47 protein-coding genes, 1 tRNA gene and 1 riboswitch (1 of these 49 running past the window's edge) are annotated in these 57,671 nt (G+C 52.8%); of the genes, 28 read left to right on the top strand and 20 right to left on the bottom strand.

Features of this window, described 5'->3' with window-relative positions; all coding sequences use genetic code 11:
• The first annotated feature begins 349 nt into the window (after nucleotides 1–349).
• The 6 genes from AC812_RS14565 to AC812_RS14590 all read left to right on the top strand — a co-directional run bounded on the left by AC812_RS14565 (nucleotide 350) and on the right by AC812_RS14590 (nucleotide 7,574).
• On the top strand, nucleotides 350–1,435 hold the full coding sequence (locus AC812_RS14565; RefSeq protein WP_061914973.1) for an inositol-3-phosphate synthase: 1,086 nt from the start codon (nucleotides 350–352) through the stop codon (nucleotides 1,433–1,435).
• 58 nt (nucleotides 1,436–1,493) lie between these two features.
• Nucleotides 1,494–2,597: a polysaccharide deacetylase family protein gene (locus AC812_RS14570; protein ID WP_145962532.1), complete on the top strand. Its 1,104-nt coding sequence runs from the start codon at nucleotides 1,494–1,496 to the stop codon at nucleotides 2,595–2,597.
• The gene (locus AC812_RS14575) at nucleotides 2,594–2,938 is read left to right on the top strand and encodes a histidine triad nucleotide-binding protein (RefSeq protein ID WP_061914979.1); all 345 of its coding nucleotides are present in this window, start codon (nucleotides 2,594–2,596) and stop codon (nucleotides 2,936–2,938) included. The genes AC812_RS14570 and AC812_RS14575 overlap by 4 nt, the downstream gene beginning before the upstream one ends.
• 260 nt (nucleotides 2,939–3,198) lie before the next feature.
• Nucleotides 3,199–4,506 (top strand): LysM peptidoglycan-binding domain-containing M23 family metallopeptidase, encoded by a 1,308-nt coding sequence (locus AC812_RS14580; protein WP_169787320.1) that lies wholly within the window; start codon nucleotides 3,199–3,201, stop codon nucleotides 4,504–4,506.
• Nucleotides 4,430–6,094 (top strand): M23 family metallopeptidase, encoded by a 1,665-nt coding sequence (locus AC812_RS14585; protein WP_082149004.1) that lies wholly within the window; start codon nucleotides 4,430–4,432, stop codon nucleotides 6,092–6,094. Before AC812_RS14580 ends, AC812_RS14585 begins: the two co-directional genes overlap by 77 nt.
• 88 nt (nucleotides 6,095–6,182) lie before the next feature.
• Entirely contained in the window at nucleotides 6,183–7,574 is a 1,392-nt protein-coding gene (locus AC812_RS14590) for a LysM peptidoglycan-binding domain-containing M23 family metallopeptidase (protein ID WP_169787321.1), read from the top strand.
• Between the two features lie 59 nt (nucleotides 7,575–7,633).
• Here AC812_RS14590 and AC812_RS14595 read toward each other — a convergent pair whose 3' ends face one another.
• From AC812_RS14595 to AC812_RS14635, 9 genes are read right to left on the bottom strand one after another with little or no spacing between them, the layout of a single operon-like run.
• Nucleotides 7,634–8,050, bottom strand: a complete 417-nt coding sequence (locus tag AC812_RS14595; protein WP_061914990.1) for an OsmC family protein — start codon at nucleotides 8,048–8,050, stop codon at nucleotides 7,634–7,636.
• Between the two features lie 19 nt (nucleotides 8,051–8,069).
• Nucleotides 8,070–8,735, bottom strand: coding sequence for a protein disulfide oxidoreductase (pdo, locus tag AC812_RS14600; RefSeq protein WP_061914993.1), 666 nt, complete (start codon nucleotides 8,733–8,735; stop codon nucleotides 8,070–8,072).
• A 50-nt stretch (nucleotides 8,736–8,785) separates the two neighbouring features.
• Nucleotides 8,786–9,010: a hypothetical protein gene (locus AC812_RS14605; RefSeq protein ID WP_062158956.1), complete on the bottom strand. Its 225-nt coding sequence runs from the start codon at nucleotides 9,008–9,010 to the stop codon at nucleotides 8,786–8,788.
• Nucleotides 9,011–9,068: 58 nt separating this feature from the next.
• On the bottom strand, nucleotides 9,069–9,329 hold the full coding sequence (locus tag AC812_RS14610) for an anti-sigma factor family protein (protein WP_061914999.1): 261 nt from the start codon (nucleotides 9,327–9,329) through the stop codon (nucleotides 9,069–9,071).
• Nucleotides 9,326–9,946, bottom strand: coding sequence for an RNA polymerase sigma factor (locus tag AC812_RS14615; protein WP_061915003.1), 621 nt, complete (start codon nucleotides 9,944–9,946; stop codon nucleotides 9,326–9,328). Before AC812_RS14615 ends, AC812_RS14610 begins: the two co-directional genes overlap by 4 nt.
• A gap of 39 nt (nucleotides 9,947–9,985) precedes the next feature.
• On the bottom strand, nucleotides 9,986–11,029 hold the full coding sequence (tsaD, locus tag AC812_RS14620; protein ID WP_061915236.1) for a tRNA (adenosine(37)-N6)-threonylcarbamoyltransferase complex transferase subunit TsaD: 1,044 nt from the start codon (nucleotides 11,027–11,029) through the stop codon (nucleotides 9,986–9,988).
• Between the two features lie 23 nt (nucleotides 11,030–11,052).
• Entirely contained in the window at nucleotides 11,053–12,288 is a 1,236-nt protein-coding gene (locus tag AC812_RS14625) for a M24 family metallopeptidase (RefSeq protein ID WP_061915005.1), read from the bottom strand.
• A gap of 32 nt (nucleotides 12,289–12,320) precedes the next feature.
• Entirely contained in the window at nucleotides 12,321–13,682 is a 1,362-nt protein-coding gene (selA, locus tag AC812_RS14630; protein ID WP_061915008.1) for an L-seryl-tRNA(Sec) selenium transferase, read from the bottom strand.
• Complete coding sequence (locus tag AC812_RS14635) at nucleotides 13,675–14,079, bottom strand: hypothetical protein (RefSeq protein ID WP_061915009.1); 405 nt, start codon at nucleotides 14,077–14,079, stop codon at nucleotides 13,675–13,677. Before AC812_RS14635 ends, selA begins: the two co-directional genes overlap by 8 nt.
• Nucleotides 14,080–14,245: 166 nt before the next feature.
• A riboswitch (SAM riboswitch) is annotated at nucleotides 14,246–14,362 on the top strand.
• 64 nt (nucleotides 14,363–14,426) lie between these two features.
• Here AC812_RS14635 and metH point away from each other — a divergent pair.
• The 4 genes from metH (at nucleotide 14,427) to AC812_RS14655 (ending at nucleotide 21,693) form a co-directional block, all read left to right on the top strand.
• Nucleotides 14,427–17,945 (top strand): methionine synthase, encoded by a 3,519-nt coding sequence (metH, locus tag AC812_RS14640; protein ID WP_061915013.1) that lies wholly within the window; start codon nucleotides 14,427–14,429, stop codon nucleotides 17,943–17,945.
• A gap of 9 nt (nucleotides 17,946–17,954) precedes the next feature.
• Nucleotides 17,955–19,859, top strand: a complete 1,905-nt coding sequence (locus tag AC812_RS14645; RefSeq protein WP_061915016.1) for a bifunctional homocysteine S-methyltransferase/methylenetetrahydrofolate reductase — start codon at nucleotides 17,955–17,957, stop codon at nucleotides 19,857–19,859.
• Nucleotides 19,860–19,923: 64 nt separating this feature from the next.
• Entirely contained in the window at nucleotides 19,924–20,673 is a 750-nt protein-coding gene (locus tag AC812_RS14650) for a metallophosphoesterase family protein (RefSeq protein WP_061915021.1), read from the top strand.
• Nucleotides 20,674–20,742: 69 nt separating this feature from the next.
• Entirely contained in the window at nucleotides 20,743–21,693 is a 951-nt protein-coding gene (locus AC812_RS14655; protein ID WP_061915024.1) for a DUF4349 domain-containing protein, read from the top strand.
• Here the strand turns inward: AC812_RS14655 and AC812_RS14660 are convergent, their stop codons facing one another.
• Genes AC812_RS14660 through ftcD form a run of 3 tightly spaced genes read right to left on the bottom strand, consistent with a single transcriptional unit; the run spans nucleotide 21,694 to nucleotide 26,216 of the window.
• Nucleotides 21,694–24,045, bottom strand: a complete 2,352-nt coding sequence (locus tag AC812_RS14660) for a glycoside hydrolase family 36 protein (RefSeq protein WP_061915027.1) — start codon at nucleotides 24,043–24,045, stop codon at nucleotides 21,694–21,696.
• Between the two features lie 47 nt (nucleotides 24,046–24,092).
• Entirely contained in the window at nucleotides 24,093–24,647 is a 555-nt protein-coding gene (dcd, locus tag AC812_RS14665; RefSeq protein ID WP_061915030.1) for a dCTP deaminase, read from the bottom strand.
• 27 nt (nucleotides 24,648–24,674) lie between these two features.
• A complete protein-coding gene (gene ftcD / locus AC812_RS17300; protein ID WP_082149006.1) occupies nucleotides 24,675–26,216 on the bottom strand; it encodes a glutamate formimidoyltransferase in 1,542 nt (513 codons plus the stop codon).
• A gap of 72 nt (nucleotides 26,217–26,288) precedes the next feature.
• Between ftcD and AC812_RS14675 the strand changes: the two genes are divergently transcribed.
• From AC812_RS14675 to AC812_RS14705, 7 genes are all read left to right on the top strand, one after another.
• Nucleotides 26,289–26,960 carry an SOS response-associated peptidase gene (locus AC812_RS14675; RefSeq protein ID WP_061915239.1) on the top strand — a complete coding sequence of 224 codons (672 nt, stop codon included), beginning with the start codon at nucleotides 26,289–26,291 and terminating at the stop codon, nucleotides 26,958–26,960.
• Nucleotides 26,961–27,041: 81 nt separating this feature from the next.
• Nucleotides 27,042–27,114, top strand: a tRNA-Glu gene (locus tag AC812_RS14680).
• A 635-nt stretch (nucleotides 27,115–27,749) separates the two neighbouring features.
• The gene (locus tag AC812_RS14685; RefSeq protein WP_145962534.1) at nucleotides 27,750–28,382 is read left to right on the top strand and encodes a hypothetical protein; all 633 of its coding nucleotides are present in this window, start codon (nucleotides 27,750–27,752) and stop codon (nucleotides 28,380–28,382) included.
• 21 nt (nucleotides 28,383–28,403) lie between these two features.
• A complete protein-coding gene (gene pth, locus AC812_RS14690) occupies nucleotides 28,404–29,054 on the top strand; it encodes an aminoacyl-tRNA hydrolase (protein WP_236839241.1) in 651 nt (216 codons plus the stop codon).
• The gene (mfd, locus tag AC812_RS14695; RefSeq protein ID WP_061915037.1) at nucleotides 29,051–32,476 is read left to right on the top strand and encodes a transcription-repair coupling factor; all 3,426 of its coding nucleotides are present in this window, start codon (nucleotides 29,051–29,053) and stop codon (nucleotides 32,474–32,476) included. The genes pth and mfd overlap by 4 nt, the downstream gene beginning before the upstream one ends.
• Nucleotides 32,477–32,551: 75 nt before the next feature.
• Nucleotides 32,552–34,600: an excinuclease ABC subunit UvrB gene (gene uvrB, locus AC812_RS14700; protein WP_061915039.1), complete on the top strand. Its 2,049-nt coding sequence runs from the start codon at nucleotides 32,552–32,554 to the stop codon at nucleotides 34,598–34,600.
• 107 nt (nucleotides 34,601–34,707) lie between these two features.
• The gene (locus AC812_RS14705; RefSeq protein ID WP_061915042.1) at nucleotides 34,708–35,568 is read left to right on the top strand and encodes a YwiC-like family protein; all 861 of its coding nucleotides are present in this window, start codon (nucleotides 34,708–34,710) and stop codon (nucleotides 35,566–35,568) included.
• A 4-nt stretch (nucleotides 35,569–35,572) separates the two neighbouring features.
• On the opposite strand, the gene AC812_RS14710 is transcribed toward AC812_RS14705, so the two are convergent.
• A complete protein-coding gene (locus AC812_RS14710) occupies nucleotides 35,573–37,735 on the bottom strand; it encodes a diguanylate cyclase (protein ID WP_061915044.1) in 2,163 nt (720 codons plus the stop codon).
• Between the two features lie 119 nt (nucleotides 37,736–37,854).
• Between AC812_RS14710 and AC812_RS14715 the strand changes: the two genes are divergently transcribed.
• Nucleotides 37,855–39,102: a CAP domain-containing protein gene (locus AC812_RS14715; RefSeq protein WP_061915047.1), complete on the top strand. Its 1,248-nt coding sequence runs from the start codon at nucleotides 37,855–37,857 to the stop codon at nucleotides 39,100–39,102.
• A gap of 15 nt (nucleotides 39,103–39,117) precedes the next feature.
• Here the strand turns inward: AC812_RS14715 and eda are convergent, their stop codons facing one another.
• Genes eda through AC812_RS14750 form a run of 7 tightly spaced genes read right to left on the bottom strand, consistent with a single transcriptional unit; the run spans nucleotide 39,118 to nucleotide 45,527 of the window.
• Nucleotides 39,118–39,771 (bottom strand): bifunctional 4-hydroxy-2-oxoglutarate aldolase/2-dehydro-3-deoxy-phosphogluconate aldolase, encoded by a 654-nt coding sequence (gene eda / locus AC812_RS14720; protein WP_061915050.1) that lies wholly within the window; start codon nucleotides 39,769–39,771, stop codon nucleotides 39,118–39,120.
• A gap of 2 nt (nucleotides 39,772–39,773) precedes the next feature.
• Nucleotides 39,774–40,691: a phosphotriesterase family protein gene (locus AC812_RS14725; RefSeq protein WP_061915053.1), complete on the bottom strand. Its 918-nt coding sequence runs from the start codon at nucleotides 40,689–40,691 to the stop codon at nucleotides 39,774–39,776.
• Nucleotides 40,692–40,701: 10 nt separating this feature from the next.
• On the bottom strand, nucleotides 40,702–41,994 hold the full coding sequence (locus tag AC812_RS14730) for an FAD-dependent oxidoreductase (RefSeq protein ID WP_061915056.1): 1,293 nt from the start codon (nucleotides 41,992–41,994) through the stop codon (nucleotides 40,702–40,704).
• A 20-nt stretch (nucleotides 41,995–42,014) separates the two neighbouring features.
• Nucleotides 42,015–42,785: an SDR family NAD(P)-dependent oxidoreductase gene (locus AC812_RS14735; RefSeq protein WP_061915059.1), complete on the bottom strand. Its 771-nt coding sequence runs from the start codon at nucleotides 42,783–42,785 to the stop codon at nucleotides 42,015–42,017.
• Between the two features lie 2 nt (nucleotides 42,786–42,787).
• Nucleotides 42,788–43,567, bottom strand: coding sequence for a sugar isomerase domain-containing protein (locus AC812_RS14740; protein WP_061915062.1), 780 nt, complete (start codon nucleotides 43,565–43,567; stop codon nucleotides 42,788–42,790).
• A 19-nt stretch (nucleotides 43,568–43,586) separates the two neighbouring features.
• Nucleotides 43,587–44,327 carry a GntR family transcriptional regulator gene (locus tag AC812_RS14745; protein ID WP_061915066.1) on the bottom strand — a complete coding sequence of 247 codons (741 nt, stop codon included), beginning with the start codon at nucleotides 44,325–44,327 and terminating at the stop codon, nucleotides 43,587–43,589.
• A 33-nt stretch (nucleotides 44,328–44,360) separates the two neighbouring features.
• Nucleotides 44,361–45,527: a uroporphyrinogen decarboxylase family protein gene (locus AC812_RS14750; protein WP_061915069.1), complete on the bottom strand. Its 1,167-nt coding sequence runs from the start codon at nucleotides 45,525–45,527 to the stop codon at nucleotides 44,361–44,363.
• Nucleotides 45,528–45,681: 154 nt separating this feature from the next.
• Here AC812_RS14750 and AC812_RS14755 point away from each other — a divergent pair, with 154 nt between their 5' ends.
• The 10 genes from AC812_RS14755 to AC812_RS14800 all read left to right on the top strand — a co-directional run.
• Nucleotides 45,682–46,878 (top strand): Gfo/Idh/MocA family protein, encoded by a 1,197-nt coding sequence (locus AC812_RS14755; RefSeq protein WP_061915072.1) that lies wholly within the window; start codon nucleotides 45,682–45,684, stop codon nucleotides 46,876–46,878.
• 171 nt (nucleotides 46,879–47,049) lie between these two features.
• Complete coding sequence (locus tag AC812_RS14760; RefSeq protein ID WP_061915075.1) at nucleotides 47,050–48,294, top strand: ROK family transcriptional regulator; 1,245 nt, start codon at nucleotides 47,050–47,052, stop codon at nucleotides 48,292–48,294.
• A 109-nt stretch (nucleotides 48,295–48,403) separates the two neighbouring features.
• Complete coding sequence (locus AC812_RS18045; RefSeq protein WP_211261492.1) at nucleotides 48,404–50,533, top strand: substrate-binding domain-containing protein; 2,130 nt, start codon at nucleotides 48,404–48,406, stop codon at nucleotides 50,531–50,533.
• A gap of 4 nt (nucleotides 50,534–50,537) precedes the next feature.
• A complete protein-coding gene (locus AC812_RS14770) occupies nucleotides 50,538–52,058 on the top strand; it encodes a sugar ABC transporter ATP-binding protein (protein WP_061915077.1) in 1,521 nt (506 codons plus the stop codon).
• Nucleotides 52,055–53,023 (top strand): ABC transporter permease, encoded by a 969-nt coding sequence (locus AC812_RS14775; protein ID WP_061915080.1) that lies wholly within the window; start codon nucleotides 52,055–52,057, stop codon nucleotides 53,021–53,023. Before AC812_RS14770 ends, AC812_RS14775 begins: the two co-directional genes overlap by 4 nt.
• Entirely contained in the window at nucleotides 53,020–53,988 is a 969-nt protein-coding gene (locus tag AC812_RS14780) for an ABC transporter permease (RefSeq protein ID WP_061915083.1), read from the top strand. The genes AC812_RS14775 and AC812_RS14780 overlap by 4 nt, the downstream gene beginning before the upstream one ends.
• A gap of 25 nt (nucleotides 53,989–54,013) precedes the next feature.
• Complete coding sequence (locus AC812_RS14785; RefSeq protein WP_061915086.1) at nucleotides 54,014–55,096, top strand: Gfo/Idh/MocA family protein; 1,083 nt, start codon at nucleotides 54,014–54,016, stop codon at nucleotides 55,094–55,096.
• 18 nt (nucleotides 55,097–55,114) lie between these two features.
• Nucleotides 55,115–55,858 carry a deoxyribose-phosphate aldolase gene (gene deoC / locus AC812_RS14790; RefSeq protein ID WP_061915088.1) on the top strand — a complete coding sequence of 248 codons (744 nt, stop codon included), beginning with the start codon at nucleotides 55,115–55,117 and terminating at the stop codon, nucleotides 55,856–55,858.
• Between the two features lie 17 nt (nucleotides 55,859–55,875).
• A complete protein-coding gene (locus AC812_RS14795) occupies nucleotides 55,876–57,036 on the top strand; it encodes a Gfo/Idh/MocA family protein (RefSeq protein ID WP_061915091.1) in 1,161 nt (386 codons plus the stop codon).
• Between the two features lie 18 nt (nucleotides 57,037–57,054).
• On the top strand, nucleotides 57,055–57,671 hold the 5' portion of the coding sequence (locus AC812_RS14800; RefSeq protein WP_061915094.1) for a sugar phosphate isomerase/epimerase family protein. It continues 298 nt past the right edge of the window; the window shows 617 of its 915 coding nt (coding positions 1–617); its start codon is at nucleotides 57,055–57,057; the stop codon falls past the right edge of the window.

The following is a 57,671-nucleotide window of genomic DNA, read 5'->3' on the forward strand; positions in this document are numbered from 1 at the left end:
TGGAGGTGAAGAGGTCAAATCAAGATACACAGCCCCTTTGTTTTAGGGTGGATACCCCATCGAGTGCGGCTTTTCCACCCCTCAAACAGTCTGCTCGGCGTATTACGCTTGATTTTTCAACTCTCTCTTTATCAGCAATGGTAACATTAGGCAAGTTCAGAGAGGATTGAAATTTGTGCAGTCGGCTCAACGGATGCTCAATAAAACTAAAATAAAAGTATAATAGGTGGAAACTTGCTTGCGGGATGGTCAGGCAAACGGATGAATTCAGAAATTGCCGCCTTGAAACTTGAACCAGACAAAATAAACCCATACAAATCATTCTCCAAAGGAGTTCACAACAAGAAATATGGCAAAGGATAAAAAAGTTCGCGTAGCAATTGTCGGGGTAGGAAATTGTGCTTCTTCGCTTGTGCAGGGAGTGCATTATTATCGAAATGCTTCCGAAGCAGACCGGATTCCGGGATTGATGCATGTCAACCTTGGCGGATACCATATTCGGGATATCGAGTTCACGGCGGCTTTTGATGTGGTGGATACCAAGGTTGGAAAAGATCTTTCCGAGGCGATATTTGCCTATCCCAACAACACATATAAATTCACCGAGGTGCCCCACCTCAATGTACCGGTTTACCGCGGAATGACCCACGACGGATTGGGAAAATACCTTAGCCAGATTGTCAAAAAAGCTCCGGGGCCAACGGCGGATATTGTGGGCATTTTGCGCGAAACCCAAACCGATGTGGTGGTAAGCTACCTGCCGGTTGGTTCTGAAATGGCTACCAAATGGTATGTGGAACAGGTGCTGGAAGCCGGCTGTGGTTTTGTCAATGCTATTCCGGTGTTCATCGCCAGTTCAGAATATTGGGCAGAGCGCTTCCGCCAGAAGAAACTGCCCATCATTGGGGATGACATCAAGAGTCAGGTTGGTGCGACCATTTTACATCGGGTGCTCACCAGTTTGTTCGTAGATCGGGGCGTAAGGCTCGACCGCACCTATCAGTTGAACTTTGGCGGCAATACTGATTTTCTCAACATGCTGGAACGGGAGCGTTTAGAGTCCAAAAAGATTTCGAAGACCGGAGCGGTGACCTCAATGCTGCCCTACACCTTGCCGGAGGATAATATTCACGTTGGACCTAGCGATTATGTACCCTGGCTGACCGACCGCAAGTGGTGTTACATCCGCATGGAAGGCACCACATTTGGTGAGGTGCCTTTGAATCTGGAAGCGAAATTGGAGGTTTGGGACTCTCCCAACTCGGCGGGTGTGGTGATTGACGCCATCCGTTGTGTCAAACTGGCACTTGACCGCGGTATTGGCGGACCGTTGTACGCGCCGTCCTCTTATTTCATGAAGACACCGCCCAAGCAGTTCCGCGATTCCGTGGCGCTGGAGATGACCGAAGCATTTATTCGTGGTGAGGCTGAGTAAAAACCGGTTTGTTCTTTTGGGTATCAGCTGGGTGATTGTGATTCATCTGGCGGCGTGCATGAGCGTTGCCGAGCTGCCGCCAGATGTTCGATTAACTCCCTCCAATGCTCAAAAAACGGAATGGATACCCACACCAACACCGTTTGTTCCATTACCCTCACCGACGGCGCTGGCCCAAACCGACACACCTGCGCTAACCCCTGTATCTACTGAGACCCCCATACCGCTTGGAATATTTTCACCGCGTCTGAATAAGGGGATTATTCCCGTACCTTATTTGCAGGATACCTGCCGCTATCTTGCCGACCGTTGGAATCCGCAGAATGCGAAGCCGGGGACGATTGTGGTACCGATCATGTATCATGGCATCCGAAAAGAGGGCGGATCAATCAATGATAACATCACCGTCTCGGAAAAGTACTTCAAAGAAACGATGCAGCATGCGGTTGATTTGGGCTTCCAAACCATCACCATGGAGCAGTTGGCCGCGTTCTTGCAACATAATGCTTATATCCCGCCCCGCTCATTGCTGTTGATCATAGACGACCGCCGGTTGGGGACCGTTCGCAATCATTTTTTGCCGGTTTTACAGCAAAATAACTGGACAATGGTGATGGCATATATTACAGGTGTCGCCGATCAAAGAGAATGGCGTGAAATTAAATCCGTGCTGGAAACCGGCAGGGTGGAGATTCAAGCGCATGGTTTCCTGCATAACGGTTCAACCTATTTTACTGAAAACACTCCGGCTGAGATTATCCACAATGAAATTTACGCACCGATTACAACGTTCGAAGAGAACTTGGGTTATCGTCCGATTGCGTTTATCTGGCCGGGCGGGAATTTTACCCCTCAAACGGTCGTTGAAGTACGCAAAGCCGGTTATCAACTGGGGTTTACCGCATACGCGCGGGGGCCAATCCTGTTCAACTGGATTCCACAGGGAGAACCGGAGCGCTCAGCAGGTGATCCACTGCTGCTTTTACCCCGTTACTGGAGTACGGCGGCTTATATGAATTTGGATCAGGCAGTTGAATTGGGTCAACAGGCAGCCGATTATGCACGTCAAAATCAACAAACCGAAATGGAGTGGTACAACCGTTACTGCGGGGCAAATTATCCTCCCCTGTCTTCTTTAGCCATACCAGCAGAACAGCCATGAATGATTGTATCTTTTGTCGAATTATAGCCGGTGAAGCGCCTGCCACAATTCTGTATGCCGATGAACAGGTTACGGCATTTTATGACATTCATCCGATCACGCCGGTGCATATTCTGGTGGTGCCGAACCGACATATTGAATCGGTGAATGAAGTTGAAGAAGAAGATGCAAAATTGCTGGGGCACCTTGTCGTAGTTGCAAGACATCTGGCCATTGCCAACGGGTTGGAGCGGCGTGGTTACCGGCTGGTAATCAACACCGGACCCGATGCCGGACAATCGGTTTTCCACCTTCATCTCCATCTGATTGGGGGACGAAGTATGCCGTTTCGATTTCAATGAGGGGGTAAAGGGACATGTTTCACATCAAGCAGCGGAGAAAATGGCAGATGCTGGTGGGGTTTATGGCAATTTTGTTGCTGAGATGTGTACAACCAGCACCCCAATCGGATTTTTGGAGGCCGGTTGATGGCGGGAATGGGCTGCCTTCATCAAATATTCCACCGAGGGGTTCACCAACACCCTCTTTCGGATTTACGCTGCCACCAACCCGGGTTCCCGGCTCTCCCATTTTTACCCCAACCCCGGATCCGCCCAGGCTCTTGCCTACGCTGCGCTCCGAGCAGGAGGAATATGTGCTTCAACCGGGCGATACTCTTGGAAAAGTAGCGCAGATGTTTAATGTGGATATCCAGACTCTGGTTGAGGCCAATCAAATTGCCAATCCTAATCTGGTACCGGCCGGTTTGAAAGTGATCATTCCTGCACCCTCTCCACAACCTCCCGGCCCCTCTTTTAAGGTGATTCCCGACTCGGAACTGGTGTTCGGCCCGGCAGCCATTCCATTCGATGTGTTTGCTTTTGTACGCCAACAGGGAGGTTACCTTTTCTCCTACCGGGAAACCCTGGATGACCAGCCTTTTACGGGTGCGGAGGTGGTGATTCGTGTGGCGCGGGAATACTCCGTCAACCCGCGTTTGCTGCTGGCTGTTTTAGAGTACCAGTCCGGGTGGGTAACCCAGGCGCAGCCACCAGCGAATACACTGGATTTTCCTCTGCGGTTTTACGATCCAAACCGGCGCGGGCTTTACCGTCAACTTTCGTGGGCTGCCAATCAGCTTAACCGCGGTTACTACCTCTGGAAAGTCAACGCAATCTCTCACTGGCAGCTGGCCGATGGCGGGGTTGTACCTGCTGACCCCACCATCAACGCTGCTACCGCGGGGGTTCAAAATCTGATGGGTTTGTTGTATGCTCGCAGCGAATGGGACCTGGCGGTTGGTCAGGATGGCGTATTTGCCGTTTATAACCGCTTTTTCGGCTATCCGTTTGACTTTGCCATTGAGCCTCTCCTACCCCCGGATTTACAACAGCCGCTCATGCAATTACCTTTTGAGGAAGGGGTGGTCTGGTCGTTTACCGGCGGGCCGCATGGCGGCTGGGGGGATGGTTCTGCGTGGGCTGCGCTGGATTTTGCTCCGCCGGACAGCGGGTGGGGATGCGGGATCAGCAATCAGTGGGTGACAGCCGTGGCCGATGGGCTGGTGGTGCGCTCGGAAATCGGCGTAGTGGTTTTGGACCTGGATGGGGATGGTTTTGAGCAGACCGGCTGGACAGTTTTGTACCTTCACCTTGCCACGGCTGACCGGGCAAGTGTTGGAATGCGCCTGAAGGCGGGCGATCGGGTTGGACATCCCTCCTGTGATGGGGGAGTTTCCAACGGTACCCATGTTCACATCGCGCGAAAATTCAACGGTGAATGGATTCCGGCAGATGGTGCCATTCCGTTCGTGCTGGATGGCTGGGTTTCGGTGGGTGATGGTGTAGAATATAATGGAATGCTGGTTCGAAATGGAGCCGTTGTTGAAGCGTGGGATCGCTTACTTCCAGAAAATCAAATTTCCCGCTAGGCGATTTCAAATTTGCCTGGTACTCGGAGTTTGGCTGCTATCAATCCTTGCCTGTTCGCAAGGCTATGTTTCGGATTATGATTTGACTGCAACGGCTTTGTTCCCGGCTGGTGGAGCGGGAGGCGGCTCCGGCGAACTGGAAACGACGGCTTTGCCAACTTCAGCTCCCATCGGAGATAAAGGCCATGATCCGGTAGCGGTCAGCACACCAAACGAAATCCGGTTCACTCCATCCCAGCCCATTTTCACCCCGCTACCAACCCGCAGCACACCCCTACCCCCGATTTTGTACTACACACAGGCAGGGGATACTTTGCCGGCGGTCGCGGTTCGATTTGGGGTATTGCCGGAAGAAATTACTTATCCTGAACCCGTTCCGCAAACCGGCCTGATTAACGCCGGTAAACTGCTCATCATCCCCAATCGCCTCGAGCAAACCGGCCCAGGCGAATTGCTGCTGCCCGATAGCGAAATCGTTTTTTCACCATCCGCGCTGGATTTTGACCTGAATGCGACCATCCGTCAAGCAGGAGGTTACCTCAGTACCTATCGGGAGTACCTGGCGGATGGATGGAAGAGCGGGGGCGAGGTCATTTATAAAGTGGCAATAGAAAACTCAATCAATCCACGTTTGCTTTTGGCATTGGTGGAATATCAGGCGCATTGGGTTTACGGGCAGCCGACCAATCTGGCTGAAGTGGATTATCCGCTGGGTGTGATCAACTCTGAAAAGAAAGGCCTATACAAACAACTCAGTTGGGCGGTTCAGCAGCTTTCGATCGGATATTACGGGTGGCGCAACGGGATATTAACCGAAGTGCAATTTTCCGATGGCAGCCGGGTGCGTCTGGCGCCGGGTTTGAATGCCGGGTCGGTGGCCTTGCAGTATCTCTTCTCGCGGTTGTATCCCCAAATTCTCTGGAATGGGGTGTTGGGGGGCGAAGAAAGCTTTGTAAAACTCTATGAGGAGATGTATGGCAACCCGTGGATGCGGGCGCAGTCGGTTGAACCTTTGCTGCCAGTCAATCTCACTCAACCGGAATTGATACTCCCATTTCTGCCTGGACGGGTGTGGAGCTTTACCGGTGGCCCGCATTCGGCATGGGGGCCGGACGGCGCCCGAGCCGCTCTGGATTTTGCTCCTGCCAGTGTAGAGACCGGTTGTAATATTTCTGATGATTGGGCAACGGCGGTTGCCAGTGGTTTGGTGGTACGTACAGATACAGGCGTTGTCGTTTTGGATTTGGATGGGGATGGATACGAACAAACCGGTTGGGCGATTTTATATTTGCATGTTGCCAGTAAAAACCGGGTTAGGGTGGGAACATGGGTGCAGCAGGGAGACCTCATTGGACACCCCTCTTGTGAAGGCGGTACTTCGACCGGTACCCATGTTCACATTGCCCGCAAGTATAATGGGGAATGGGTTTTGGCGGATGGCCCGTTGCCTTTTGTTTTAGATGGCTGGCGTGCGGTGGCCGGTAAAAACCCTTATGAGGGCAGTCTGGTAAAAGATGGTCGAGTGATCAATGCCTGCACCTGCGGATCGTTCGAAACGCGTATCAGTCGCCTGAACAGTGGAAATTGAGTCTTTGTTGAAACGCAAGAGTTTATTTTTACTGGTAATAATGTTGATCATTTCAGCCTGTTTGCCGCAGGTGGAGGTCCATGATTCTATGGAAGATTTCTCTTCCAACCCGCTTCCGGCTACCCCCGGTGATCAGGGATTACCGACTCCCTTGCCAACTCGTGAGCCTTACGCCCCCGGCACGCTGGTGGATTATACTGCTCAAACCGGGGATACGCTGCCGGCGCTTGCCGCTCATTTCAACACGACTGTGCGGGAGATTTTGGAGGCCAATCCGTTTATACCGCCGGATGCTACAACCATGCCGCCAGGCATGCCCATGAAAATCCCGATTTACTATCGTCCCTTGTGGGGCAGTCCTTTCCAGATTCTGCCCGATTCGTTGTTTGTCAACGGCCCGGCTCAAATCGGTTTTGATGCGATTTCATTCGTCAATCAACAGCCCGGCTGGTTCAAAGATTATTCATTCTATCTTGGAGGGCGAGATCGGCGCGGGGGGGAAATTATCCAGTACATTGCAACGGAGTACAGCATCAGTCCCCGATTATTGCTGGCGATGATAGAGTATCAAACCGGGGCTTTAACTCAGCCTCAAGCGGCTGTGGATATTGAACTTTACCCGCTGGGGTATATGAATCAATTCAGCAAAGGTTTGGCTCGGCAGTTGCTATGGGCTGCTAATACGCTGAATAACGGTTATTATGGCTGGCGTACTGGCCGATTGGATACGATTCGTCATAAAGACGGCCGGCTGGAAAACCCCGATCCCTGGCAAAATGCTGCCAGTGTAGCGTTACATTACTACTACGCCCAAATTTTGCCTCAAGAGGCTTATGAATATGCGATCAGTGGAGAAGGCTTACTGCGGGTTTACACGGATTTGTTTGGCGATCCGTGGGCAGGGATCGAACCGCACATCCCCGGCAGTCTCCTCCAGCCCGAAATGAGTTTTCCGTTTCCGGCGGGTAAAGTATGGGCTTTTACTGGCGGTCCGCATACCGGTTGGGGAGAAGGTGAACCCCTGGCAGCTCTCGATTTTGCCCCGCCCAGCGTGGTCGGCGCCTGCCTGCCCAGCGAACAGCCAGCAGTTGCGGTTGCCGATGGGGTGATTGCACGGCGAGGTGATGCGCTGGTGGTGCTGGATCTGGATGGGGATGGCGATGAGCGCACCGGTTGGACGGTGTTCTATCTGCATCTGGCGAATGATTCACTACCGCCGGTCGGTAAGCGGCTTAGCAAAGGGGAACCAATTGGACTGCCATCCTGTGAGGGCGGAAAAGCCACAGGCACCCATGTTCACATCGCCCGTAAGTACAACGGCGAGTGGATCCCCGCTGGAGGGGCACTCCCATTCAATTTGGAAGGGTGGATCGCCGCCAATGGTGAGCAACCCTATCAGGGCACATTGAGCCGGGCCGGGCGAACGGTGCGTGCCTGCGAGTGTTCCGACCGCTCCAGTCAGGTACAATCACAGCCCTGAAAGGAAAATGCCCACTGTGATATGCGGCGCAGTGGGCGTGATTGAAACATGCCTGCTGGTCAGGCTTCTTTAATGACGATTTTATTCTCGATGGTCACATTGTTTCGAATGGTGGCAATCGAGGGACAGTATTTTTCTTCCGAAAGCTGAACCGCCCGCTCGACCGCCGCCGGGTCAATGTTCTTGCCGGTCACCACATATTCGATCAACATGTGGGTGATTTTCTTGGGGTGTTCGGTGGCGCGAGTAGCATGAACCAACACTTCAAATGCGGTGACTTCCTGCCGTTTTTTCTTCAGAATGGAAATCACATCCATGCCGGTACAACCAGCCACCCCAATAGCGATGAGTTCCACCGGTCGGAAACCGGATTCGTTCCCGCCGACTTCTTTGAAGGTATCCATGACCAGCGAGAAGCCTGAATCGGCGCTGCCAACAAAGGTCAAATCACCTTTCCAAACGGCTTTGGCTTCCATGCGAGGTTTCCTCCTCTTTTCAGGCTAATGCTTCGCGGATTTTCTGTACCAGATGACTTTCGGGTACTGCGCCGACGACTTCTCCCTTGCCGCTGTTAATCACTGTGTGGGGTACGCCGGAAACGTTGAACTGGTCAGCCAGACTGTTGAATTCCATGGCTTCGATCATTTCAGCCTCGACCATTGGGCTTTCCAGCGCCATTTGATGCGCCAGTACCACTGCCCGCGGGCAATAGGGGCAGGAAGGAGTGACGAAAACCTGCAACAGAACTTTCTGGTTCAGGTTATTCAAGAATTCGCGGGTTTCCGGTGAAAGCCCCGAATCGCGTTTGGAAACGATCAAAATATCGTTGATCAGCGAGGTGAATTCATGCCCGGCGGGGATACCCGCGTAACGAATACCAAAATCGTCCAGGTTATCACCCGATTTACCCAGAATCACAAAGCCGGGGGCTTTATCCACGTTGTACTGCCTGGCCAGCACAGCGTCCTTATTCAGGTCAAACACCTGCAGGGTCAGTTTGTCGGAAAGGGAAGTTACCTCCTCAAGTAACTGACGGGTATCTTCACAATATTCACAGGGTTCACTCTGGCTACCAAAAAAGATGATTTCAACCGGATGTACCATGCCGGTTAAAACATCCCGCACCTGATTGCGAATTTCATCGTCTAACAAATTACTCATTTTATCCTCCAAAAATTTTCCATCCTCACGGGATGTCTGTTTCTATTTTATCAGGTAAAGCAGCCGCCTTCACCAAATCCGCACACTGGACAGACAAGGTTGAGTAAACCGTCATAATCCATAATCCCCACTCCGCAAGCCGGGCAGGGTTTGCCGGGCTGTGCCCGGCGAAGGCTGTGGTTCTGGCTCGGTAAATCAGGTTGGAGCGTAAAAGAAAAGGTTTGGCGCTTTTTGCGGTCAAACTTTTGCCGGGCTGGTAGTTCTTTATCGCCCATCCTGAATGACGGTTCCTTGATCCGGTTATTTAGATGCGTTCCCCGCAATAAAGATACATCAACCCGGGTCGCGATTCAGGAACTCTTCAAGATGTAAGCGGTGAAATAAACGATGACGGATTTCCTGCGGCAGCCCCTCATCACCTGGTTGATGCTGGTACAAATCAATCGTCTTTCGCAAGGTGTTGATTACAATCCGGCAGTTTTCGCATTCGGTGAGGTGTTGTTCGATTTGGCGGCACAATTCCGGGTTCAATTCGCCATCCACGAAATCGGAGATGGAAGAAAGTAACTGCTGACAATCCAGATGATCGCTCATTTTTGCTCCCATTCTTTGAGCCGCTCGGCAAAATAAAGGGATAGCTGCTGGCGCAGAAACAAGCGGGCACGCAGCAGACGTGTTTTGACGTTGGTTTCGGTCAGCCCCAACAACTCGGCGGTTTCTTTGATGGATAATCCTTCCAGATCGCGAAGGACGAAAACACCCCGCAGGGTTGCCGGTAGTTGTTGGATGGCTTGATTCAGAAAGCGACGGGATTCTTCCGAAAGCAACTCGTCTTCCGGTAAACAACACCAATCTGCAAGAATTAAGTCGTTTGATGAGGTTCCCTCGTCGGAATCCTCTTCTTCGGCGGGGGGATCGAGGGAAACATCGGGCTTTTGTTTGCGCAGGAGCATCAATGATTCGTTCACTGCAATCCGGTACAGCCATGTGGAAAGACTGGATCGGCCTTCAAATTCGGGCAGGGCGCGCATGGCTTTGAGAAAAGTTTCTTGCAAGACATCCTCAGCGTCCTGAGGGTTGTTGGTGAACTTGAGGGCAAGTCTATAGATTTTATCGGAGTAAAGATCAACCATGCGCGCCAGCTCATGCCGGTCGCCCTTCTTCAGGGCTTCCAGCGAAAGGGATGTTTCAGGGATGCTCTCGTTGTTCATACGTTTAGATGTCCTTTTTGAGCAGAAAGTTGCGTTGAATCACGAGAGCGTCCAATTGGGTAAAACATCCAGGTTGAGAGGGTGGCGTTCACCAGCGATGTAATGAAAATAACCGGCAGCGGCGATCATCGCGGCGTTATCGGTACAAAGAGAGAGCGGGGGGATATGCACCGGAAATTCGCGCTGAGATAAAAAGGCATTTCTTAAAGCTTCGTTGGCGGAAACACCGCCGGCAACCAGAATCGCCTTGGCCTGATACACCTTGGCGGCGTGAAAGGTCTTTTGGACGAGGATCTCCACCACCGCAACCTGAAAACTGGCAGCCAAATCGGCGATGGGGAGATTGCGCCCTCGGCTTTCTAAATCGCGAACGGTTCTCAATACAGCGGTTTTCAAGCCGCTGAAAGAAAAGTTCCAGGTGCCCTCCAGACGAGCGCGTGGAAAGGTGAAAGCCTGCGGATTGCCATCCTGAGCCGCTTTTTGAATGGATGGCCCGCCCGGATAAGGCAGTCCTAACAGACGGGCAACTTTATCGAAAGCCTCGCCAGCAGCATCATCCAGGGTGCCGCCCAGGCGCTGATATTCGAGATGCTGATGAATCAAAATCAATTCAGTGTGACCGCCGGAGACCAGTAACGCCAGGAGAGGGAATTCCGGCGGCTGGGGCGGGCTGGGGGCATCTGCCGGGTACAACCAGGCCGAGTAGATATGCCCCTCCAGATGATTGACACCGATCAACGGCAGGTTTTGGGCAATGGCCAGTCCCTTCGCCAGGTTGACGCCGATCACCAGTGAGCCAGCCAGACCGGGACCGCGCGTAACGGCGATAGCATCAATATCGGAAAGTCCCAGATGCGCCCGTTGGAGAGCTTCGTCCACAATGGCATAGATGGTTTGGATATGCTGGCGGGATGCAACTTCAGGAAATACGCCGCCGTATTGTGCGTGGATATCCACCTGACTGGCGACTACGCTGGAAAGTAAAGCCCGGCCGTTTTCTACAACCGCTGCGGCGGTTTCATCGCAGGAAGTCTCAATACCCAGTACTCTGGCTGGCGCTAAATCAGCAGAAAATCGGCTCATCATATCTGATTTATACCACAGGTTTAATGACGCATCGGTAAAACAAAATCATACGGAAAGTCTGAAAATCTCTCAAAAACGCCATCTTCGCGGGCAAAATGGGTGTCTTCAATCCGGAATCCCATCTCGCGCGAGGGATAGTACAGGCCGGGTTCGATGGTGACCACTACTCCCGGCACCAGCATATCCTGCGATCCCGCAATGGCGCCGCTGAACGGCATTTCGTGAATATGCAGTCCAAGTCCATGCCCAATGCTGTGAATGTAACCTTCCTGAGCCTGCGGGTCAGACTGGATGGTGGGATGACCCAGCTTTTCCAATAACTGGCAGGTGCGCTGCTGGTAGTGGGAGAACGGCGTATTGAGGGTTAATTCCGAAACGATCGCGTCGTACACGGTTTTGACTTGCTGGTAAAGTTCAAGGGCTTCATCGCTAGCGTAGCCCAGTGACCAGGTGCGAGTGAAATCGTAGTAAAAGCCGCCGCCTGCTTCACATGGGAAGATGTCGAAAACAATGGTCTTACCCAGCCGCACAAAATCGGCCGGATTGCCGCTGCTGTGAGGAACACCGGCATCTCGACCGATGGCAAAAATGGTACCTTCGGGATTTTCTGCCCCCAATTCACTAAGCCACAGGTTAATGCGGCTTTTCACATCACCAATAGTCAGAGGTTTGTCATCCGGCTTTACCAGCACTTCATTTTCAACGCGGTGGTGGGTCAGAAAGTCAGCTGTGCGGGCGACAACTTCGGTGGTGATTTTTGCCATGCGGCGGATGCGTTCGATTTCCTCCGGGTCTTTGGTCATCATCGCCGGCATTAAAATCGGGTCGCGGGTAAAACCAACCCATTCCACCTCCGGTAATAGTTGACTGAGTTCTTTGAGAATGCCAAAGATTGGACCAATTTCAACCTGTCCATAAAGGGCAACCCGGCCGCGGTTCAAACCCATGTCCGTCAGCATCTGGCGGTAACGCAGGGCAAGGGCGCGGGTATAGTTCTGATCGGCCTGATCCAGTAGCGGTTTGAGGGGATAATCCGTGTAAAGGCGCACAGTCAAGCCGCTTTTGGCTGCTTCATCACGCTCCATTGGGCCGCAGAACAATACGGCAGGCTTTTGCTGGGGCTTGATCAGGTCAGCGCTGGTCACATGCCCGCCACCGGTCAGATACACCATTGCCGGATTGTGGATGGCACTGCCGGTGACCAGCAGGGCGTCTATCTGATTTTCTTGCATGAGGGCATCAATCTGATTTTTCATTTCGTGTCCTTGAGATGTTAATGAGGAGGTTCTTAAGTGTGACTGGCCAATAGACCCTGTAACTTCGTGAGCAATTCCTCGTCCTGTTGAGGGAAAACGGTGCGGGGGTCAAACACGACGCGGTCATTTTCAATCCGGGCGATAATTGCCGGCGACCCTTCTCTCAGCCGAGCGAGAAAACCATCTGCCTTTGGAACGGAGAGAGCCAGCAGCCAGGTGGGCAGGGTTTCTTCGGGTAAAGAACCACCGCCTACCGTCGAAAGACCGCTGATCACCTCGCCGAATCCCAATCGGTTTTGCCAATTCAGTGCCCGCTGGCGGATTTCTTCCCGGCTTACGGCGATCATCTGCCAGACCGGAATTTCGGTCAGGGCCTCGTCTTTGAGGTAATGGAGCAGCGTTGCTGCCAGCGCTGCAAGGCATAATTTATCCGCGCGCACAGCGCGGGCGAGCGGATGTTTTTTGATTTTGGAAAGCAAGTCGGCTTTGCCGACCAGAATACCTGCCTGCGGTCCGCCGAGCAGTTTATCACCCGAAAAACAGACCAGATCGCAGCCGGCTTGGAGGGATTCTTGAACCGTTGGTTCATGTTCCAATCCAAACGGTGCGGTATCGAGCAAAGCCCCCGATCCCAGGTCGTCAATGACGATTGTCTGGTATTGACGGGCGAGGGCAGTTATGTCCGTCAGCTCCGGCTCGCTGGCAAAGCCAATCAGGCGGAAGTTGGAATGATGGGCATGGAGTATCAAGGCGCCGGGGTGGTTTTGGAGGGCGTTTTCATAATCGGACAGATGTACCCGATTGGTTGTACCGATTTCAATCAACTTTGCGCCGGATTGCTTCATCACCTCTGGCACACGAAAACCGCCGCCAATTTCCACCAGTTGAGTGCGAGAAATGATAACCGGTTTTCGGCGTGCCAGTGCGGAAAGCGCCAGTAAAACCGCTGCAGCGTTGTTGTTAACCACCAGGGCGTCTTCTGCTCCGATCAGACGGGTCAGAATTTGTTGGGCATGAATCTCACGCTTGCCTCGTTTGCCGGTGGTTACATCAAATTCGAGGGTACTGTAACCGCTGGCGCAGGTTTGAATGGATTGCAGAGCGGAAGGGCTGAGGGGGGCGCGTCCCAGATTGGTGTGAAGGATCACGCCGGTGGCGTTAATCACCGGCTGGAGGGTTAATTGCGTCCAACGGGTGAGGTGGTCTTCCACCAATCTGAACAGAGGCTCTTCACTGGCGGATGATGCGGGAAGGTTTGCGCCCTGGCGGATTTGCTCCAGCGCGGCACGGATGGCGCTCAGGGTCAGGGTCCTGCCATATTGCCGAATCCAATTTTCGGCTTGCGGCGTTTGTAAAAGCCGGTCAACGGAGGGCAGTCGGCGCAGATCATTCATTTTCACCGGCAACAAATCGGCTGCGTTCGGCAAGGCGGATGGCAAATTCAATGGCTGCCAGGCCGGCTGCCAGGGCGAATCCCAATGGGAGGGTCAGGAAACGCCCCATTTGAAACCAGGCCAGCAAATCGAAATACAAACCAACCCAAATTGCCTGCCGTACAATGATGCCGGGCGTGACCGGCGTTGGACTGGGAAACCGCCAGTGGAGAAAATAAACTACCGGCAGTGCCAGGCCGCTGGCGGTGATGGTGGTCAAAAAAAAGAACAGCCAGCGCGGCCCAAGGGTTGGTAAAGTCAGATTGAAAAGCAGGAATAATCCTGCCAGACCCAATGCCGTTAAAATCAATGCTGAAGCGAGAAATGGGATGAATGGCGGAAGGTTTTGTTTTTCCACAAAGTTACCTCTCCAAAAAATTATATCCTATCCCTTTGAGAGCGAGGGAGGATTTTTGAAACAGGTTGCATGGAATGCGCCAGATGTAGAAGGTTCAGCCCGATGGTTGTAATTTTTACCAAATGTGGTAGAATTTGGGGTAACTGATTGACCGGGAACATCCCGGCGCTCATCCAGAGAGGTGGAGGGACCGGCCCGAAGAAGCCTCGGCAACCGCTGATCCAATCAGCAGGTGCCAACTCCGGCAGAATCCGCAGAATGCGATGATTCTGGAAGATGAGAGAGCGATCCATTGAATGATGTGCCTCTCGTCCAGAGAGGTTTTTTATATCTTGGAGGTCACACCCATGCAACGAATCTACACCAATCGCCGCTATCTGGATGCCCTTGAGCAGCGTGTGCTGGTCTTTGACGGGGCAATGGGCACCAGTTTACAAAAAATGAATCTGACCGCCAGGCATTTTGGCGGAGAAAAGACGATGGGATGTAATGATTTTCTGGTGATCACCTACCCACAGGCGGTTGAACAGGTACATCGTTCATTTTTAGAGGTAGGTGTGGACGTCATCGAAACCAATACTTTTCGCTCGAACCGGATTACGCTTGCCGAATACGGTCTTCAAGACCGGGTGATAGAAATCAACCGTGCCGCTGCGGCACTGGCGCGCCGGCTGGCGGATGAATACACCACTCCCGATCATCCGCGTTTTGTTGCCGGTTCTATCGGCCCTTCCGGTAAACTCCCTTCCATGGATGATCCGGAGCTATCCGATGTCACCTTTGAGGATTTAGCCGAGGTTTTTCGGGAACAGGCGCGCGGGTTGATTGAGGGTGGAGTGGATTTGTTGTTGATTGAAACTTCGCAGGACATTCTGGAAGTCAAGGCTGCCATTGAGGGCATTCAGCGCGCCTTTGTGGATACCGGCATTTACCTGCCTGTTCAGGCGCAGGTGACGCTGGATACCTCCGGACGGATGTTGTTGGGGACGGATATTTCTGCCGTGGAAGCCATTCTGGAGGGGTTGGCAATTGATGTGATTGGGATGAACTGCTCCACCGGCCCGGAACACATGCGTGAACCGATCCGGTTTTTGGGAGAGATCAGTCCGCTGCCGGTTTCCTGCATTCCGAATGCCGGCTTGCCGCTGAATGTGGACGGTCAGGCAGTCTATCCGCTTGAACCGAGACCGTTTGCTGAAGCCCTGGCAGAATTTGTCGAGAAACACCGGGTCAACGTGGTGGGTGGTTGCTGCGGCACCACACCGGAGCATTTGCGCCTTCTGGTTGAAAAAGTGGGGCACAAACCGCGTCCGCCGCGCCCGCAGTTGTTTATTCCGCGCCTTGCTTCTGCCATGCAGGCTCAGCCCATGCTGCAAGAGCCGCGTCCATTTTTGATTGGTGAGCGGTTGAATACCCAGGGTTCCCGCAAGTTCAAAAAGTTGATTCTGGAAGAACGCTATGACGATCTTCTGGAAATTGCGTACGAACAGGTCGAATCGGGGGCGCATGGGTTGGATGTGTGTGTGGCGCTGACCGAACGCGCTGACGAGGTCGAAACGATGCGCAAAGTCATTAAAAAGCTGGCGCCGGCCGTTCGTGTTCCGCTGGTGATTGACACCACCGAGCCGGATGTTCTGGAAGCCGCTTTGCAGACTGCGCCGGGGCGCTGCCTGATCAATTCCACCCACCTGGAAGGCGGTCGGGAAAAAGCCGACCGGGTGTTCCAGTTGGCGCGGAAATACAACGCGGCGGTCATTGCTTTGACAATTGATGAACAAGGTATGGCAAAGACCGCCGAACGCAAGCTGGAAGTAGCCCGGCGGATTTATCAGATTGCCGTTGAAGAACATGGTTTGCGCCCCGGCGATCTGGTGTTTGATGCGCTGACCTTTACACTGGCAACCGGAGATCCCGAATTTGCCGGATCGGCGATTGAAACCATCGAAGGCATCCGGCGGATTAAAGCCGAATTGCCGGGTGTGCTGACTTCGCTGGGGGTGAGTAATGTATCCTTTGGATTGGGTGCCCGAGCGCGTGCGGTTCTCAACAGCGTTATGCTCTATCATTGCGTGCAGGCCGGTCTGGATATGGCGATTGTCAACCCGGCTCACATCACGCCTTATGCTGAAATTGGCGAAGAGGAGCGCACGCTCGCTGAGGATTTGATTTTCAACCGCCGTGCCGATGCGTTGCAACGCTTCATCGCTCATATTGAGCAAAGCGGGGCTGAAAGTGAGGGAAAGACCTCCCAAACGCAGGCGGCATTACAGGCGATGACCGCCGAGCAACGCCTGCACTGGCGCATCTTGCATCGCCAGAAAGACGGGGTTGAAGCGGATATTGACGAAATCATCCAGCGCGGGATGCACGCCACCCGTCATCAAACCGCGGTTTACATCCTCAACGAAGTGTTGCTGCCGGCGATGAAGGAGGTTGGCGATAAATTCGGCAGCGGTGAGTTGATTCTGCCGTTCGTTTTGCAATCGGCTGAGGTGATGAAAAAGTCGGTAGCCTATCTGGAAAATTATTTAGAGAAGAAAGAGGGCGTCAGTAAGGGGTTGATGGTTCTGGCTACCGTCTATGGGGATGTGCATGACATCGGCAAGAATCTGGTCAAAACGATTCTGGTCAACAATGGCTATGAAGTCATTGATTTGGGCAAGCAGGTGCCAGCGGAAACGATCATTTCCAAGGCGGTGGAGGTCAATGCAACCGCCATTGGATTAAGCGCATTGCTGGTGAGCACCAGTAAACAAATGCCGCTCATTGTCAACGAACTGCACCGGCGCGGTCTTAACTTTCCGGTCTTAATCGGCGGGGCAGCCATCAACCGCCGCTTTGGCCGGCGGATTTTGATGACTGAAAGTGGGGAATTTTATCCAGCGGGAGTGTTTTATTGCAAGGATGCTTTTGAAGGATTGGCCACAATGGACTCGCTGGTGGATCCCGAAGGACGCCAGAAATTGCTGGATACCATCCGCCGTGAAGCAGAAATTGAACTGGGTCGGCAAGTCCAGTCCGAGCAGGAAGCAGCCGTAACACGCCGTTCTGCCGTTTCCCCGGCAACCCTCATCCCGCGGCCGCCTTCCTGGGGCGTTCGCGTTGTGCGGAGCATGCCGCTGGAAGCCGTGTTTGAATGCCTGTTCAAAAACGAGTTGTTCCGCCTTTCATGGGGAGCGAAGAATACCCACGGGGAAGCGTGGGAAGAATTGGAGCGCACTTATGAGGAACGGCTTGAAAAAATGAAACGGGAAGCCATCCGCACCGGTTGGCTGAAACCGAAAGGGGTTTATGGGTATTTCCCGGCTCAGGCGGAGGGCAACGATCTCATCGTGTATGAACCGGGCAGCGTTCAGCAGGGCAGCCCGGCTGAACTGGTGCGTTTTCAATTCCCGCGTCAATCAAACGGAGAGTTTTTGTGTCTTGCCGATTATTTTAGCCCTGTGGAAAGCGGACAAATGGATGTTGTGGCGTTTCAGGTCGTGACGGTTGGAGAAGAGGCTAGCCGACGTTTCGAGGAATTGCAGTCGAAGGGTGATTACAGCGAAGCTTATTTTGTGCACGGATTGGCCGTTCAAACTGCCGAAGCAGCCGCTGAATACCTGCACCGCCACATTCGCCGCGAATTGGGCCTGCCGGCGGGGCAGGGTAAGCGGTATTCATGGGGTTACCCTGCCATCCCGGAGCTGGCGGATCATCAAAAAGTGTTTGCACTTTTACCAGCCGAATCAGAGTTGGGTATGCGCCTGACTGAGGCTTATCAACTGGTGCCGGAACAATCTACGGCAGCGATTATCGTTCATCACCCACAGGCCAGGTACTTCAATGTGGGTGAAAGCCGGGTGGAACAGTTAATGCGGGCTTAGAGGTGGCCGATGAAAGATTCCAGGTTTTTAGATCTATTGCAAACCAGTCAACGTCCCCTGCTTTCGGATGGCGCGATGGGGACCCTGCTCAATCAACGCGGGATTTCTTTTGAGCGTTGCTTTGATGAACTTAACCTGACCGATCCAGCATTGGTAGCGTCCATTCATCGGGAATACATTGATGCCGGTTCACAAATCATCCAGACCAATACCTTTGGAGCGAACCGCTTCAAGCTTGCCCATCACGGTTTGGAGAATCAGGTTGCTGAAATCAATGCGGCTGCGGTAGAACTGGCGCGGCGGGTGGTGATGGCATCCTTCAAAGATGTGCTGATCGCCGGGGATGTCGGGCCGTTGGGGGTGCGCCTGGCTCCTTTTGGGAGGGTGCAGCCGGAACAGGCCCGTCAGGTGTTTGCCGAGCAGATTGCCGCTTTGATTGAAGCCGGCGTTGACCTGTTGATTATCGAAACCATGACAGATTTATATGAAGTCCGCGAAGCCATTGCAGCGGCACGGCAGATTAACCCGGATATCCCCGTCGTGGCTTCGATGACGTTCACCCGGGATGACCGGACCTTGTTGGGCGATGACCCGATCAAAGTAGCCCGCGGCATTCAGCAAGCCGGTGCCGATGTCATCGGAATCAACTGTTCGGGAGGCCCAAATCAAATCTTACGCATCCTCAAACAAATGCATCTTGCGTTACCGCAGGCACGCTTTTCGGTCATGCCAAACGCTGGCTGGCCCGAACAGGTTGGCGGACGAATCATGTACCCGGCTTCGCCGGAATACTTTGGCGAGTATGCACTGGCCTTCTGGCAGGCCGGAGCCAGCCTGATTGGAGGCTGCTGCGGCACCACGCCGGGGCACATATCGGTTATGCGTCAGGCGATTGAAACCCGCCCATTAGAAAAATTCAGTAACGGCTTTTCATTAGCGGTGGTAGAAAAGGAGGAAGTCAGTCAGGAAAGACAGGCACCCACCCTGATGGCTCAGAAGTTGATGGACGGCCGCTTTCTGATTGCAGTCGAAATGGATCCGCCGCGCGGTTTGACCACCCAAAAGTTGCTGGCTGGCTCCAGCTTGCTTGCTGAGGCAGGAGCCGATGTGATCAATGTGGCTGACAGCCCGATGGCGAGGATGCGGATGAGCCCCTGGGCGGTATGCCGGTTGATTCAGGAAAAAGTGGGTATCGAGACCGTGCTGCATTTTCCCACACGGGGACGTAACTTGCTGCGTGTGCAGGGAGATTTACTGGCCGCTCATGCTTTGGGAGTGCGGAATGTGTTTGTGGTGATGGGAGACCCGACGGCGATTGGGGATTATCCGGACGCAATGGATAATTACGATTTGGTGCCTTCCGGATTAATTAAATTGATCAAACAGGGATTTAATGCCGGGGTAGATCATGCCGGGGTGGATATTGGACAGCCGACTTCGTTCTTTGTCGGCTGTGCATTGAACCTGACCCCCTCCAATCCGGAGAGTGAGCTTAAGAATCTGCGTCGCAAATTGAACGCCGGAGCCGACTTTATTTTGACCCAGCCGATTTATGATCTCAAACCGGCGCTCCAATTCCTGGAGCGGATTAAGCTCGAAATTGAGGATTTCCATACACCGCTCCTGGTAGGTGTGCTACCGCTGGTTTCGGCGCGCCATGCTGCCTTTCTCCAGCATGAAGTTCCCGGTGTGAACATACCTCAGGAAATCCACGACCGCATGGTTTCGGCCGGCGAGCGGGCGGCTCAAACCGGCATTGAGATTGCCTTTGAACTGATTTCCCAGATGGTTGAATTTGCTCAGGGAATTTACCTGATGCCGGCTTTCAACCGGTTTGATTATGCAGCTGAGATCATTGAAAGAGTGCGTCAATTGGAACTGCCAGCAGAACAACAAAAATTTCCACCTGCATGATGCCTACAATTGAGACAAGATGTGTTAAACTTGGTGGATAAGATGTTCCTGCGGGGAGAGAATCTTGACTCGTATACTGGTACTTTCAGATATCCATGGTAATCTTGATGCGTTAGAAGCAGTCTTACGGGACGCGGGAAAGGTGGATGCTGTCTGGTGTTTGGGGGATGTGGTCGGCTACGGCCCGCAACCGAGAGAATGCCTGCAACGCATTGCCAATTTGCCCGGCTTGATTTGCGTGCAGGGAAATCACGATGCTGCCGTGACTGGAAAATTAGATTTGTATGCGTTTAATCGCGAGGCTATCCTGTCCATTCAATGGACGCGAGCACAATTATCCGAGAGGGATGTGGAATGGCTGGCAAGTTTACCTGAAAAGGTGGAATGGGAAGAAATCACCCTGGCGCACGGCAGCCCCCGCAATCCAATCTGGGAATATTTACTGGATTTGAATACGGTTCAAGTTAATTTTTCCTACTTCAACACCCGTTTTTGCCTGGTTGGTCATACCCACATTCCGGTGTTGTACACTTACTTCGACCGCAACGGTAATGGAAAGGAAGAGGGATATGTGGACTGGATGATACCTCCGTCCAATCACATTATCCAGCTGGTACCTCGTTCCATCGTCAATCCCGGTTCGGTTGGCCAACCCCGTGACCGAGATGTACGGGCGGCTTACGCAATCTACTTACCGGAGAGTCAACAATGGGAATTACGGCGGGTTGAATACGACATCCGCACCGTCCAGCAAAAAATTTTGGCGGCAGGCTTGCCATCCCGGCACGCTTCCCGTTTGGAAGAAGGCTGGTAGGGGGGAACTTATCTGTCTTCCCACTCGTCATAGGGCATAGAGAAGCCCTTTTCACTCAGGAGGAATCCCATGTTCAAGAAAACTCTGGTGGTTATGATGGTGTTGGCTTTTGTGCTGACAGCGTGTGCCCCTGCACGCAGTCAAAAACAGGTTGCTCCGGAGAGCGCGCCTTCGGAAATATTTGCTGGCGCACCCCCTTCTGCGGATGTCTATTCGGAAGGTGCTCGAACGTTTCAGCAGGAGAATGTTGTTAGTTCTGGTGTTGAGAATCCGGTTGAACGGATGGTAATCCGCAATGCCAACCTGAGCATCGTGGTGCGTGACCCGGCGGAGGCGATGGATGAAATTATCTCCATGGCGGAGGGGATGGGCGGTTTTGTGGTGACTTCCAATCTCTACCAGCGACGCCTGGCCAACGGCAATCTGGTTTTGGAAGGAAATGTGACCGTCCGTGTACCGGCTTTGAATTTGAATGAGGCGTTGAGCCGAATCAAGGGGCTGGTGGAAAACCCGCAAACCGACGTTTTATCCGAAAATATCAGCGGTCAGGATGTCACTGCCGAATACACCGACCTCAAGTCCCGTTTGCGCAATCTGGAAGATGCTGCCGAGCAACTGCGCAAGATCATGGAAACGGCTACCAAAACCGAAGACGTGCTGCGGGTATTGAATGAATTACGCAGTGTGACTGAGCAAATCGAGGTGCTGAAAGGTCAAATCAAGTATTATGAAGAATCGGCGGCGATGTCGGCCATTTCGGTCAATATTCAGGCTCAGGAAACGGTTGCGCCGATTAGCGTTGGCGGTTGGAAACCGGAAGGCGTGGCGCGAGATGCCATTCAGGCCTTGATTGACGCGTATCAAACCATTGCCAGTGGTGTGATCTGGGCAGTTTTATTCTGTCTGCCAATTGCTCTGCCGATTGGGCTGGTGATTTTCTTCATCGTGCGCGGTTTCCTGCGCTGGAGAAAACGCGGAAAAGCAATTACGCCGGCAACGGCTGCGGAGAAAAGCGAGTAACTACTCCAATCCAATGTTGATCTTGCAGGGGATGCCTTCGGACTGAACAAAAAACCGAAAGCGTCCCTTGCTTATTTTCTCCCAGTGAAGCACTGTTTGATTGACAGACTTGGGCGTTTGATTGAGCAGTAAATCAAACCAGCCCTCAAAAGAGCGCCCTAAATCCAGTTCTAACTCAAGCCCATCTATTGTAATTTGCCAATCCTTGACTTCCAATCCCTGACTGATATGCAGGTTGCTGCCCGCGTAGGCTGGGCTCTTAGTTTGTGGGTAAGCGGCCAGCAAAGCAACTCCATGAGCCGGAATGGGTGGCAGGTTGATCGTTTCCCCGGCCCGGCAGGTGAAAGTTTGATCGTCCCAGAATGAGTGAAGATGATAATCTTGTTCCTTGAGTTGGAACGTCTGCAATTCAAAGTGCCATGGTTGGGGGGTATCTTCCCAATTGAAGCATGCCAGCACATGCCAGTTTCCAAAAGCACCTTCCAGATCTAAACGAAGCAGACCGGGCATTTGACTGGATAGCAAGTCAAGAACGCGGGCGGTTTGGCCGATGACCGGCAGCAGCACCTGTGCGAGACGGATGCGTTCTTGCGGCAGGGCTGGTAGGTCATCAGAAAGCAGCAATGAGCCGCCGGTCAGGGCTATGGCTGTTGCCAGACTTTCTACTTCGGATTGGGTCAGATGCGTGTCTGGGCGCACCAAGAGACAATCGGGGTCGTTGATCCACCAGCGGCGATGCAATGGCGCACGGGTGAGGATGTTGTTGATCGAATTGCGGGCAGAGGGCATGTGTGGTTCATTCTTAAACGGAAAACGGATGTTGTAAAATGCTGGAAGCCAGTCACCGCTGACGTCTGCACCGATGCGCATGGCATCTACCAGGCCCAAAACGCTGCCCAGCGGTGCGCCGCATCCCAGCAGGAAGGTCTCCTGTCCGGCAGCTTCACGCAGGGCTTGCATACCCCGGCGTAAAACCTGGGCACGGGTCAGGGTGGGATTGCGATAAACACCCGGCAAGGCAGCCGCGTATAAAAAATCCAATTTGAGGTACGGGAAATTCCATTCATGGGCTGCCGTTCGGACAACCTGACAGGCGTATTCCAATGCGTCTGGGACGGTCAAATCCAATCCATGGGCAAAGGCATTCCACACGAAACCGGCATTGACCGGCCGTCCGCGCCGGTCTCGTAGCAACCAATCGGGATGCTCTCGTTCCAGTTGAGACTTGGGGTGAACAATGAATGGGGCGAGCCAGAGACCGGGGGTGAAGCCTGCCTGGGCGATTTCCTGAGATAATTCGGCAACCCCTTGCGGAAAAGTTTCCTTAAACGAGAACCAGTCACCGACCTGGGACTCGAAACCATCGTCAATTTGGATCAGTTCCAATGGCAAGGATGGCTTCAATTGAATGAGCGTTCGCAGATTATCCCGGACATTCTGGGCTGTGACATTGGTGTAAAAGTGGTACCACGAACACCATCCAGAGGGGGAATTCTGGGGAATGCGGACTTGATGTTCCTGCGCAACGGCTTGAAGATACGGGTTTAGGATGTGCTGCTGCTCTGCATCGGCAATCAGCAGGACTGCCCAATCGGTGTGTATTTCGCGTTGGCTTTCCAGCAGCGTGTGATCCCCATTAGCCCACAGACGCAACACGGGCTGATCGTACAGGACGGCTTCTAAACTGCCAAAATGTTCGCGCTGAGAAAGAAAACCGGCCAGGATGGATTGATTTTGAACGGTATCTGTCAGAATGCCAAAAAAGTCGGATGTGAAATAGCCGGTTTGTTTAAGGTCTGGGGTGCCGGCATTGATGACCATTGGCTTTTGAAATGGGCCAAGCCATGACCTTCGCAGGGAGGCGTTGGCGGGATAGGCAGCAGTGTATGACCACGACTGCCAGCCATTGCTGTAAAACCAGAAATCCTTGGGGACGAAAGGTCTGCCAAAATCCACGCGGCTTTGAGGTCGCATTCCGCCCAGTCGCATCATCTCGATGCGGTCAATCCACACCGACTGTTCCGATTGATTACGGAGATGAATCCGCCACATTAAAAAGGGCAATTGATCGTTGAAGGCAAATTCCATGCGGGTTTGCAGGCCGGTGGCATGCCGCTCGCTTTCGATTGAACAGCAATGCAGATTGCCCAGGGTTGTTTGGAGCTCATTTTCGGTGATGGAGCGAGGCCGCCATCCGCTGCCCAATAATTCAGTATTGCGTTGGTTGACAGAGCAGGCGATATTCAATCGAATCTTTTCCAGACGGATGGGGTGTCGATTGGAAATCAGCGAAAACCACCCCTCTTCAGGGTCTATGATCAGGTCAAATTGAGCGTGATGAAAGGCTGGCATCGTATCCTGCCATAAGATGAAATGATTGGAGTGAAGGGTTGGTTTCGCTACAAACGTGGCAAGAGAATGCCTTGCTGCCGCTGATACTTACCTTTCTTGTCTGCGTAGGAGACTTCACAAGGCTCATCCCCTTCAAAAAACAATACCTGAGCGATTCCCTCGTTGGAATAAATTTTGGCGGGCAATGGGGTCGTGTTGGAAATCTCCAGAGTTACATAACCTTCCCATTCCGGTTCAAAGGGGGTTACATTCACAATAATTCCACAACGGGCGTAGGTACTTTTGCCGACGCAAATAGTCAAGACGTTGCGGGGGATGCGGAAATATTCAACCGTGCGTGCCAGCGCAAAAGAGTTTGGCGGGATGATGCATACATCGCCCTTGAAATCCACCATGGACTTTGTGTCAAAAGACTTTGGGTCAACCACAGCTGAAAACACATTGGTAAAAATTTTATATTCATCTGCAACCCGAATGTCATAGCCATAAGAGGACAGGCCATACGAGATGACCCCGTCCCTTTTTTGATGATCTACAAACGGCTCAATCATCCCGTATTCCAGCGCCATCTTACGAATCCATTGGTCGGCTTTCAATCCCATGTTTATGACTCCCTGCTTGATTTGGTTTTACTTCAACCCGCCGCGTTCCCCCAAAATTTGTTTCAAGGAGGAATCGAGCTGGTCGGATTGGGATTCAATCTCTTTCAATTGAGTAGTTAATGTCTGGGCTTCACTGTTATCGCTGAGGTTAGTGAGGTTAATCCGCACATTATAGGCTGCGCAGGTTAGCGCTGACCGCGCCAGGGTGGCGGCCGAGGCGGCGTCGCTGATGGCGTTGAGATTGCCGGTTTCGGCCAGTTCGATTGCCAGTTTTTGAACTTCAAGGCAATGACGGGCGGTGATCAAGGGTACTCGCGAGGCTTCCAGGGTGGCCTTTTCAATCGCTTGCTGACGCTGCTGTTCCTGATCGGCGGTATCTTTGGGCAGTTTGAAGGCTTGCATTACCCCTTCAAAAGCCTGTGAGTCTTCTTCAACATTTCGTAGCAATGCTGCGCGCAAATTCTCCGCCTGCTCAAGAATTGCCCACATGCGTTCCTTGACGGCTTCATATTTCTTTTTGCCCAATGTCAGTCGGGCGACCATGGCAACCAGGGCCGCAGCGACTGCTCCGGTGTGGGCCGCAGCAGATCCGCCACCGGGCGTAGGAGTAGCCGCTGCCAGAGCATCTAAAAAGGAATTTTCCAGCGGGGCTGAAGTGGGAGGTTGTCCGCGCATTAATTCCATCAGTCGCTGTTCAAGGATCTGGTCAGGGGAAAATTGATCCAGCTGCAGGTACCACACCGCGGCATCGTTGAGGGCTTCTTGCGGGATCAGACCAACCAGTTCGGAATGATGAACTCCCACGCCGTAGCGTTCTGCTTCGCGACGGATCATTTCCATGACGCGGGCAATTGGCGTACCACGATAATTGGTCAGGTTCATTGAAACTTGAGCGCGCCCCTCCACCAGTACTCCCATGGCTTTGACATAGCGCAGACCACCGGAAGAATGACGCACGGCTTTGGCAATTTTTTGAGCGATTGCCGTATCATTGGTGTTCAGGTAGACATTGAAAGCGATTAGCGGCTGGCGCGCGCCAATCACGGTTGCGCCTGCCGTGCCCAGGATGCTGGGGCCATAATCGGGCTGGCGTTCGGGGTTGATACCGATTTCCGCCTTGAGGCCTTCATATTGACCACGCCGGATATTTTCCAGATTCTGACGTTCGGGACGGGTGGCTGCTTCTTCGTACAGATAAACCGGGATGCTCAATTCCTCTCCAACGCGTTTGCCCAAGCGGCGTGCCATTTCCACACAGTCCTGCATGGTGATGTCACTGATCGGTACGAAGGGTACAACATCGGTTGCACCGATGCGCGGGTGTGCACCTTCGTGTTCGTCCATGTTTATCCGCTGAGCGGCACAGGCTATCGCCTGAAAGGCGGCTTCTTCCACGGCGGCCGGCGGGCCGATGAAGGTGATCACGGTGCGGTTGTGATCCAGGTCAGAATGGCGATCTAAAATGTGGATTTGCGGGATAGATTGAATGACCTGAATGATTTCCTCGACGATCTCCGGGCGGCGGGCTTCGGAAAAGTTGGGAATGCATTCGACCAGCGGGGTTGGCATATGAACCTCGTAAGGTTGGGATGGGTCAATTATAATCGTTTGTGGTGGGTTCAACGCCAGAAAGGAGAAAAAATGTGTGGTCGGTTTTCACTTGCGCTCGACCCCGAAGAATTACGCGAGGCATTCGGTTTGATTGAAACCCCGATTGGTTGGAATCCCCGCTATAACATTGCTCCTACTCAACCCGTGGCGGTCATCACGGATGCCGTTCAGCCAAGACTGGATTACATGCGCTGGGGATTGGTGCCCTCCTGGGCGAAGGACATTTCCATCGGGCAGAAAATGATCAATGCTCGTGCCGAGACCATTCGGGAAAAACCCTCTTTCCGTTCGGCTTTCAACCGACGGCGGTGTCTGATTCCAGCCGACGGCTTCTTTGAATGGAAAAAAGCCGGAATGGCCGCCAAATCGGCAGCGGAACCCTATTACTTTCGATTGAGAGGTGGACTGCCGTTTGCGTTTGCCGGTTTGTGGGAGGTCTGGCAATCGCCGGAAGGCAGTGAGTTGAAGACCTGCACCATTTTAACCACCGATGCAAACGAACTGGTCGGGGCGGTTCATCCTCGCATGCCGGTGATGTTTGAAGTAAGTAAAGCATGGCGATGGCTGGAATCACTGCCGGCTGATGAATTAATGGCTTTGTTAAAGCCGTTTCCGGTTGAAAATATGGAATCTTTTCCGGTCAGCCGTCTGGTGAATGATCCAAAACGGGATGAACCGGTGTGCATCCAACCCCTGGGGTAATTTTCAGCCGTCAAACCTCAACACAATTTGCCGTTTTTCCTTGACCGGTCAGGGGGGTGGTGGTAAAATCAGCCCGTTCATGCCCCCATCGTCTAGGGGACCAGGACGCAGCCCTTTCAAGGCTAAAACGGGGGTTCGAATCCCCCTGGGGGCACAGGGCAGACCTGCCGGAAGGCAGGTCTTTTATTTATCCGGGCAGAGCAGCCCTTTCATGCCATCGAGACAGGATCAGGCTAAAACGGGGTTTCGACGACAGCCCTCGCAGGGGGATCCCCCTGGGGGCACAGGGCAGACCTGCCGGAAGGCAGGTCTTTTATTTATCCGGGCAGAGCAGCCCTTTCATGCCATCGAGGCAGGATCAGGCTAAAACGGGGGTTCGACGGCAGCCCTCGCAGGGGGATCCCCCTGGGGGCACAGGGCAGACCTGCCGGAAGGCAGGTCTTTTTTTATATCCGGGCAGAGCAGCCCTTTCATGCCATCGAGGCAGGATCAGGCTAACACGGGGTTTCGACGACAGCCCTCGCAGGGGGATCCCCCTGGGGGCACAGGGCAGACCTGCCGGAAGGCGGGTCTTTTTTTATATCCGGGCAGAGCAGCCCTTTCATGCCATCGAGACAGGATCAGGCTAAAACGGGGGTTCGACGGCAGCCCTCGCAGGGGGATCCCCCTGGGGGCACAGGGCAGACCTGCCGGAAGGCAGGTCTGGATCCTTCCTCTTTTGGGATGCGGGGTATGTCTCAATCAAACCCCAGAAGCGTATAAACTCGGTTTCGTCATTTTAAATACTTCATGATAAACTTAAAGGCTATGTGGCGTTGGATCATTGGATGGGTGGTTTGGTTTTTCATCCTGCCTGCTTCGGTCGTGGCTCAGGCCGATGAAGGCATTTTGATTCTGTCCCCTGCTGACCAGCAGGTCTTGCAGGGGGTCATTGAAGTTCAAGCGCGGGTGTCTTTCGATGATGTGCAAACCTATGAACTGCTATTCGGGTACAGTGGGGATACGGATGAACGGAACCTGTTTCTGCTGACTCAAGGAAACAGTATTCCGGATTCGCAACTGCGCCACCGTTGGGATACCACCCTCATACCGGATGGGGATTATCGGCTTGTCTTACGGGTATATCTTATAAATGGAGAGAGACGCGAAGCAGTTGTGGAAACGGTCAGAGTGCGTAATTATTCGGTAGTGGAATCACCTACGGCAAGCGGTCTCGTCCTTTCAACCGCACCGGTCGTCCCAACGCCGCCGGAAACACCAACGCCCCTGCCGGTCACATCCACCCCGCCCAAACCCAACCCCGGCAGTGTTCAACCTGTTCAGTGGACGACCAGTGTATTGCGCAGTGTTGGTATCACGATTGTGTTGTTTGTGATCCTGGGCGGGTTGATCAGGCTGCGCAGGCCGAAAAAGCGCCGATAAGAGATGATCAAGGAGGGAAGAGTGGATCCTCTTGGTTCGCGGATTCGCCGTGTATTTTCACGAAAAAGCACTTTGGAGATGGAATTAACCGCTCCGCCTTTTTTGCTGGTTGGTTTGGGCAACCCGGGCCGGGAGTATCGGGAAACTCGTCACAATGTCGGTTTTATGGTCATAGACCGGCTGGCGCAGGAAACCGGAATCAGTCTGAGTCGGGTGCAGCAGAAAGCGATTATTGGGTTGGGAAATCTGGGGGAACGCAAAGTGCTGCTGGCAAAACCTCAGACCTTCATGAACCTGTCCGGTGAGTCAGTGGCCGGGTTGGTGCGTTTTTATAAAATCCCCCTTGATCAACTCATCGTGGTGCATGATGATCTGGATTTACCATACGGCACCCTGCGAATTCGTCCGGATGGCGGTTCGGCAGGACAAAAGGGGATGCAATCTATCATCAGCCGTCTGGGGACGCAGCAGTTTGCACGTCTCCGGTTCGGGATTGGACGCCCACCCGGCAGTAAACAAGGTGCCAGTTATGTGCTGCACGGCTTTTCGCCGGAAGAAAAAAAAGAACTGGATTATTTACTTTCCCGGGCAGCAGAAGCCTTGAAGACCTTTGTCGTGGAAGGTTTGGAAACCGCCATGAATCGGTTTAATGGTAATCAATTAGAAAAATGAATGAGTTAGAAGCTATCCGTTCTCTAAAGGCATATCAAAATTTGCTGGAAAGTCTGCAAAATGGTCAGACCTTGCCCGGTTTGGGCTTAATGCGTGCCGCGCGCCTGCCGTTGCTGGCAGCCCTGTGGGAGGATCTGAAAGTACCCATCCTGTGGATTACCGACCGTACTGACCGTGCCCTTGCCATGCTGGACGAACTGTCCTTCTGGATGGATCGAAATGCTTTGCAAATTTATCCGGAACCCAACCCGCTTTTCTACGAACAGGCGGCCTGGGGAACCGTTACTCGCCGCGACCGCTTGAACAGTTTAACCTCGTTGGCGATTTATCATTTTCTGGGTTCACCGCGTCCGTCACAACCGCCGGTTGTGATTGCTCCTCTGCGGGCAGTGATGACCCGTACCTTACCGCGCCGGGATTTTCTAAAATCCAGCAAGGTGTTGAAACTGGGCCAAAGTGTTTCTCCGGAGGTTTTGCAACGGCAGTGGATGGAGGTCGGCTATCAGCCGGCCGATACGGTGGTGGAGCCGGGGCAGTTTGCGCAACGTGGCGGAATTCTGGATATCTGGGTACCGGCTGAAAATTTACCAGTGCGCATGGAGTTTTTCGGGAACGAACTGGATACGCTGCGCCGTTTCGATCCCGCGACCCAGCGCACCGTTGAAAAAATCGAACGTCTTCTGATTACACCGGCGCGTGAGGTATTGCCGGGTTATGCCGGGCATCTCAATCTGCCGGCAGAACAGACGCTCGATGAATTTTATCTCCCTCTTGTTCATCCTTCCCCTGCCAGCATATTGGATTATTTGCCAGCCCAGTCGTTGGTGGTGGTTGATGATGTGTTGTTCCTGGGGTCGGTTGCCAACGAAATCGAGGAACAGGCCGTCAAACTCCGTCGTGAGAGTATTCAGGAAGGCGTGCTGCCGGAAAATTTTCCCATCCCTTACCTCACCTGGGGTGAGATTGTGGATGAATTAAACTCGCTGCGTTGGCTGGACATGGGGCAAAGTAGCGGGGAAGAACCCCTGCCACTGGCGGAGTCTTTCCAACCCGGTCCGCGTTATGGCGGCCGGTTGAAGCCCTTTTTCGAATACCTCAAAAATCTTTGCAACTTGAAGCAGCCGGTGGTGGTCGTTTCTCGGCAGGTCTCCCGTCTGAAAGCCCTGTGGCGGGAGCAGGGGTGTGAACCCGGGCAGCCCGAGTTTAAAGAAGGCTCTCTCAGTGAGGGCTGGACGCTGATTCTTTCCCCGGAAAAACGTTTTCACCTCTTGACCGACAGTGAAATTTTTGGATGGGAGCGGCCTCAACCCCGCACGCGTGCCAGGCCAATTGCCGAAGCCCCGGAAGCGTCCTATGCCGATTTCAAACCCGGTTCGTGGGTTGTCCACGTGGATTACGGCATTGGCAAGTTCATCGGTCTGGTACAGCGCGTGCTGGATGGGGTTGAGCGTGAATTCCTGTGTGTGGAATACGCCGACGGTGACCAGTTATTTGTACCCGTCCATCAGGCGGACCGCCTGAGCCGCTACATCGGCCCGAGCGGTGAAGCACCCAGTCCAACCCGGCTTGGAAGCAACGAATGGCAAAACACCCGCCAGCGAGTGCGTGAGGCTGTGCTGGAGGTGGCTCAAGATCTCCTCGATCTTTACTCACGCCGTCAGGTCGCCCAGGGTTTTGCTTTCAGTCCCGATACTCCGTGGCAGCAGGATTTGGAGGCCTCCTTTCCGTATGTCGAAACGGAGGATCAACTCAAAGCCATTGCCGAAGTCAAGCGCGACATGGAGCGCCCGCGCCCGATGGATCGGCTGTTGTGCGGTGATGTGGGTTACGGTAAAACCGAAGTCGCTTTGCGGGCGGCTTTCAAAGCCGTGATGGACGGTAAACAGGTTGCCATGCTGGTACCGACAACGGTTTTGGCTCAGCAACACTACGAGACGTTCCGTCAGCGTCTGGCGGCTTTTCCGGTAGAGGTGGAGATGCTTTCGCGTTTTCGTTCTCCGCGCGAGCAGGATGAAATCATCCTGCGCACGGCCTTAGGGGAAGTGGATATCTTGATCGGCACTCATCGCCTGCTTCAACCGGATGTGACTTTCAAAGACCTTGGGTTGTTAATCATTGACGAAGAACAGCGCTTTGGGGTTACTCACAAGGAGCATTTCAAAAAGTTTCGTACCGAGGTGGATGTGCTGACCCTTACGGCTACCCCAATACCCAGGACACTGTACATGGCGTTGACCGGTGTTCGTGATATTTCGGTGATCAATACCCCGCCGGCGGAGCGTTTGCCGATCATCACTCATATTGGCCCGTATTCGCCCCGTCTGGTGCGACAGGCGATTGTGCGCGAACTGGAACGTGGCGGGCAGGTCTTTTTTGTCCATAATCGTGTTCAGACCATCCGCGCCATGGAACGGCATTTACACAATCTGGTGCCGGAAGCGCGGATTGGAGTGGCCCATGGTCAGATGAACGAGGGCGAACTGGCGCAGGTGATGCACGATTTTACCCGCGGCAAAATTGATGTACTGCTGTGTACCTCGATTATCGAATCGGGTCTGGATATACCCAATGCCAACACCTTGATTGTGGATCGCGGTGACACTTTTGGTCTGGCACAGCTGTACCAGTTACGCGGGCGGGTGGGACGCGGAGCTCAGCGTGCGTATGCTTATTTCTTCCGCCACCGGCGTAAACCACCCACGCCGGAGGGGCAGGAACGCCTGGAAGTGATTGCCGAGAACACTCAACTGGGAGCCGGTTACTCGATTGCCATGCGGGATCTGGAGATGCGCGGGGCTGGTGAACTGCTGGGAACGAGGCAGCATGGTTATATTGCCAGTGTGGGTTTTCACCTCTATACCCGCTTGCTGGCGCAGGCAGTTAGGCAGTTGAAGCAGGTGAGCGGTTTAGAAACGGCCGAACTGCCGGTTGATGAGATGCGGGAATTAAGTATGGCGGTGGCGGTTGAATTACCTCTGGCGAGTGGTATTCCTTCCTCATATGTGCCGGATCAACAAATCCGCCTGAACCTGTACCGCCGGATTGCGGATGTCAAAGACCTTGCCGAGCTGGATGCGCTGAGCCTTGAGTTTGAAGATCGTTTTGGCGCTTTGCCGGAGATGGTGCGGAATTTGTTTTATCAGATGAAAGTCAAATTGATGGCTCAGGAAGCCGGTTTGGTTTCGGTGGCTGTGGAAAATGATCAAATTGTCTTCCGTTTTCCTCCGTTGCCGGAGAATGTAGAAGCCCGCAATCTACCGCCGATTGGCACAATCGCGCGAGCCGGCAAGAATGCCTATCGCCTGCCGTTCAACCGCGGAGATCCACACTGGCAGGAGACCGTGCTGGAAACGATTGCTGCTATTCAATCGGTTTTACGCGAGAGCAGGATAGAACCCACCGGTGTAAAAGAAAATATCTAGAAATAATGTTCTTTTTAATAAAGCATGTTACAATCGAAAGGTTGAGCGGCTCACGGATGTAGAGAGGATAATCTTATGGAGTTCAAACTGCAAGCACCTTATATTCCGACCGGCGACCAGCCGGAAGCCATCCGTCAACTGGTTGAAGGGGTGCGCAAAGGATATCGTCATCAGGTGCTGTTAGGTGCGACCGGTACCGGCAAGACATTTTCGATGGCCAATGTGATTCAAGAACTTCAAATGCCGGCGCTGGTGATGGCGCACAATAAGACTCTGGCAGCGCAGTTGTACGCTGAATTTAAGGAGTTCTTTCCCGAAAACGCTGTGGAGTACTTTGTCAGTTATTACGATTATTACCAACCAGAGGCTTATGTTCCTCAGCACGATTTATACATCGAAAAAGAAACCGAAATCAACGAGGAAATAGAGCGTTTACGGCTTGCGGCTACTACCGCTTTGATGACCCGCCGGGATGTGATCATTGTGGCTTCGGTTTCCTGCATTTATGGTTTGGGCAGTCCGGAGGAATTTGGGAAGGGGCAGATTCAGCTGGAAGTCGGAAAAATTTATCGGCGGAATGCCTTGCTGCGTCAGCTGGTTGAGATTCAGTATCAACGCAACGATCTGGAATTGCGCGGGGGGACTTTTCGGGTAAGGGGGGATACGCTGGAGGTCTTTCCGGCTTATGAGGATCGCAAGGTGATTCGGATCGCCTTCTTTGGCGATGAAGTTGAACGGATTCAGGTGGTCAATTCTCTGACTGGTGAACTGCTTTCTCAACCGGATTCGATCGTCATCTTTCCTGCCAAACATTACATCACCGGTGAAGAACGATTGAAAATTGCCATCCAGAATATCGAGGCCGAGTTGGAAGAACGGCTGGCTTACTTCCGGAAGAACAATCAATTTCTGGAAGCACAGCGGTTAGAACAACGAACCCGGTATGACCTTGAAATGTTGCGCGAAGCGGGTTACTGTTCCGGCATTGAAAACTACTCCCGTCATCTGGATCAACGCCCGCCGGGTTCGCCACCTTGGACGCTGATTGACTACCTGCCGAGTGAATACCTGTTAATTATTGATGAATCCCACATGACCATTCCGCAGATCCGCGGCATGTATAACGGTGACCGTTCGCGCAAGGAAACGCTGGTAGAGTTCGGCTTCCGTCTGCCTTCAGCGCTGGATAACCGGCCATTGAAGTTTGATGAGTTTGAAGAACACATGGGTTATACCATTTATACTTCAGCCACACCCGGCCCTTATGAAATGGCACGCGCCGAGCAGGTAGTCGAGCAGATCATCCGTCCGACTGGGCTGGTTGATCCGGAGGTGGAAGTGCGTCCGACTCGCGGACAGGTGGATGACCTGGTCAAGGAAATCCGCAAGCGGGTTGAGGTGGGAGAACGGGTGCTGGTGACAACCCTTACCAAGCGCATGGCAGAAGACCTGTCCGACTACTTAATGGAGATGGGCATCAAAGTGCATTACCTGCACTCGGAGGTTGAAACGCTGGAGCGGGTTGGCATATTACGCGATTTACGGCGAGGTGTCTTCGATGTGGTAGTCGGCATCAATTTGCTGCGCGAAGGGCTGGATTTGCCGGAAGTATCCCTCGTTGCGATAATCGATGCGGACAAAGAAGGCTTTTTGCGATCTTCCACTGCCTTGATTCAAACCATTGGACGGGCTGCCCGGCATGTCAATGGTCGGGTAATCATGTATGCCGATACCATCACCGATTCAATGAAAACGGCGATTGACGAGACCAACCGCCGCCGTGCCAAACAAATCGCCTACAATCAGGCTCATGGCATTGAACCAGTCGGCATTGTCAAAGCCATTCATGATATTACCGAACGCATATCCGCCGGCGCCGGGGTTGCCGAGGGGCGGGGTGAATATCGAACCGGCGAAAAAGGTGGTTTTCTGCCGATGCCCGCCAATGAGTTGAAGCGTCTGATCAATGAGATGGAAAAACAAATGAAACAGGCTGCAAAAGACCTGGAGTTTGAAAAGGCAGCCGCCTTGAGAGATCAGATCTTTGAATTGCGGGCTTTACTGGCAGAGGAAAGCAACCTGCCCCCCTGGAAAAAAGCGCAATTGCTGGCAGGCGAAGATTAGAGTTGGCTTAGTTTTTGCTGCGGCGCAACCGGCTTGATCAAAGAAGTCGGTATACTTCGGATTGGTTAAGCGCTGCGGGTTTTAACTTTGCGGATTCAGGAGGAAGCATGAGTGTACAGGCCAATGCCACCCGAAAAAGCAATCTCTTCCAGAGGCACATCGCCGTTCCGGTGGAACATGGCTCGTGGGTGTTTTTACTCGGCCCGATGATGGTTGGACTGGTGATTTCTGGCGGGTGGAACAGCGCCCAAGGATGGGTGATTCTGGCAGCATTGGCGGGTTTCTTTTTCCGCCAGCCGCTTACGATATTGATTAAAGTGATCAGCCACCGACGTCCCTCTAAAGAGCGCTTGCCGGCTTTGTTCTGGATGGGAATATATGGTTTGATTGGGCTGATCGGCGTAGCCGGCATGCTCAGTCAGGATTTGGGTTTTCTGGTAATTCTGGCTTTGCCGGCATTTCCGGTGTTACTCTGGCACTTGTGGCTGGTCAGCCGGCGCGAAGAACGGCGAAAGCCAATTGTGGAAATTGCTGGCAGCGGGGTACTGGGGTTGGCAGCGCCAGCGGTTTATTGGTCAGGGATCGGCGGGATAAACTGGAGCGGGTGGGTGCTCTGGCTGCTGTTGTGGCTGCAGGCGATTGGTTCGATATTATATGCCTACCTGCGTCTTAATCAGCGAGAGTGGAAGGTATTGCCTACCTGGGGGGAGAGGATACGGGCAGGCCGGACAGCGTTACTGGTATGTGGGGGAAGCTTTGCTGTGGTCGGGTTACTTTCAACAGCGGGGTTGCTGCCGCCGCTGCTCCCCCTGGCTTACCTGATTCAATTTACCGAAGCAGTTTGGGGAACCATCAGGCCGGCTGTTGGTGTAAAACCGGTAGCGATTGGCGTGCGCCAGTTGATAATCAGTACCCTGTTCATGTTCGTTTTTGCCCTCTTGTGGATTCAGCCGGCGTTTGGGTTCTAGCGCTTCAGGCTGTTTGGGCGTAATCCGACAAATCCCCGTACAACAGGGCGCGGTTGCGTCCAGTTTTCTTGACCCGGTAAAGGGCGTGATCGGCATGACGCAGCAAGTTGGTCAGGTCATAGCCGGAGGTGGTATTGGTGGATATTCCCATGCTGATGGTGATGAAGAGCAATTCATTGCCGATATTGATGGGTTCAAGGCTGATGGACTGGCGCAGCCGGTCTAAAACAGGCCTGAGACCGGCATCCGAAATGCCGGAAAGCAACAAAACGAATTCATCACCGCCATAGCGGCCGAGCACATCGGATGCTCGCAGTCGGTTAGCGATGCGACGGGCAACAGTGCTTAAGATATGATCGCCGATAGAATGCCCGTAGGAATCATTAAAGTCTTTGAAGTTGTCCAGATCAAAGACCACCACCGCCACCGGCGTATTGGCGCGACGGTTTTGTTCGATCACCTCGTTGCATTTTTGGAATAAGCCGCGCCGGTTATATACCCCGGTCAACGGATCGGTTACGGATAAACTTTGGACTTCTTCATACAAACGGGCGTTTTGCACGGCCAGGGCAGCTTGATCGGCAAAGGCTTGCAGACGAAAGACAACTTCCTCGTTGAAAAACCCGGGCACAGCACTATCCAGATTCAGAAATCCAATCACCTGCCCGCGGCTGAGCAGCGGCATTCCCGCGTAAGATTTGATCCAACCCATGGTTGAATTGCCACGCCAGAGGGATGATTTTTCGGTATCCGGGATGACCAGCGGCAGAAGACTTTCCACCATCTTTTGAAGGGTTGGAAATTCAATTAATTTGAAACGCAAACCCTCCAGATATTCACCCGTCTGGTTGGAAAGATAACCTTGATGGAAAAGTACCTCCACCCATTCGCCATCCAGCAGCATGATGTTGGCCGATTCGTGCGGAACAACCTTGCCGACGTTGAGCAGAATACGTTCGAGCACCTCGCGGAAGTTGAGGGTACTGTTCAAGGCAGCGGCGGTATCCCGTAAAGCGTCCGATAGTGCGCGGAGTTGACGTTCGGTTTCTTCCGCCCACTTGCGCTCGGTAATATCAAATGCAATCACCACGAACCCCAAATTTTGTTCCAGGTCACGAATAGGGGTAACCGTGCAGTAAGCGGTAAAGTCAGCTCCGTTTTTCCGTTTGAGAGTAACTTCGCCGCTCCACAAATCGCCGCGCCGGACAGTGGCACGGATGTGCTCAATAGCAGGTAAAGAGGACAGCGGAATGAAGGTTTCGAGGATGGGTTTCCCACGAATACTTTCAATTGGGTAGCCAAACAACTGTTCGCAATACTGGTTCGCGTAAGTGATATTACCGTTCTGATCAACGGCGATGGCAGCCTGACCGATGTGGTCCAGCAAGTCTGCCTGAAAGCGGATTTGTTTCTCGCGTTCTTTTTGATCGGTAATATCCCGAAAACTGGCAATTGCCCCGCTAAATACCTCACCCTCTATTAATGGAATGGCGGTCACCGATAACCAATGCAATTTCCCGTTCGAGTCAATCAGTCCCTGTTCAAAATTCTCTACTGCTTGTTTTTGGTTCAACACAATGGAAAGAGGAAGTTGTTCAGGGGTCAAGGGAGTAAGAAAATTATCCACCTGTATCCAGCGGCAGTGTTCACAAGAAGATTGGAGCAGCTGATCTTGATGATGATCGAATATCTGCTCGGCAGCCCGGTTGGAAAATATCATCTCCCCGGCATGGTTGACCATCACAATCCCCTCGGATAATGTATGCAAGATGGTTTCCATTCGTTGTTGTGCCTTTTGAAACGCCTGCTTTGCTTTTACCTGCTCTGTGATAACTTGAAAATAAACGGAGATACCCTTGGATTGGGGGTAGACTCTGACCTGATACCAGTTTTCATAAGGGGGTTGATTGAAGTAAGTCTCAAAGGACAGAGACTGTTTGGATTGGATGGCGTAACGGTATTTTTCTTCAAAAATCGAGCCTTTGGCTTCCGGAAAGACTTCAAATAATGGTTTACCGAGTACTTCCCGGCGGTTGCGGTGCAGCATTCTTTCGGCAGCCTGATTGAAGTAAGTCACGACAAGATGATCGTCCAGCGAAAAGAAGGCATCGCTAATACTTTCCAAAATTTTTTGAGGTTGTTCTGCAAATTCAATTGGTGGGGACATCCTTCATCCATCACAAATAACTCAATCATACCCACTAAAACGCTCTATATTGCATAGTTTATTGGAAATGTAAAGGATTTGCAAGGATTTGCTTAGCATTTTTCAGTTAAGATTGGATTGTGAAAAATGTGAGTCGCTTCTACATACATAAAGTAAACCCAATTATTCTCTGTCTGGTTGCGGTTTTAGTGTGGGGCTTGTCCGTTTCGCCGGCTGTCGTCCGTGCAGACGACTCGGTTCTGCCCGTGGTGGGCGAACCGGCAGCAGTGGATGAAACGAGTGAGCCGCACAACTCGATTCAGTTCAACGGCTGCGAACGCCAGAATTTTGAGCCGGTCAATGCGGAGTTTGAACAGCGGGTCGTAGAGCTGGTCAATCAAGAGCGTAACAAGCAAGATCTGCCTCCATTGAAATGGAATATAGACCTGGGTTATGCCGCTCGCTATCATGCCCGCGATATGGCGGAAGACGGGTACTTCAATCATGATTCCTACGATGGCGGACAAATGATCTGCAGCTGGAGCACGCGGATTGGAAAATTTTACAGCGGTTGGAGCAGCCTGGCAGAAAACATTGCAGCCGGTTATACCACACCGGAGAATGTGATCAGCGGCTGGATGAACTCCTCGGGTCATCGGGCTAACATCCTCAGTCCCAGCAACCGTGAAATTGGAGTGGGATACTGGTCGGGTGGCTCTTACCGTTATTACTGGGTGCAGGATTTCGGACGGCGTAGCTCGGTTTATCCGGTGGTGATTAACCGGGAGTATGCCAGGACCAGTTCGCCGGACGTAGAATTGTATATTTACGGACAGGGGGTGTGGACGGAAATGCGCCTGCGTAACGATGACGGGAATTGGAGCGAGTGGCGGCCGTTTCAGTCACGCCTTAACTGGCGCTTGAACCGGGTAAAGGGGATACGCACGGTAACGGTTGAATTGCGCAACGGGTCAGGTACAACCAGCAGTTGGGATACGATTGAATTGACCACGTCAGCTCCCGAATTGGAGGTACAACCGGCTTCTCTGACTTTCTTCTACGAAACCAGCACCGGACGACTGATCCCTCCCTCCGCTTCGGTCTTCATTCAAAACAGCGGCAATGATCAGGTGCTGAACTGGGTGGTGGAAAATATCAACGGGGATTGGTTCTCTCCTTCGGCATTGGCAGGCAGTACCCCGGCCAGCCTTGTGATTAGTCCGGTTCCCAATGGCGGGTCGTTTGTTCAGAATCAAATTTTGAGTGGCGGCTTGACCATCCGCATTACGGATACTTTCCCGGTAGCGGGTTCACCAAGGCAGGTTGCGGTACAGGTGCTTGTGGTTGAGCGGGTACAGCAGGTTTTCTTGCCGATGGTGAGAAGATAAGCAATAGATGCTCGATCAGGTCAGGGCTGGCCTTGAAAGAGACTGCACCACCCGCGCGGCGGCTTTAACCTGAGCCGTGATCTGGTCAAACCGCCCATTTTTGATCCATTGCCGTTTTACCAACCAGGAACCTCCTACAGCCAGAACCCGCTCGTGGGTCAGATAGCTCGACAGGTTATCGGTTTGGATGCCGCCGGTGGGTATAAAGCGAACGCTGGGGAATGGATCGGAAACCGCTTTGATGGCAGCAATTCCGCCCATTGTTTCAGCCGGAAAAAATTTGAACACTTCGATGCCCAGCCGCAGCCCTTGAAGAATTTCGTGGGGGGTGACGGCGCCGGGCAAAAACGGGATTCCCTCACTCAGTGCCCATTCAACGGCATCCTGCGGTAAGCCGGGGGAAACCAGAAAATCTGCCCCGGCTGAGGCTGCCTGTCTGGCCTGATCCAGAGTCAGAATTGTTCCTGCCCCCAGTGTAATGTTCGGATAAGCCCTGCGGATAGACTGAATGGCTTGCAGAGCAGCCGGTGTCCGCAGGGTGATTTCGACGAGCGGTAGCCCGGCTTCAATCAGGGTGCGGGCCAGCACTTCGGCACGGCTAGAGTCGTCAATTTCCACAACGGGAATGAGACCGAGGGAGTAGATGGTGCGATAGATCGGGTTGAGCATCTCTAAAAATCCAGAAATCGGCTTGGGTTTTCCACTAATAGAGTGTTGATTGCGTATTCCTCTACCCCAAAACTTTTCAAGCGTGGGATAAAATCCAGGAGGATGTGACCGAGACCGAGTGTCAGGGGGTTGTGAACCTTCCAGGACGATTTGCGCGCCCGGTCACCAGAAAGCAGGATTTGCCGCAGATAGCCGGCTTCAATCAGGTCGCGGATCAGAATGGCGCGCTGATCATCCGACCAGTATTGTTCTTTACCAATCTGGTCGAATCCCAGAAAAACGCCTCGTTGAGCGAGCTGGAAGTAAATCTCGCGCGGTAAATTCCGGTCGAGGTGGCCGATGAGCAATTTTTGAGGAGAAACACCCGCCTCAAGCAGCAACTCGGCCTGTTCAAGGGCGAATGTTCCTGCTTCGGTATGGGTGCTGACCGGCGCGCCGGTTTTGCGGTGGGCAATACCGGCGGCTTGAATAACGCGCAGTTCTACATCGGCGGCATGATTCAGGCTGGTGGCGGCCTTGATTGCCCCGGCGCAGATGCCGGTTTCCCCAATTCCGACAGTGATTTCCTGTATCATTCGTTCGGCGATGTGTTCAGAAGATTGATTTTGTAAAAGTTCGGCAGAAAACTTTGCTTTGTGGTGACCCGTGACGGCGATAATATGAACACCGGTTGCCTGTGAAATTTGGGCGAGGTCAAGCGGTGAACGGCCGATTTCCTCAGTGGTCATTTCAACCAGCGCACCACCGCCAAGCGATTTGAAATAACGCAATTCGGCAACGGCTGCGGGAATTGAATCAAGACCGAGATCGGCATCTTCAAGCGCCATCGAATCGGGCGGGTACCAGAGAACATGCTCGTGGCAGGCAGTAATCCCCAATTGCCCGGCAGGGATAGAACCCAGTACAGTTTGAACTGCCATTCAGACCTCCTTAATCCAACACCGCACCTGTTTGGCGAAGGGTGGATTGCAATTTCGAGATGGGAACTTCACGGAGTTGACAATTCAGGGCTACGGCAAGGGCTGCGGCTGTGCCGGCTGCCTGCCCCATGGCCATGCACTGTCCCATGCTACGCACTGAGGCGTGGGCATCATGGTCTGCCGAAAGGCAACGGCCGGCAACCAGCAGCTGTTCTGCTTTTTGAGGCAGTAAACAGCGATAGGGGATATGATAGGTTTCTCCCTCCGGCAGGTATTCCCAGCGGGTGTCCTGTCCGGCGTGATGTTCTTCGATGGGAGCGCCGCATTGGGCAATTGCATCATCGAACTTGCGTGCAGAAAGCACATCTGCGCGGGTCAATCGGTATTCACCGAAAATCCTGCGGCTTTCGCGGATGCCGATTTGGATGCTAAAGCCACCCAAGGCGGCGTTTTCATATCCGGGGATCTGCTCGATGAGAAAGCGAGCGTATTCCAGCGACTGTCGGCGGCCTTCGATTTCGGCGAGGGTCAGTTGGGTCAAATCGAGGGGGTCAACATCCCGAACGCGAGTCATGTTGGTGGCCATCACACCTGGTAGGGGGGTGATGTGGACACTGCCTTCCTTGCGGGGCAAGTCGTATCCCAGTTGCTCGGCTTGCTGCATTTTTGCGTGCAATTCGGATTTCTTAACACTTTTTGCCCGCGCAACATCTACGTTAATCATTTTGAAGGTGGTGGTGAGAGATTGAATGGGTCCGTCGCGACTGCTTTCAAAAGGGACGCCCATGCGGGCAGCCACATCAGCATCTCCGCTGGCATCAATGACTACCTTGGCAGACAGACGGTAAAGGCCGGTTTTGCTGGCAATGACCACACCACGAATTTCCGCGCCTTCTGAAAGCACATCAACCACCAGTGCATGATAATACAAACGGACACCGGCCTGACGGGCGAGATGCTCCCACACAACTTTGAGTGTCTCGGGATCGTAGGTGATGCCCTGGCCGGCGCCATAGGTGTTTGGGCGGTAAATTGCAGCGTTGCGTTTGAACAATTCTTCAATTACGCTATCCGGAACACCGCCTACCACTTTGCGCGGATGAACACCGGGCGTAAAAAAGCCATAGAAGGTGTCCAGAACCTGAGTGCTGATACCTCCCATGAAACCATAGCGTTCTACCAGCGAGGTGGCTACGCCAAGGCGGGCAGCAGTGATGGCAGCTGTGGCGCCCGCCGAACCCGACCCAACCACCAGCACATCCGTGGAAGGTAAATCTTGGAGAGAAGTGGAATAAATCATCATCGGTTCCCTTGCCTGAGGATCTAGCGCACCGTCCAGCCGCCATCCACCGTCAGGACGGCACCGGTGATGAAGCGGGCAGCATCGGAGGCCAGGAATACAGCGGCTCCGGCAACGTCTTCCGGTTGACCAAAATCGGCGGTCAGGGGTTGCAGATCCGCCATTCGGGAGCGGATGTGGGGACTGTTCTGGGCGCGTTGGCTCATCGGGGTTGCAATCAAACCGGGGCAGATGACATTCGCGCGGATACCGCGTGGAGCATAGTAGGCGGCAATCGAGCGTGTCAGGCTGATGGCGGCACCTTTGCTGGCAGCATAAGCGTGGGTTGCGAAATCTTCATCGCCACCTACCAGACCCAGTACCGAGGATACGACTACGATGGCTCCTTGGTGCTGGGGCAGCATTGCCTGAATGGCGAATTTACAACAGTAGAACAGGCTGTTCAAATTCAAATCGAGGGTCTTTTGCCAGCCTTCCAGCGTGCAGGTATCTACCGGTCCATCACCCCAACGTCTACCAGAGCCACCGGCAACATTGACCAGTGCATCCAGGCGTTGAAATCGGCTAACGACTTGTAAGGTGACCTCTTCGACCTGATCGGCACGGGTGACATCCACCTGCACACAGGTTACAGAAGAAGGTGACGAGCAGGTCTGGCGGGTTTCTTCGGCGGCTTTGAGGTCAATATCCCATAGGATAACCCTTGCACCCTCTCGGGAAAATTGGCGGGCGATGGCTGCTCCAATGCCGCTGCCTGCCCCGGTGACTATTGCAACTTTATCCTTTAATTGCATGGTCAACACCCATACACTCTACGCACGCGGGCGCGATAGTCATCGTAACACGCATCGAACCGTTTTTTGGATTCTTCCCGGCCGATGAAGTAACTGCTGGTCAGAACAATGGGCGGTTTGCCCATGGCGGTTAACTTTTCGGCAATCCGGCACTTGAGGGCATTGGTGATGGCAGCGGCTCCAATGGTGGAACCAGGGCCGACCGGATCTTCCAATCCCTCAACGTGCACCATTGCATCGCCGGCTGGGGTGCAGTTGTCAATGACGATATCGGCAATATCAATCAGCTTTTTACCGCTGGAATGGAGCGCCGGGCTTGCCTGACAATGATCCATTGATACGACGGCAATTACCGGCATGTTCAACCGTTTGGCTTCCAATGCCACATCAATAATGACCTCGTTGACTCCACTGTTAGAGAAGATCAGAAAGCAATCCGGGGGTGAGAAAACAAAATTCCGCAGGATAATCTGCCCCAGACCCTCTACATGTTCTAAAAACATGGCTTGCCGCTGACCGTTGGAGCCAACGACGAGGTTGTGGAAGGTGAGAGATAATTCCACAATGGGGTGGAAGCCGGGGAAACTGCCGTGGCGGGGGAACATTTCTTCGACAAATATGCGCGAATGACCACTGCCGAACATGTGCACCAGACCGTCTCCAGCGATGGTGTGGGCGCACTGTTCGGCTGCCTTTTCTATGTTTTCCAACTGGGTTTGTTGAATGCGGGTCAGAATGGCTTGCGCGTGATGGAGATATTCGACTGAGGCATTGGTTTGCATAGAACCTCTACAAGATAATTTAACGAATTTGAGTAATGCTGTACTCGTAACGGTCGGCGCGGTAATAACTGGTGGAATATTCGATCAAATCTCCTTCTTCGACATAAGTGGCTGTGCCGACATACAACAAGGGTGCACATTCTTCCACTTCCAGTAAGTCAGCCCGATAGCCATCGGCGGCCACAGCGCGCACGACAATGTCCATGCGTTTGATCATCAGAGCGAAGCGGTTGGTGAGCACTTCAAAGAGGGACTGATCGGTGAAATTCACGGTTTCAATGCCGGGGCAGCGCTCGGTCAGGATAATGGAAATCTGGTGGCAGATTAATTCGTTATCGCCATAGCGCAACCGTTCCAGAATCACACAGGGCGCACCTTGTACTTTTTCCAGTACCGGGACATTTTCCATTGTGACGGTGGAAGGTTCGCAGCGCAAAACTTTGGATGAGGGTACTCGCCCCATTTCGCGCATCTGCTGACTGAAACTGCGGTCGAGGAAAAACTGAATACTGGGAATATCCCGCACAAAGGTGCCTTTTCCGGGATAGCGTTCAACCAGATTTTCGTCCACCAATCGGCCAATCGCCTGACGAACCGTCTGCCGGCCAACGTTATAAGCCTGACAGATTTCTAATTCCGGGGGCAGCATGCTCCCGGGTTTGAGTACGCCGCGTTGAATCATACGGCGTAGATCTAAATAAATCTGATAATACAGCGGAATAGGATTATGGGGATCAACAGTTGAGTAGGGTAGGCTCATAGTTTCCTTTCCGGATAACGGTTAAAGTTGGATTTACACCGAAGACGACATAGCCAGAGGGTACTTTCCCCATTCATGAGCAGCCTGAAACAGGGTGATTACATTCTCAGCCGGAACATCGGCCTGAAGGTGGTTGGCAGGGGCCAGGATGTAACCGCCACCTTCGGCAAGTTGGGCAAGACGTGTTTTCACTTCTTGAACAACTTCCTCACGGCTGCCGAGCATGGCATGACTGATGTCAATGCCACCCAGGAAGCTTATCTGATTGCCGAATTTCTGTTTAATTTCTGGGATATTTGTGGACGGTAGCGGTTCCAATGGATGAAGGACATCTACCCCCAGCTCAATGAAATCCGGTATTAGACGACCGACAGCACCATCGCTGTGCAACATAATCTTGATCTCTGGTTTATGGCTGCGAATGGTGTTAATCATTCTTTGCAAACAGGGTTTGATGAAACGGCGGAACATCCCCGGTGAAAGAATTAAACCGGAATTACCGGCGTAGTCATCACCGGGCAATTCAATCATATCGAACCATCGCCCGCCGGCCCGCATGGCAGCATCCAAAAGTCCTTCCAGGAGGGTGGTGATGCGGTCGAGAAGTGCCAGTGCAAAATCGGGGTTTTCGATTAAGTCGGTGAGAAAATTTTCGGTACCGCGCAGGTCACAAGCGGTTTGAAAGGGGCCGTGAGAAGCCACCATGCGCATCACCACAAAGTAGGGGGTGTGGGTTTGTAATTCCTCCGCTCTTTGCGCGACCCCATTCATCCAGGAAGGATCGAGGGGATCAGGCCAGCGCACCAGCCGTTCAATATCCTCTCTATCGGTTGTGTTTTGTAAAAGACCCCTGCCGGCATAGTAGTAGGGTAAAGCCCGTTTCCAGATTTGACCGAATGAATCAAAAAAAGTATTTTCATCATCACCGGGGATGACCGGGCTGTTGGGCAGCCGAGCCGGCCAACAGTAGCGAAAATCCGTGTCCAAAAGGCTCAGCAGGCGATCATCCATATAGGAGATGTTGTGACCTTGACGAAAAGGCGGGACGGCCTGACCAAGTTGGAAGTAATCCAGTAAACGAAAATAGAGATCGTCCACCAGACCATAGGGGCCGCCTCCGAGAGCCGTGGGGACACGGTCGGGAGTTTCGTGCCGCAGGGCAGTATATACACGCTGGCGGGGAGTCAGGGGAAGGGTCATAAAAATTCAAGAACGATTATTCAAATGTGCGTACATTGAGTCAATTTTAGCCGAATTCCAGCAGAAAAGCAAGTTGACACGCATAATAGAATCATCTATAATTAGAATGTTCGTACATTTGGATATTTAAATTTCCCCCTTGGAGAGACAAACTATGAGCCACAAGATCGCCATGCTGGGTACCGGCTTGATTGGTCGTTTTTATACCATGAGCCTGTTGAAGTATCGCGGAAAAGAACAGGTTGTGGTGGCTTACTCGAGGAGAGCGGAGCAAGCCGAGAAATTTGCGGCAGAGTTTGGTATCCCGCGCTGGACAACCGATATGGCGGAAGCAATCCGCGACCCGGAAGTGGACACGGTCGTGATCGGCTTACCGAATTACTTGCACAAGCAGGCGGCCCTGTTGGCGGCCGAGGCGGGCAAGGCGGTGCTGTGCACCAAGCCGCTGGCAACCAACGCAGACGAAGCGCTGGAGATGCTGGAAGCGGTGGAAAAGGCGGGAGTCTTTCATGGCTACCTTGAGGATCTGGTCTATACCCCCAAAACCCTTAAGGCGTTGGAGTCAGCTCGTAAGGGAGCCTTGGGTAAGGTGTTGTGGGCGCGCTCGCGCGAAACGCACGGTGGCCCGCACAGTGACTGGTTCTGGACCAAGGAGCAGTCCGGCGGGGGCGCCATTGTGGATATGGGCTGTCACTGCATCGAAATTGCGCGTAATTTCATCGGCAAAGAAAACCGACCTATCGAGGTAACGTGTTGGGCAGATACGCAGGTTCATCCCATTGATGCGGAAGATCATGCGGTGGGTTTGGTGCGATATGACAATGGGGCGATTGGGCAATTTGAGGTTTCCTGGACTTTTCGCGGAGGAATGGACCTGCGGGATGAGATTGCCGGTACAGAAGGGACGGTGTGGCTGAATCACTGGTTGCGCACGGGCTTTGAGATGTTTACCGCTGTCGGGCAGGGCGGTTATGTGGCAGAAAAAGCCGAAGGGGACACCGGCTGGCTTTTCCCTGTGGGTGATGAAATTGGCTCGCTGGGTTATGTGGAGATGTTCCTGGATATGTTCAATGCCATGGACGAGGGCCGGCAGCCGATGGAAACCTTTTACGATGGTTATGTGGTCAACGCGATAATTGATGCGTGCTACAAGTCGGCCCAGACCAAAAAATGGGAACCGGTTGAATTGAAGGTCTGGCGCGGCGGTGAAGGGAGAGACCTTGGTGCTGCTTTGAAGGATTACGACGAGGAACATTACCTGATCAAGGAAGAGCGGATGCCTAACGGCAACCTCAAAGTCATCCTGAAAAACAAGAAAACCGGGGCAATCACGCAGATCATTCGCGAGTAAAAACATTGTCTATAAAATAGACGAAGTTCTTAATAAAATATACGAAATCGTCTATTGAATTTACGAAAGAATTTTGTAATAATAAAAACAAGTTGTTTTTTACCGCAAGCGATTGCGATAAAGGCATCCCTGTGTCGGCGTTGATTTTCGGTCTTCGCTTAATCCCTGTCCATGAACAACACCTTTCGGTCACGAATCAAAGCCCCGATTTTGTTGAACAGCGCAGAAGCGGAGATCATCCGTGCATTGCGGCGTCAGGGATGTATTACCAGTACCGACCTCAGCCGGATGACCGGCTGGTCTAAGGCAAAGACCGCCCAAGACATTCGTGATCTGGTTGAAAAAGGATTTTTGATGGAAGCAGGCGAGGGTATTTCCCAGGGTGGAAGAAAACCCCGCCTGCTTTGCATTAATCGCAATCTCGGTTTTGTGGTTGGGGTGGATATTGGTGCAACCAGCGTGGATGTTGCTCTGGCGGATATTTCGGGCAGCGTTCTTCAACGCTATAGCGAACCGGCGGATGTGCGCCAACGCCCGGAACCTTTTTTAGGCCGTTGTGTGGAGATTATCCTTCACCTGATGGAATTGCAGGGGTGCCGGGCTGATCAGATTTTGGGAATCGGGATTGGTGTACCGGGACCGGTTGACTTTGCGCGCGGGGTGCTGGTGGCTCCACCTTTGATGCCGGATTGGGAAAATTTTTCAATACGGGGGTTTGTAAAAGAGTCCTTTCCGAATGCGTTTGTGGTTGTGGATAACGATGTCAACATTATGGCACTGGGTGAGCAGCGCGCCGGTGATGGAATCAATGTTGATCATTTTATTTTCGTAAAAATTGGCACGGGCATTGGAGCGGGGATTGTTTCCAACGGGAAAATTCACCGGGGAAGTACCGGCTGTGCCGGGGATATTGGCCATATCTGTGTGGATAAAAACGGACCAATCTGCCGCTGCGGTAACACCGGTTGTCTGGAAGCGATGGCTGCCGGCCCGGCGATTGCAGAGAAAGCCATGCAGGCTGCGTTGAACGGCAGCAGTCTCCTCCTCAAAAATTTAATGAATCAGAACGGCGGCGTTTTACGCCCCGAAGATGTCAACACTGCCTGCCGTGAAGGCGATCAGGCCGCCTTGGAGATTATTCGAGCCAGCGGTCAAATGATTGGAGATGTGTTGGCGGGGCTGGTCAATTTCTTCAATCCCAGCCATATTTTTATTGGTGGGGGTATTGCCAATTTTGGCAATCATTTACTGGTTTCAATTCGCCGGGCTGTGCTGCGCCGTTCTCTGCCGCTGGCAACCACCCATCTCTCAATCAATTTCTCGCGGATGGGCCCCGATGCGGGAGTAACCGGCGCGGTTGCACTGGCACTGGAATACCTGTTCGTCATCGAAGACCAACCAACTACCACAATTTGATTCGGAAAATCACAAGAAAGGAGGTGTTCCAACTGTCAAAAAAGAATCTAATGATCGTTTGTCCGAATTTTTGTTTGAACGAAAAACTTAACAGAAGGAGAAGATGAACATGCAAAGAAAACCCCTCTTTACAATTCTCGGCCTCATCATGGTCATTTCCATGGTGCTGGCAGCCTGCAGTACACCGGCAACACCGACCACTGAGGTCCAGCCGACTCAGCCGCCACAAACCGGACAACAACCCACTCAACCCCCTGTTGAATCGAAAGGCCCTCCGTTCACGATTGGGATTTCGAATCCGTTCATCAGCAGTGAGTATCGGACGCAGATGATTGCGGAGTTGATTGAAGTCAACAAAGAGTATATGGACAAAGGGCTGACGACGGAATTGGTGATCGAGAGTGCGGACACGGACGTAGCCGGTCAGATTCAGCAGTTGCAGAATCTGATGGCGAAGGGTGTGGATGCGATTCTGGTCAATCCGAGTGATGTCAATGGTCTGAATGCGACGCTGCAAGAAGCGGTGAGCAAGGGGATCATTGTGATCTCGGTGGATCAGGAGTTGAATGTACCGGGCGTGTACAACGTGGGGATTGATCAGAAGGAATGGGCGAAGACGAGTGCCAAGTGGCTGGCCGAGAAATTGGGCGGCAAGGGCAACATCGTGCTGATCGAAGGTTTTCCCGGTCATCCGGCGAATGTAGCGCGGATGGAAGGGGTAGACGAGGTGCTGTCGCAATACCCGGACATCAAAGTGCTGGCGAAGGACACGGGGAAATGGGATGAAGCGACCGGGCAGCAGGTGATGTCGAACTTCCTGGCGGCGTATCCGAATCTGGATGGGTACTGGACGCAGGACGGTATGGCGATTGGGGCCTTGCAGGCGGTGATAGCGGCCAACCCGGCGAAGTTCCCGGTGGGTGTTGGTGAAGGTCGCTGCCAGTTCCTGAAGTTGTGGGAAGAGGTGTTGAAGGATCGCCCGGACTTTGAGACGATTGCGGTGGCCAATCCGCCGGGTGTTTCACCGACCGGGTTGCGGATTGCGGTGAACATGCTGCTGGGCAAGCAGGTGGACAAGAGCAAGCTGGGCGGAGCGAATGGTTTGTCATTCGTCATTCCGGTGCCGATTGTGATCACCAAGGACAACCTGCAACAGGGATTGGACATCTGCAAGGACAAACCGGATGCCTACCTGCTGGACGGCATCATGACCGATCAGGAAGTTCTGGATACCTTCTTCGTCAAGGAACAGGCCGCCACCCGCAAATTCACGATTGGGATTTCGAATCCGTTCATCAGCAGTGAGTATCGGACGCAGATGATTGCGGAGTTGATTGAAGTCAACAAAGAGTACATGGACAAAGGGCTGACGACGGAATTGGTGATCGAGAGTGCGGACACGGACGTAGCCGGTCAGATTCAGCAGTTGCAGAATCTGATGGCGAAGGGCGTGGATGCGATTCTGGTCAATCCGAGTGATGTCAATGGTCTGAACGCGACGCTGCAAGAAGCGGTGAGCAAGGGGATCATTGTGATCTCGGTGGATCAGGAGTTGAATGTACCGGGCGTGTACAACGTGGGGATTGATCAGAAGGAATGGGCGAAGACGAGTGCCAAGTGGCTGGCCGAGAAATTGGGCGGCAAGGGCAACATCGTGCTGATCGAAGGTTTTCCCGGTCATCCGGCGAATGTAGCGCGGATGGAAGGGGTAGACGAGGTGCTGTCGCAATACCCGGACATCAAAGTGCTGGCGAAGGACACGGGGAAATGGGATGAAGCGACCGGGCAGCAGGTGATGTCGAACTTCCTGGCGGCGTATCCGAATCTGGATGGGTACTGGACGCAGGACGGTATGGCGATTGGGGCCTTGCAGGCGGTGATAGCGGCCAACCCGGCGAAGTTCCCGGTGGGTGTTGGTGAAGGTCGCTGCCAGTTCCTGAAGTTGTGGGAAGAGGTGTTGAAGGATCGCCCGGACTTTGAGACGATTGCGGTGGCCAATCCGCCGGGTGTTTCACCGACCGGGTTGCGGATTGCGGTGAACATGCTGCTGGGCAAGCAGGTGGACAAGAGCAAGCTGGGCGGAGCGAATGGTTTGTCATTCGTCATTCCGGTGCCGATTGTGATCACCAAGGACAACCTGCAACAGGGATTGGACATCTGCAAGGACAAACCGGATGCCTACCTGCTGGACGGCATCATGACCGATCAGGAAGTTCTGGATACCTTCTTCTTGAAATAACTCTATGAGTGTGTCGCTTTCTGCCCGCAATATTGTAAAGCGTTATGGGGGTGTCGTTGCGCTATCGGACGGGAACCTGGATGTGAAATCCGGGGAAGTGGTCGCATTGATTGGGGCAAATGGAAGCGGCAAAAGCACGATGAGTAAGGTCATCAACGGAGTAGTTGTCCTCGATGGAGGGCAACTACTCCTCGATGATAAACCCGTGCGCTTCTCTTCCCCGCAGGCGGCTCGAAAGATGGGTATTGCTACCGTCTTTCAAGAACTCAGCCTGGTAGCCAAAATGACTGTAGCGGATAATATCTGGTTGACGCGTGAACCGCTGAAGCCCAACGGGATGATTGACCGCAAAGTAATGCGGGAGCAGACAGAGGCCCTGCTGGATTTGTTCAGCGGAACTTTCAAGGCCGATTTAAGGCCCGAAACGATCGTCTCCGATTTACACCCGGACGAAAAACAAATTGTAGAAATCCTAAAAGCCATCAGCCTTAATCCGCGCATTTTGATTCTGGATGAAGCGACGGCGAGCCTTGACAGCCGTCAGGTGGAGCGTTTGTTTGAACTGGTGAGACGGTGGAAAGAAGAAGGCAAAGCGATTGTCTTCGTTTCTCACCGCATGGAGGAAATTTTCCGCATAGCAGACCGTTATAGTGTCTTGCGGAATGGGAAAACGGTTGGGCAGGGGGATATCAAAGAGATCACGGAGAAAGATTTAATCCAACTGATGACCGAGAAAGAAAAGGTCTTTCAGTTCACCAAAGCAATTGCTTCTGAAGAAACAAGCGGTCTGGATCAACAAGTCTATCTGGAAGTAGAAAATTTGACCACCGAAACGCTGCGGGGAATCAGCCTGAAGGTGAAGCAGGGAGAATTGTTGGGAATTGGCGGTTTACAGGGGCAAGGACAGCGAGACTTGCTGCTGGCGTTGTTTGGGGACATACCTTACCATGGCACGGTTCGGATCAAAGGGGAAGTGGTGCGGTTCAAACACCCCCGGCAGGCGATGGATAAAAAATTGGCGCTTGTACCGGGGGATCGGGCTAGGGAAGGATTGCTCTATATTCGTTCGATCCTGGAGAACTTTTTGCTGCCTTCATGGCGGAAATACGGATTCCCGCTCAAGATGAAACTGGCGAAACGGGATGCAATGGCAATCAGTGAAAGGCTCAGTCTGGTCATGTCTGGCTTGATGGCACCGGTTAGCAGCCTTTCAGGCGGCAATGCTCAGAAGGTGGTCATTGGGAAATGGCTTTTGCGTGATCCGGATTGTTATTTACTGGATGACCCGACCAAGGGGGTGGATGTGAACACCAAAGCCGAGTTTTATGCTTTGCTGACGGATCTTTCCAGGCAAGGGAAATCCATTTTGTTTTACAGCAGTGATGATGATGAATTAATCGGACTGTGTGACCGGGTAATTGTGCTTCATGATGGAAAAATTCGCGCTGAACTCAAAGGCGCTTCTTTGACCAAGGAAAATCTGATTGCTGCCAGCATGGGTGTTTCCAACGGAGGTGAGGCATGAAACGGTTTTCCTGGGATGAATTGATGAACCGCTACCCCGCCTTGTTTGCCATCCTCTTGCTGGTTGTAGCGCTGATCATCAACTTTATTTTGCAGCCCAACATGTTTGCCCGGGATACCTTAAATAGCAACATGCGGGTTTTCCTGCCGATGATTTTACTGGCTGCCGGGCAGGCAATTGTCATTTTGGGCGGCGGGATTGATATTTCGGTTGGCGGTATCGTTTCAATTGTCAATACCATTCTGGCAACTCAGGTGGGCTTGAACGGCTCGCCGGAAAAAATGTGGACGTATGTTTTTGTGTCGCTGGGCGCGGGCATTCTGGCAGGGGCAATCAACGGTTTCTTCATTGCCTTCCTGCGCTTGCAGCCGATTATCACCACCTATGCAACCAGTTTCCTGTATGTTGGTTTTGCTTTGTTTATTCTGCCCAATCCCGGCGGCGGTATTCCGGCTGCAATTGCCAATGTGTATCGGAACACAACCCCGTTGGGTTTACCGCTGGCTTTTTATGTAATTGCGGTTGTTTTGTTGATCTGGATGTATGTCCGCTCAACGCGGTTTGGAAATTACCTGTATGCGGTTGGCGGCAATGCTGAAGCGGCTTATGAAACGGCTGTACCGGTGACGTGGGTACTTTTCAGTACTTATGTTGTCTCCGGCTTTATGGCAGCCCTGGCAGGTATTGCCATAACAATGTTGAGCGGTTCCGGGAACGCCGAAATTGGTGTCCCGATGACGTTGACATCCATAACCGCGGTTGTAATCGGGGGGACGGCTCTGAGCGGTGGTGTTGGCGGGGTGGCAGGGCCGGTGGTTGGTGCGATTACATTGGGTATTATTCAAAACATTATTTCCTTTTCGCGGATTGATACCTGGTGGGAAACTTTTGTGAAAGCGACGATCATTGTGGTGGCACTGGCAGCCCCCGGTATTATCAATCTGCTGCGGAGGAAAAAAGTATGAGAAGGTTTAGTATTTCGCCTCCTGTTGCGGCAATTTTGCTTGCAATTGTCCTTTTCCTGCTTTCGGGGTTTTTACCGAATGGATTTGGCAACGATATTAATGTGGCGATTGCTCAGGCCACCAATATTGTGCGGTTGGCGGTGTTTTTAGGAGTGATTGCCGCCGGTCAAACCCTGGTGATCATTAGCGGTTTTGAAGGAATTGATCTTTCGGCTGGTTCGGTAGTGACGTTAACGGCGATCCTGACCTATGTGACGGTGAAAGGGGAAGATGATAAAGTCCTGCTGGCACTGTTGATTTCACTGTCGGTCGGTGCGCTGATTGGCTTCATCAATGGTTTAGGAATCACCTTTCTAAAAATCTCTCCGTTTGTAATGACGTTGGGGATGTCGGGTGTTGTGACTGGCCTGATCATCATCATCAATCATGGCAATGTCAGCGGAAAAGTAGCCCCCATTATGACCCGGCTGATCGCTCGTCCCCTCTCACCTGATATACCGATTCCGAATGCGATCATCATCTGGATTATTTTTGGGTTCCTGATGTGGCTGCTTTTGGAAAGATCAACCTTCGGCAAACATCTTTTTGCAATCGGCGTCAACCGTGTGACGGCGAAACTTTCAGGGGTTAATGTTACAGCCACAAATCTGGCGGTCTACTCACTGGCGAGTGCGCTGGCCGGGTTTGGCGGTTTTCTGGTGGTGGGTAACACGGGTGTAGTCTTTATTGCGCTGGGACAGCCGTTCCTGTTTCCGTCTATTGCAGCAGTTGCAGTGGGTGGTACTTTACTATCGGGTGGTAAGGGTAGTTATTGGGGGACGATGGCGGGTGCCATTGTGCTGACTTTGATCACCAGCCTTTTAACCACCATGCAAATGCCCGATTCAGTGCGCAGAATGGTATTGGGTGCAACGCTGCTGGTAATGATTTCAATCTACGGCCGGCAGCGCGGATTCAGACAATAAAAATCATCATTTCAGGAGGCAGGCCATGACTAAAACAGTAAAAGTTGGCATGATTGGAGCCGGTTTCGTCAGTGACATCCACGCCCATGCTTTTAAGCACTATGTTCACAATGCCGAGGTTGTGGCTGTGGCATCACCCAACCGGGCAGGGGAATTTGCCAAAACTCATGGCATCCCCCACGCTTTTCATGACTACCGTGAAATGTTGAAAATGAAAGAAATTGACGTGGTCACGGTAGCCATACCGAACTACCTTCATTGTCAGGCGACCCTCGACGCCGCAGCAGCGGGGAAGCACATCATTTGTGAAAAACCGCTTTGCAAGACATTGGAAGAGGCCGATCAAATGATCGAAGCCACCAAGAAAGCAGGAGTCTTGCTGATGTATGCCGAGGAATTGTGCTTTGCGCCGAAATATGTGCGTGCCAAGCAATTGATAGAGGAAGGTGCCTTGGGCGAGCCGTTTCTTGTCAAGCAATCCGAAGAGCATGATGGCCCGCACATGCCTTGGTTCTGGGATGTGAACCTTTCCGGTGGCGGTGTGCTGCTGGATATGGGATGCCACTCGGTTGAATATGGGCGCTGGGTGTTTGGCAAACCGAAAGTCAAAAGCGTAACGGCATATTGTAATACTTTTGTGCATCGCGAACGGACCAAAGGTGAAGATCACTCGATTATGGTGATCGAGTATGAAGGCAACAAAATCAACATTGCCGAAAATTCGTGGGCGAAAGGCGGCGGGGTGGATGACCGCTGTGAGATTTATGGCACAAAGGGCAACACACGCGCCGATTTACTTAAAGGCAGCTCCTTGTGGACATACAGTCAGGAAGGGTATGGCTACGCCGTAGAGAAAGCCGGCACGACCCGCGGCTGGACGTTTACCATGTTCGAGGAAGTTTGGAATTACGGCTTCCCGCAGGAAATGCAGCACTTTGTGAATTGTGTGCTGGGAAAAGAAGAGCCAATCGAAACGGGCGAGGACGGTCGCGAAGTGCTGAAGATTTTGTATGCTGCTTATCAATCTGCGGGCGAGGGCCGGCGGATTGAGTTTCCGTACAATCCGCCGCAGGTCGAAAAACCAATTGATTTGTGGCGAAAACTCTAATTCTTTACTGGAGGTATCATGACAGCTATCAATGTGAAAACAATCACTTATGAACAATTGGCCAAGGTGATTGACCATTCGCTGTTGCGCCCGGAGCTGACTTCTCAGGAGGTTATCGAAGGATGTCAACTGGCGGCGCGTTATCATGTGGCAACGGTGTGCGTAAAGCCCTGTCATGTGCGCCTGGCGGCCGAGCAATTGAAAGACTCGGATGTGCTGGTCAGCACGGTGGTGGGCTTTCCGCATGGCAGCAGCGTGACCGAAATCAAGGTTGCTGAAGCCCAACGCGCTATGGATGACGGGGCAGTTGAGCTCGACATGGTGCTCAACATCGGCGAGCTCCGCTCGGGCAACGATGAATACGTTTATCAGGATATAAAAGCTGTGTGCGATGCTGCCCATGCCCGAGGCGTAAAGGTGAAGGTGATTCTGGAGAATGCTTACCTGACCGATGAGGAAAAAGTGCGCGCCTGCCAGCTGGCGGAAAAAGCCGGGGCCGACTGGGTAAAGACCTCTACCGGTTTTGCTCCCGGCGGGGCAATCCTGGATGACCTGCGTTTAATGCGCCGCTCGGTCAGCGAAAAAGTGCAAATTAAGGCGGCTGGCGGTGTGCGGACGCTGGATGCACTGCTGGCGGTAATTGAAGCGGGTGTGACCCGTTGTGGTGCTACCGCGACTGCCAAAATTTTGGACGACTTCAAAGCGCGTCAGGCCGGTGAACAGACCTCCACGGGTGAGGTAAAAATCGGTGGCGAATATTAGGAGAGGGGAGGGATAGTATGACAAAATTGAGCAAATCAACCATCGGGGTGGGAGTTGCCGGCACCGGTTTCATTGGACCTGCCCATGTTGAAGCCTTACGCCGCAATGGAATTACCGTGCTGGGACTGGCGGAAAATACCCGCGAAAAAGCCGAACAAAAGGCAGCCGAGATGGGCATTCCGCGCATTTACGGCTCGCTGGATGAGATGCTGAAGGACGATGACATTCAAGTTGTTCATCTGGCGACACCTAATTATCTCCATTACCCCCACGCCAAAGCGGCGTTATTGGCCGGTAAACATGTAGTTTGCGAAAAACCGCTTGCCATGAATACCCGCGAATCGGCGGAACTGGTGCAACTGGCGAAGGAAACTGGCAAAGTCAATGTAGTCAATTTCAATATCCGTATGTATCCGCTGGTACAACAGGCACGCAGCATGGTGCAGAGCGGTGAATTGGGTGATTTATTCATCCTGCAAGGCTCTTATCTGCAAGATTGGCTATTGTTCCCGACGGATTGGAACTGGCGGTTGGAGCCGGAACTGGGCGGTAGCCTGCGGGCGGTGGGTGACATTGGTTCACACTGGCTGGATTTGATCACTTTTATCACTGGATTGCGCGTAGTCGAGGTTTTTGCCGATTTCAAAACAATGCACCCCGTCCGCAAAAAACCGGCCAGGCCAGTGGAAACATACACGGGTAAGATTTTACAGCCGGAGGATTATGTTGACCAGCCCATTTTCACTGAGGATTATGCGACGGTTCTACTGCATTTTGAGAATGATGTACGCGGGGTGTTGACGGTCGGGCAGGTCTGTTCGGGACGTAAAAACCGCCTGTTCTTTGAGATCAACGCTTCGAAATCCTCGCTGGCGTGGGACTCGGAAAGGCCGAACGAATTGTGGGTGGGCCATCGTACTCAACCCAATCAAATCATCATGAAAGATCCGGCCTTGCTTTCACCTGAGGCACGGGCGGTTACGTCCTATCCCGGGGGACATAACGAGGGCTTCCCGGATACCTTCAAGCAACTTTACAACAAGGTGTATAACTACATCCTTGCCGGAGATTACAACAAACCACCCGATTTCCCCACCTTTGCGGATGGTCACTACGAGATGCAATTGTGTGAAGCCATCGAACGCAGCGCAAAAGAAAAAGTTTGGATCAAAGTTTAATCACATACGGAGGGAGCAATGAAACTTGGATTTTTTACGGCCGCATTACCGGGGAGCACCCTGGAGGAAGTTGCCCGCTGGGGAGCAGAGAGCGGTTTTCAAGCCATCGAAATTGCTTGCTGGCCGCACGAGAAAGCCACGCGGCGCTATGCCGGTGTGACTCACATTGATGTAGCCCAACTGGATCAACCCAGGGCTCGCGAGATCCGTAAAATGCTGGATGGGTACGGCTTGATGATCTCATCTTTGGGATATTATCCCAATCCGCTCCATCCAGACCCGGAACATCGTGAGACGGTAATTGCCCACCTCAAAAAGGTGATTGACGCGGCGGCTTTGCTGGAGGTTGGTGTGGTGGGTACTTTCATTGGCAAAGACAAGAACAAGACTGTGCCGCAAAACCTTGAGGATTATGCCCGCATCTGGCCGCCGATTGTGCAATACGCCAAAGAGCGCGGGGTGAAAATTGCCATCGAGAACTGCCCGATGATTTTCTCTTACGACGAGTGGCCAGGCGGCAATAACCTGGCCAGCACACCGGCCATCTGGCGCAAAATGTGGGAGATCATCCCGGAGGATAACTTTGGCTTGAATCTCGACCCCTCCCATCTGGTTTTGCAGATGATCGACTACGA

Origin of the sequence: Bellilinea caldifistulae, assembly GCF_001306055.1 — a bacterium.
GTDB classification, from domain to species: domain Bacteria; phylum Chloroflexota; class Anaerolineae; order Anaerolineales; family Anaerolineaceae; genus Bellilinea; species Bellilinea caldifistulae.

Bases quoted from the DNA above. Each gene is read 5' to 3' on its own strand.
- AC812_RS14565 (WP_061914973.1), top strand. From the start codon at position 350: ATGGCAAAGGATAAAAAAGTTCGCGTAGCAATTGTCGGGGTAGGAAAT.
- AC812_RS14570 (WP_145962532.1), top strand. From the start codon at position 1,494: ATGAGCGTTGCCGAGCTGCCGCCAGATGTTCGATTAACTCCCTCCAAT.
- AC812_RS14575 (WP_061914979.1), top strand. From the start codon at position 2,594: ATGAATGATTGTATCTTTTGTCGAATTATAGCCGGTGAAGCGCCTGCC.
- AC812_RS14585 (WP_082149004.1), top strand. From the start codon at position 4,430: ATGGAATGCTGGTTCGAAATGGAGCCGTTGTTGAAGCGTGGGATCGCT.
- AC812_RS14590 (WP_169787321.1), top strand. From the start codon at position 6,183: ATGGAAGATTTCTCTTCCAACCCGCTTCCGGCTACCCCCGGTGATCAG.
- AC812_RS14595 (WP_061914990.1), bottom strand. From the start codon at position 8,050: ATGGAAGCCAAAGCCGTTTGGAAAGGTGATTTGACCTTTGTTGGCAGC.
- pdo (WP_061914993.1), bottom strand. From the start codon at position 8,735: ATGAGTAATTTGTTAGACGATGAAATTCGCAATCAGGTGCGGGATGTT.
- AC812_RS14605 (WP_062158956.1), bottom strand. From the start codon at position 9,010: ATGGGCGATAAAGAACTACCAGCCCGGCAAAAGTTTGACCGCAAAAAG.
- AC812_RS14610 (WP_061914999.1), bottom strand. From the start codon at position 9,329: ATGAGCGATCATCTGGATTGTCAGCAGTTACTTTCTTCCATCTCCGAT.
- AC812_RS14615 (WP_061915003.1), bottom strand. From the start codon at position 9,946: ATGAACAACGAGAGCATCCCTGAAACATCCCTTTCGCTGGAAGCCCTG.
- tsaD (WP_061915236.1), bottom strand. From the start codon at position 11,029: ATGAGCCGATTTTCTGCTGATTTAGCGCCAGCCAGAGTACTGGGTATT.
- AC812_RS14625 (WP_061915005.1), bottom strand. From the start codon at position 12,288: ATGAAAAATCAGATTGATGCCCTCATGCAAGAAAATCAGATAGACGCC.
- selA (WP_061915008.1), bottom strand. From the start codon at position 13,682: ATGAATGATCTGCGCCGACTGCCCTCCGTTGACCGGCTTTTACAAACG.
- metH (WP_061915013.1), top strand. From the start codon at position 14,427: ATGCAACGAATCTACACCAATCGCCGCTATCTGGATGCCCTTGAGCAG.
- AC812_RS14645 (WP_061915016.1), top strand. From the start codon at position 17,955: ATGAAAGATTCCAGGTTTTTAGATCTATTGCAAACCAGTCAACGTCCC.
- AC812_RS14655 (WP_061915024.1), top strand. From the start codon at position 20,743: ATGTTCAAGAAAACTCTGGTGGTTATGATGGTGTTGGCTTTTGTGCTG.
- AC812_RS14660 (WP_061915027.1), bottom strand. From the start codon at position 24,045: ATGCCAGCCTTTCATCACGCTCAATTTGACCTGATCATAGACCCTGAA.
- dcd (WP_061915030.1), bottom strand. From the start codon at position 24,647: ATGGGATTGAAAGCCGACCAATGGATTCGTAAGATGGCGCTGGAATAC.
- ftcD (WP_082149006.1), bottom strand. From the start codon at position 26,216: ATGCCAACCCCGCTGGTCGAATGCATTCCCAACTTTTCCGAAGCCCGC.
- AC812_RS14675 (WP_061915239.1), top strand. From the start codon at position 26,289: ATGTGTGGTCGGTTTTCACTTGCGCTCGACCCCGAAGAATTACGCGAG.
- AC812_RS14685 (WP_145962534.1), top strand. From the start codon at position 27,750: ATGATAAACTTAAAGGCTATGTGGCGTTGGATCATTGGATGGGTGGTT.
- mfd (WP_061915037.1), top strand. From the start codon at position 29,051: ATGAATGAGTTAGAAGCTATCCGTTCTCTAAAGGCATATCAAAATTTG.
- uvrB (WP_061915039.1), top strand. From the start codon at position 32,552: ATGGAGTTCAAACTGCAAGCACCTTATATTCCGACCGGCGACCAGCCG.
- AC812_RS14705 (WP_061915042.1), top strand. From the start codon at position 34,708: ATGAGTGTACAGGCCAATGCCACCCGAAAAAGCAATCTCTTCCAGAGG.
- AC812_RS14710 (WP_061915044.1), bottom strand. From the start codon at position 37,735: ATGTCCCCACCAATTGAATTTGCAGAACAACCTCAAAAAATTTTGGAA.
- eda (WP_061915050.1), bottom strand. From the start codon at position 39,771: ATGCTCAACCCGATCTATCGCACCATCTACTCCCTCGGTCTCATTCCC.
- AC812_RS14725 (WP_061915053.1), bottom strand. From the start codon at position 40,691: ATGGCAGTTCAAACTGTACTGGGTTCTATCCCTGCCGGGCAATTGGGG.
- AC812_RS14730 (WP_061915056.1), bottom strand. From the start codon at position 41,994: ATGATGATTTATTCCACTTCTCTCCAAGATTTACCTTCCACGGATGTG.
- AC812_RS14735 (WP_061915059.1), bottom strand. From the start codon at position 42,785: ATGCAATTAAAGGATAAAGTTGCAATAGTCACCGGGGCAGGCAGCGGC.
- AC812_RS14740 (WP_061915062.1), bottom strand. From the start codon at position 43,567: ATGCAAACCAATGCCTCAGTCGAATATCTCCATCACGCGCAAGCCATT.
- AC812_RS14745 (WP_061915066.1), bottom strand. From the start codon at position 44,327: ATGAGCCTACCCTACTCAACTGTTGATCCCCATAATCCTATTCCGCTG.
- AC812_RS14750 (WP_061915069.1), bottom strand. From the start codon at position 45,527: ATGACCCTTCCCCTGACTCCCCGCCAGCGTGTATATACTGCCCTGCGG.
- AC812_RS14755 (WP_061915072.1), top strand. From the start codon at position 45,682: ATGAGCCACAAGATCGCCATGCTGGGTACCGGCTTGATTGGTCGTTTT.
- AC812_RS14760 (WP_061915075.1), top strand. From the start codon at position 47,050: ATGAACAACACCTTTCGGTCACGAATCAAAGCCCCGATTTTGTTGAAC.
- AC812_RS18045 (WP_211261492.1), top strand. From the start codon at position 48,404: ATGCAAAGAAAACCCCTCTTTACAATTCTCGGCCTCATCATGGTCATT.
- AC812_RS14770 (WP_061915077.1), top strand. From the start codon at position 50,538: ATGAGTGTGTCGCTTTCTGCCCGCAATATTGTAAAGCGTTATGGGGGT.
- AC812_RS14775 (WP_061915080.1), top strand. From the start codon at position 52,055: ATGAAACGGTTTTCCTGGGATGAATTGATGAACCGCTACCCCGCCTTG.
- AC812_RS14780 (WP_061915083.1), top strand. From the start codon at position 53,020: ATGAGAAGGTTTAGTATTTCGCCTCCTGTTGCGGCAATTTTGCTTGCA.
- AC812_RS14785 (WP_061915086.1), top strand. From the start codon at position 54,014: ATGACTAAAACAGTAAAAGTTGGCATGATTGGAGCCGGTTTCGTCAGT.
- deoC (WP_061915088.1), top strand. From the start codon at position 55,115: ATGACAGCTATCAATGTGAAAACAATCACTTATGAACAATTGGCCAAG.
- AC812_RS14795 (WP_061915091.1), top strand. From the start codon at position 55,876: ATGACAAAATTGAGCAAATCAACCATCGGGGTGGGAGTTGCCGGCACC.